General features: G+C 71.0%; 47 protein-coding genes and 2 pseudogenes (2 of these 49 cut by a window edge). 32 read left to right on the top strand and 17 right to left on the bottom strand.

Features of this window, described 5'->3' with window-relative positions:
* Positions 1-802 carry the 5' portion of a xylose isomerase gene (gene xylA / locus ACIPUC_RS13285; protein WP_446589283.1) on the bottom strand. Its footprint begins 371 nt before the window's first position, so 802 of the gene's 1,173 nt are visible here — the first part of the coding sequence; the start codon lies at positions 800-802; its stop codon lies beyond the left edge, outside the window.
* Positions 803-895: 93 nt separating this feature from the next.
* On the opposite strand from xylA, the gene xylB reads away from it, so the two are divergent.
* The 3 genes and pseudogenes from xylB to ACIPUC_RS13300 all read left to right on the top strand — a co-directional run.
* Positions 896-2,326 (top strand): xylulokinase, encoded by a 1,431-nt coding sequence (gene xylB / locus ACIPUC_RS13290; RefSeq protein ID WP_446589285.1) that lies wholly within the window; start codon positions 896-898, stop codon positions 2,324-2,326.
* Between the two features lie 13 nt (positions 2,327-2,339).
* Positions 2,340-3,551: an ROK family protein gene (locus tag ACIPUC_RS13295; RefSeq protein WP_446589287.1), complete on the top strand. Its 1,212-nt coding sequence runs from the start codon at positions 2,340-2,342 to the stop codon at positions 3,549-3,551.
* Positions 3,552-3,620: 69 nt separating this feature from the next.
* Positions 3,621-4,340 (top strand): annotated as a pseudogene (locus tag ACIPUC_RS13300) (beta-galactosidase small subunit); the annotation flags it as partial.
* Here ACIPUC_RS13300 and ACIPUC_RS13305 read toward each other — a convergent pair.
* Both ACIPUC_RS13305 and ACIPUC_RS13310 read right to left on the bottom strand, forming a co-directional pair.
* Complete coding sequence (locus ACIPUC_RS13305; RefSeq protein WP_446589288.1) at positions 4,291-4,986, bottom strand: 2-phosphosulfolactate phosphatase; 696 nt, start codon at positions 4,984-4,986, stop codon at positions 4,291-4,293. The pseudogene ACIPUC_RS13300 and the gene ACIPUC_RS13305 overlap by 50 nt on opposite strands.
* 80 nt (positions 4,987-5,066) lie before the next feature.
* Complete coding sequence (locus tag ACIPUC_RS13310; RefSeq protein ID WP_446589289.1) at positions 5,067-5,570, bottom strand: GNAT family N-acetyltransferase; 504 nt, start codon at positions 5,568-5,570, stop codon at positions 5,067-5,069.
* A gap of 471 nt (positions 5,571-6,041) precedes the next feature.
* On the opposite strand from ACIPUC_RS13310, the gene ACIPUC_RS13315 reads away from it, so the two are divergent.
* The 5 genes from ACIPUC_RS13315 to ACIPUC_RS13335 are packed head-to-tail and all read left to right on the top strand — an operon-like array spanning position 6,042 to position 10,092.
* Positions 6,042-6,971 (top strand): LLM class flavin-dependent oxidoreductase, encoded by a 930-nt coding sequence (locus tag ACIPUC_RS13315; protein ID WP_446589290.1) that lies wholly within the window; start codon positions 6,042-6,044, stop codon positions 6,969-6,971.
* Complete coding sequence (locus ACIPUC_RS13320; RefSeq protein WP_446589291.1) at positions 6,968-7,672, top strand: hypothetical protein; 705 nt, start codon at positions 6,968-6,970, stop codon at positions 7,670-7,672. The genes ACIPUC_RS13315 and ACIPUC_RS13320 overlap by 4 nt, the downstream gene beginning before the upstream one ends.
* Positions 7,659-8,510, top strand: coding sequence for a hypothetical protein (locus ACIPUC_RS13325; protein ID WP_446589292.1), 852 nt, complete (start codon positions 7,659-7,661; stop codon positions 8,508-8,510). Before ACIPUC_RS13320 ends, ACIPUC_RS13325 begins: the two co-directional genes overlap by 14 nt.
* Positions 8,507-9,385: an ATP-grasp domain-containing protein gene (locus ACIPUC_RS13330; RefSeq protein WP_446589294.1), complete on the top strand. Its 879-nt coding sequence runs from the start codon at positions 8,507-8,509 to the stop codon at positions 9,383-9,385. The genes ACIPUC_RS13325 and ACIPUC_RS13330 overlap by 4 nt, the downstream gene beginning before the upstream one ends.
* Positions 9,382-10,092, top strand: a complete 711-nt coding sequence (locus ACIPUC_RS13335; protein WP_446589296.1) for a hypothetical protein — start codon at positions 9,382-9,384, stop codon at positions 10,090-10,092. The genes ACIPUC_RS13330 and ACIPUC_RS13335 overlap by 4 nt, the downstream gene beginning before the upstream one ends.
* Positions 10,093-10,193: 101 nt before the next feature.
* Here the strand turns inward: ACIPUC_RS13335 and ACIPUC_RS13340 are convergent, their stop codons facing one another.
* A complete protein-coding gene (locus tag ACIPUC_RS13340; RefSeq protein WP_446589297.1) occupies positions 10,194-10,595 on the bottom strand; it encodes a cupredoxin domain-containing protein in 402 nt (133 codons plus the stop codon).
* Between the two features lie 594 nt (positions 10,596-11,189).
* Between ACIPUC_RS13340 and ACIPUC_RS13345 the strand changes: the two genes are divergently transcribed.
* The 5 genes from ACIPUC_RS13345 to ACIPUC_RS13365 all read left to right on the top strand — a co-directional run bounded on the left by ACIPUC_RS13345 (position 11,190) and on the right by ACIPUC_RS13365 (position 18,046).
* On the top strand, positions 11,190-12,602 hold the full coding sequence (locus ACIPUC_RS13345) for a family 2B encapsulin nanocompartment shell protein (RefSeq protein WP_446589299.1): 1,413 nt from the start codon (positions 11,190-11,192) through the stop codon (positions 12,600-12,602).
* Between the two features lie 114 nt (positions 12,603-12,716).
* Entirely contained in the window at positions 12,717-14,093 is a 1,377-nt protein-coding gene (locus ACIPUC_RS13350; protein ID WP_446589300.1) for a family 2 encapsulin nanocompartment cargo protein terpene cyclase, read from the top strand.
* Positions 14,094-14,107: 14 nt separating this feature from the next.
* On the top strand, positions 14,108-15,004 hold the full coding sequence (locus tag ACIPUC_RS13355) for a geranyl diphosphate 2-C-methyltransferase (RefSeq protein ID WP_446589302.1): 897 nt from the start codon (positions 14,108-14,110) through the stop codon (positions 15,002-15,004).
* A gap of 343 nt (positions 15,005-15,347) precedes the next feature.
* Positions 15,348-17,471: a PIG-L family deacetylase gene (locus tag ACIPUC_RS13360; protein ID WP_446589303.1), complete on the top strand. Its 2,124-nt coding sequence runs from the start codon at positions 15,348-15,350 to the stop codon at positions 17,469-17,471.
* 86 nt (positions 17,472-17,557) lie between these two features.
* The gene (locus ACIPUC_RS13365; RefSeq protein ID WP_446589304.1) at positions 17,558-18,046 is read left to right on the top strand and encodes a hypothetical protein; all 489 of its coding nucleotides are present in this window, start codon (positions 17,558-17,560) and stop codon (positions 18,044-18,046) included.
* Positions 18,047-18,080: 34 nt separating this feature from the next.
* Here ACIPUC_RS13365 and ACIPUC_RS13370 read toward each other — a convergent pair whose 3' ends face one another.
* Complete coding sequence (locus ACIPUC_RS13370; protein WP_446589306.1) at positions 18,081-19,568, bottom strand: hypothetical protein; 1,488 nt, start codon at positions 19,566-19,568, stop codon at positions 18,081-18,083.
* Positions 19,569-19,837: 269 nt separating this feature from the next.
* Between ACIPUC_RS13370 and ACIPUC_RS13375 the strand changes: the two genes are divergently transcribed.
* From ACIPUC_RS13375 to ACIPUC_RS13385, 3 genes and pseudogenes are all read left to right on the top strand, one after another.
* The gene (locus ACIPUC_RS13375) at positions 19,838-21,376 is read left to right on the top strand and encodes a hypothetical protein (RefSeq protein ID WP_446589307.1); all 1,539 of its coding nucleotides are present in this window, start codon (positions 19,838-19,840) and stop codon (positions 21,374-21,376) included.
* Positions 21,377-21,393: 17 nt separating this feature from the next.
* Positions 21,394-21,549: pseudogene (locus tag ACIPUC_RS13380) on the top strand (class I SAM-dependent methyltransferase); the annotation flags it as partial.
* Positions 21,550-22,244: 695 nt separating this feature from the next.
* On the top strand, positions 22,245-22,751 hold the full coding sequence (locus ACIPUC_RS13385) for a C40 family peptidase (protein ID WP_446589308.1): 507 nt from the start codon (positions 22,245-22,247) through the stop codon (positions 22,749-22,751).
* A gap of 117 nt (positions 22,752-22,868) precedes the next feature.
* Here ACIPUC_RS13385 and ACIPUC_RS13390 read toward each other — a convergent pair whose 3' ends face one another.
* The 4 genes from ACIPUC_RS13390 to ACIPUC_RS13405 all read right to left on the bottom strand — a co-directional run bounded on the left by ACIPUC_RS13390 (position 22,869) and on the right by ACIPUC_RS13405 (position 28,119).
* Entirely contained in the window at positions 22,869-24,995 is a 2,127-nt protein-coding gene (locus tag ACIPUC_RS13390) for a SpoIIE family protein phosphatase (protein ID WP_446589309.1), read from the bottom strand.
* 226 nt (positions 24,996-25,221) lie between these two features.
* The gene (locus tag ACIPUC_RS13395) at positions 25,222-25,704 is read right to left on the bottom strand and encodes a hypothetical protein (protein WP_446589311.1); all 483 of its coding nucleotides are present in this window, start codon (positions 25,702-25,704) and stop codon (positions 25,222-25,224) included.
* The gene (locus ACIPUC_RS13400) at positions 25,701-27,542 is read right to left on the bottom strand and encodes a glycoside hydrolase family 15 protein (protein ID WP_446589312.1); all 1,842 of its coding nucleotides are present in this window, start codon (positions 27,540-27,542) and stop codon (positions 25,701-25,703) included. Before ACIPUC_RS13400 ends, ACIPUC_RS13395 begins: the two co-directional genes overlap by 4 nt.
* 142 nt (positions 27,543-27,684) lie before the next feature.
* Entirely contained in the window at positions 27,685-28,119 is a 435-nt protein-coding gene (locus ACIPUC_RS13405; RefSeq protein WP_446589313.1) for a hypothetical protein, read from the bottom strand.
* A gap of 62 nt (positions 28,120-28,181) precedes the next feature.
* Between ACIPUC_RS13405 and ACIPUC_RS13410 the strand changes: the two genes are divergently transcribed.
* Positions 28,182-28,880 (top strand): helix-turn-helix transcriptional regulator, encoded by a 699-nt coding sequence (locus ACIPUC_RS13410; RefSeq protein ID WP_446589314.1) that lies wholly within the window; start codon positions 28,182-28,184, stop codon positions 28,878-28,880.
* 81 nt (positions 28,881-28,961) lie between these two features.
* Here ACIPUC_RS13410 and ACIPUC_RS13415 read toward each other — a convergent pair whose 3' ends face one another.
* Together ACIPUC_RS13415 and ACIPUC_RS13420 are read right to left on the bottom strand one after the other, a co-directional pair.
* Positions 28,962-30,017 (bottom strand): hypothetical protein, encoded by a 1,056-nt coding sequence (locus ACIPUC_RS13415; protein ID WP_446589316.1) that lies wholly within the window; start codon positions 30,015-30,017, stop codon positions 28,962-28,964.
* Positions 30,018-30,183: 166 nt separating this feature from the next.
* On the bottom strand, positions 30,184-30,867 hold the full coding sequence (locus ACIPUC_RS13420) for a response regulator (RefSeq protein ID WP_446589318.1): 684 nt from the start codon (positions 30,865-30,867) through the stop codon (positions 30,184-30,186).
* Positions 30,868-31,121: 254 nt separating this feature from the next.
* Between ACIPUC_RS13420 and ACIPUC_RS13425 the strand changes: the two genes are divergently transcribed.
* From ACIPUC_RS13425 to ACIPUC_RS13435, 3 genes are all read left to right on the top strand, one after another.
* Positions 31,122-32,105 carry an ABC transporter ATP-binding protein gene (locus ACIPUC_RS13425; RefSeq protein WP_446589320.1) on the top strand — a complete coding sequence of 328 codons (984 nt, stop codon included), beginning with the start codon at positions 31,122-31,124 and terminating at the stop codon, positions 32,103-32,105.
* Entirely contained in the window at positions 32,102-32,920 is an 819-nt protein-coding gene (locus ACIPUC_RS13430; protein ID WP_446589322.1) for an ABC transporter permease, read from the top strand. The genes ACIPUC_RS13425 and ACIPUC_RS13430 overlap by 4 nt, the downstream gene beginning before the upstream one ends.
* 122 nt (positions 32,921-33,042) lie before the next feature.
* A complete protein-coding gene (locus ACIPUC_RS13435) occupies positions 33,043-34,740 on the top strand; it encodes a sensor histidine kinase (protein WP_446589323.1) in 1,698 nt (565 codons plus the stop codon).
* 59 nt (positions 34,741-34,799) lie between these two features.
* On the opposite strand, the gene sbnA is transcribed toward ACIPUC_RS13435, so the two are convergent.
* Positions 34,800-35,777, bottom strand: a complete 978-nt coding sequence (sbnA, locus tag ACIPUC_RS13440) for a 2,3-diaminopropionate biosynthesis protein SbnA (RefSeq protein WP_446589716.1) — start codon at positions 35,775-35,777, stop codon at positions 34,800-34,802.
* Positions 35,778-36,499: 722 nt separating this feature from the next.
* Between sbnA and ACIPUC_RS13445 the strand changes: the two genes are divergently transcribed.
* From ACIPUC_RS13445 to ACIPUC_RS13470, 6 genes are all read left to right on the top strand, one after another.
* Positions 36,500-39,214: a Pls/PosA family non-ribosomal peptide synthetase gene (locus ACIPUC_RS13445; protein ID WP_446589325.1), complete on the top strand. Its 2,715-nt coding sequence runs from the start codon at positions 36,500-36,502 to the stop codon at positions 39,212-39,214.
* A 41-nt stretch (positions 39,215-39,255) separates the two neighbouring features.
* On the top strand, positions 39,256-41,805 hold the full coding sequence (locus ACIPUC_RS13450) for a non-ribosomal peptide synthetase (RefSeq protein WP_446589326.1): 2,550 nt from the start codon (positions 39,256-39,258) through the stop codon (positions 41,803-41,805).
* A 42-nt stretch (positions 41,806-41,847) separates the two neighbouring features.
* Positions 41,848-42,903, top strand: a complete 1,056-nt coding sequence (locus tag ACIPUC_RS13455) for a TauD/TfdA family dioxygenase (RefSeq protein WP_446589327.1) — start codon at positions 41,848-41,850, stop codon at positions 42,901-42,903.
* A 32-nt stretch (positions 42,904-42,935) separates the two neighbouring features.
* A complete protein-coding gene (gene sbnB / locus ACIPUC_RS13460) occupies positions 42,936-43,991 on the top strand; it encodes a 2,3-diaminopropionate biosynthesis protein SbnB (protein WP_446589717.1) in 1,056 nt (351 codons plus the stop codon).
* Between the two features lie 77 nt (positions 43,992-44,068).
* Entirely contained in the window at positions 44,069-44,593 is a 525-nt protein-coding gene (locus ACIPUC_RS13465; RefSeq protein WP_446589329.1) for a MepB family protein, read from the top strand.
* Positions 44,594-44,659: 66 nt separating this feature from the next.
* Entirely contained in the window at positions 44,660-45,253 is a 594-nt protein-coding gene (locus tag ACIPUC_RS13470) for a DinB family protein (RefSeq protein ID WP_446589330.1), read from the top strand.
* 131 nt (positions 45,254-45,384) lie between these two features.
* On the opposite strand, the gene ACIPUC_RS13475 is transcribed toward ACIPUC_RS13470, so the two are convergent.
* From ACIPUC_RS13475 to ACIPUC_RS13485, 3 genes are all read right to left on the bottom strand, one after another.
* Positions 45,385-45,660 carry a hypothetical protein gene (locus tag ACIPUC_RS13475; RefSeq protein ID WP_446589331.1) on the bottom strand — a complete coding sequence of 92 codons (276 nt, stop codon included), beginning with the start codon at positions 45,658-45,660 and terminating at the stop codon, positions 45,385-45,387.
* A gap of 140 nt (positions 45,661-45,800) precedes the next feature.
* Positions 45,801-46,178, bottom strand: coding sequence for a hypothetical protein (locus ACIPUC_RS13480; RefSeq protein WP_446589333.1), 378 nt, complete (start codon positions 46,176-46,178; stop codon positions 45,801-45,803).
* Positions 46,175-46,414: a hypothetical protein gene (locus ACIPUC_RS13485; RefSeq protein ID WP_446589334.1), complete on the bottom strand. Its 240-nt coding sequence runs from the start codon at positions 46,412-46,414 to the stop codon at positions 46,175-46,177. Before ACIPUC_RS13485 ends, ACIPUC_RS13480 begins: the two co-directional genes overlap by 4 nt.
* Before the next feature lie 290 nt (positions 46,415-46,704).
* On the opposite strand from ACIPUC_RS13485, the gene ACIPUC_RS13490 reads away from it, so the two are divergent.
* The 6 genes from ACIPUC_RS13490 to ACIPUC_RS13515 all read left to right on the top strand — a co-directional run bounded on the left by ACIPUC_RS13490 (position 46,705) and on the right by ACIPUC_RS13515 (position 55,527).
* Positions 46,705-47,811, top strand: a complete 1,107-nt coding sequence (locus ACIPUC_RS13490) for a M1 family aminopeptidase (protein ID WP_446589335.1) — start codon at positions 46,705-46,707, stop codon at positions 47,809-47,811.
* A 175-nt stretch (positions 47,812-47,986) separates the two neighbouring features.
* A complete protein-coding gene (locus tag ACIPUC_RS13495) occupies positions 47,987-49,270 on the top strand; it encodes a phenylacetate--CoA ligase family protein (protein WP_446589336.1) in 1,284 nt (427 codons plus the stop codon).
* Positions 49,267-50,607 (top strand): MFS transporter, encoded by a 1,341-nt coding sequence (locus tag ACIPUC_RS13500; protein ID WP_446589338.1) that lies wholly within the window; start codon positions 49,267-49,269, stop codon positions 50,605-50,607. Before ACIPUC_RS13495 ends, ACIPUC_RS13500 begins: the two co-directional genes overlap by 4 nt.
* Complete coding sequence (locus ACIPUC_RS13505; protein WP_446589340.1) at positions 50,604-51,749, top strand: GNAT family N-acetyltransferase; 1,146 nt, start codon at positions 50,604-50,606, stop codon at positions 51,747-51,749. Before ACIPUC_RS13500 ends, ACIPUC_RS13505 begins: the two co-directional genes overlap by 4 nt.
* On the top strand, positions 51,746-52,894 hold the full coding sequence (locus tag ACIPUC_RS13510) for a LuxE/PaaK family acyltransferase (RefSeq protein ID WP_446589342.1): 1,149 nt from the start codon (positions 51,746-51,748) through the stop codon (positions 52,892-52,894). Before ACIPUC_RS13505 ends, ACIPUC_RS13510 begins: the two co-directional genes overlap by 4 nt.
* Complete coding sequence (locus ACIPUC_RS13515; protein WP_446589344.1) at positions 52,891-55,527, top strand: acyl-CoA reductase; 2,637 nt, start codon at positions 52,891-52,893, stop codon at positions 55,525-55,527. The genes ACIPUC_RS13510 and ACIPUC_RS13515 overlap by 4 nt, the downstream gene beginning before the upstream one ends.
* A 143-nt stretch (positions 55,528-55,670) precedes the next feature.
* Here ACIPUC_RS13515 and ACIPUC_RS13520 read toward each other — a convergent pair whose 3' ends face one another.
* On the bottom strand, positions 55,671-56,660 hold the full coding sequence (locus ACIPUC_RS13520) for a LysR family transcriptional regulator (RefSeq protein WP_446589346.1): 990 nt from the start codon (positions 56,658-56,660) through the stop codon (positions 55,671-55,673).
* A gap of 196 nt (positions 56,661-56,856) precedes the next feature.
* Positions 56,857-57,671 carry the 3' end of an ABC transporter substrate-binding protein gene (locus tag ACIPUC_RS13525; RefSeq protein ID WP_446589348.1) on the bottom strand. Its footprint extends 940 nt past the window's final position, so only the last 815 of its 1,755 coding nucleotides appear in the window; the start codon falls outside the window, past its right edge — the gene reads right to left on this strand; the stop codon is at positions 56,857-56,859.

Consider the following 57,671-nt stretch of genomic DNA (forward strand, 5'->3'; position numbering starts at 1 on the left):
GGTCGCCCGCGCCGAAGCGCAGGTCCTGGTCGTACTTGATGCCGGACTGGCCGTTGAGGTCGATGTGGAACAGCTTGCCGTGCCACAGGGCCTGGGCGATGCCGTGCGGGAAGTTCAGCCCGGCCATCTGCTCGTGGCCGACCTCCGGGTTGAGGCCGACCCGCTCGGGCCGGTCCAACTCGTTGATGAACGCCAGGGCGTGGCCGATGGTGGGCAGCAGGATGTCGCCGCGCGGCTCGTTGGGCTTGGGTTCGATCGCGAAGCGCAGGTCGTAGCCCTGGTTCTCGACGTACTCGCCCAGCAGGTCGAAGGCCTCCTTCAGCCGGTCGAGGGCGGTGCGCACGTCCTTGGCCGCGCCCGACTCCGCGCCCTCTCGGCCGCCCCAGGCGACGTAGACAGAGGCGCCGAGTTCCACGGCCAGGTCGATGTTGCGGATCGTCTTGCGCAGCGCGTACCGGCGTACGTCCCGGTCGTTGGCGGTGAAGGCGCCGTCCTTGAACACCGGGTGCGTGAAGAGGTTGGTGGTGGCCATCGGCACCTTCAGCCCGGCCGTGTCGAGTGCGGTGCGGAAGCGCTTGACGGCCTGCTCGCGTGCGGTCTCCCCGGCGGCGAAGGGGATCAGGTCGTCGTCGTGGAAGGTGACGCCGTAGGCGCCGAGTTCGGCCAGCCGCTGCACGGTCTCGACCGGGTCGAGGGCGGGTCGGGTGGCGTCGCCGAAGGGGTCCCGGCCCTGCCAGCCGACGGTCCACAGGCCGAAGGTGAACCTGTGCGCGGGAGTGGGGACGAGCGGGTCGCTGGTCATGAGGCGCTCCGGATCAGGGCCGAGGGCTATTTGTAATGACGAAAAACAAATTAGTATGCCGAGACGCCAGACGGAACCCCACCGGAGGAACGCATGTCTGCACAGCGTGTCGTGATCGGTGTCGACAGCTCGACCCAGTCCACCAAGGCCCTCGCCGTCGACCTGGAAACCGGCGCCGTCCTGGGCGAGGGCCGCGCCGCGCACGCCGTCAGCGCGGGCGCCGGACGCGAGAGCGACCCCGAACAGTGGTGGCGGGCGCTCGGCGAGGCCACGGCCCGCACCGGCTGGGCCGATCGCGCAGCCGCCTGCTCGATCGCCGGCCAGCAGCACGGCCTGGTCACCCTCGACACGGCCGGCAGGCCGGTGCGCCCGGCGCTGCTGTGGAACGACGTCCGCTCCGCCCCGCAGGCCGCCGAACTCGCAGCCGCGTTCGGCAGGGCAGAGCTCGCCCGCCGCACCGGAAGCGTCCCGACGGCCGCCTTCACGGCCGCCAAGTGGGCCTGGCTGCACGCGAACGAGCGTGCAGCCGCCGACCGCGTCGCGGCCGTCCGGCTTCCCCACGACTTTCTGACGGAGCGGCTGACCGGCGAGGCGGTGACGGACCGCGGTGACGCGTCGGGAACCGGCTGGTGGGGTCCGGACGGCTACGACAAGGACGTCCTCGGCCGGATCGGCCTCGACCCCGGGCTGCTGCCACAGGTCCTGCCGCCCGGCGCCCGGGCGGGCGCGGTCCGAGCCGGGATGCCACTGCGCGAGGGCGCGCTGGTGGCCACCGGGACCGGTGACAACATGGCCGCCGCCCTCGGGCTGGGCCTCGCCCCCGGACGCCCGGTGCTGAGCCTCGGTACCTCCGGCACCGTCTACGCCGTCGGACGGACCCGGCCCGCCGACCCGAGCGGAACCGTCGCCGGCTTCGCCGATGCCCTCGGCGGCTGGCTGCCGCTCGCCTGCACGCTCAACTGCACCCTCGCCGTCGACCGCTTCGCCGCCCTCGTCGGCCGCGACCGCGAGGACGTCGAGGGAGGCGGCACGGTGGTGGTCCTTCCCCATCTGGACGGCGAGCGCACTCCGGACCTCCCGGATGCCTCCGGCCTGGTCCACGGCCTGCGCCACGACACCACGCCGGGACAGCTGCTCCAGGCCGCCTACGACGGCGCCGTCCAGGCCCTGCTCGCGGCCCTGGACGACGTGCTGCGCGCCGGAGGCGAGAACCCCGGCCCCGACGAACCACTGCTGCTGATCGGCGGCGGAGCCCGCGGCAGCGCCTGGCAGCGGACCGTCCTGCGGCTGTCCGGCCGAGCGGTTCAGGTGCCCGCGGCCCGAGAACTGGTCGCACTCGGAGCCGCCGCCCAGGCCGCCGCACTGCTCACCGGCGAGCCCGCCGACGCTGTCGCCCGGCGCTGGCGGACCGCCGAGGGCCAGGTGCTGGAACCCGTGACCCGTGACGACGACACGCTCGAACGGATCAGCAGTACGCTGCGGCGGGCGCGGGCGTTGCAGGAGGTCCCGCCGGGAGAGCGATAGGAGAGTCGGCCCAATGACCGGGATAGGCCGGGCGAGCGGGGGAGTGGAGGCCGCTCCCGCCTCGCAGCAGGGCATGCGTCGGCAGAACCTCGCGGTGGTGATCGGCGCGGTCGCCGCGCACGGCCCGCTCTCCCGGGCGGACGTCGCCGGGCACACGGGCCTGACCAGGCCGGCCGTCTCCTCCATGGTCGACGAGCTCATCGGTCGCGGAGCGCTGACCGAGACGGAGACCGCGCCCAGCGGACGGGTCGGCCGCCCGGGACGGGCCCTGGCCCTGAACGATCGGGGTCCCGCGGGCCTCGGCCTGGAGATCGGCGTCACCCATCTCGCCGCGTGCGTCGTGGACCTGCGCGGTGAACCCCGGGTGTGGCGTCGGGTGGAGCGGGCCAACGCGGGCCGGCCGGCCGGGCAGGTGCTGGCGGAGGCCGCCGCGCTGGGCGCCGAGGCGGAGGCGGAGGCCGCCGCCCTCGGCCTGCGCGTCGAGGGCCGCGTCCTGGCCGTGCCGGGAGTGGTGCCGAACGAGCCGCGCGGGCTCGTCGCCAACGCGCCCAACCTCGGCTGGCAGGCAGTGCGCCCCGCCGACCACTGGCCCGACCCCGACACCGTGCCCGAGCCGGAGAACGAGGCCAACCTCGGGGCGCTGGCCGAGCAGTGGCACCAGGGCCACCCCGCCGAGACCTTCGTACACGTCTCCGCCGAGGCCGGAATCGGTGCCGCACTGGTCATCGGCGGGCAGCTGTTCCGGGGCGCCCGCGGCTTCGCGGGCGAACTCGGCCACCTGCCCGTCCACCCGGAGGGCGCCCGCTGCGCCTGCGGGGCGCGCGGCTGCCTGGAGCAGTACGCGGGCGAGGCGGCCGTGCTGCGCGAGGCCGGGCTGGGATGCGTCGGCGACCCGGTGGCCCTGCTGGCCGAGCGCGCGGGCGCCGGGGACGCGTCGACCCTGCGCGCCCTGGACCGCGCAGGACGCGCCCTGGGCCTCGCCCTCGCCTCGGCGGTGAACCTGATCGACCCGGACGGCCTCGTTCTGGGCGGCGCCTACGCCGAACTCGCCGACTGGCTCCTCCCGCCGCTACGCGCCGAACTGGCCGCCCGGGTCACCGTCCGGCCCTGGACCCCGGAGGCGGTACGACCCTCCGCCCTGGGGCGGCGCGGACCGGTGCTGGGCGCAGCATGGTCGACCGTCCGGCAGATCATCGCCGATCCCACCCGGCTGCCCGCCCGCTAGTGCAGATCGTGCCGGTACCGCACCGTCTCCGTCACCCCTGACGCACAGGGCAGGGCCGTCGTCGTCCGCAGCGCCGCCGCCGCGGGCAGCTCCGGCTACCTCACCACGTACCGCTGGGACAGCGACGGTGACAGCCTGCGCCTGCGGGTGCATGCCGACCCCGTCGGCCACTGGCCGGCGCGAGGCGACGACTTCCACGACACCATGGTGGACCCTGCACTCCCGCCGGAGGAATACCAGGAGCTGGTCCGCCGGGACAGGTCCTGGTCACTGGCCCGCATCGGACTCGACTGGGAGATTTCCGCCGACTGGACCCAGGCGGAGTGGTTCGGCACGGGCGAGGCCTACCCCGACTCGCGTCGGGCAGTTCGCGTCGGACGTTTCCGCGCGACCGTGGACGAGCTGCAGACGCCCTACGTGCGCCCCCAGGAGAACGGCAACCGTGCGGACACCCGCTGGGCCACCTTCACCGACGGAGCCGGGAACGGACTGCGCGTCGTGGGCGAAGAGCCGTTCCATTTCGCCGCGCGCCGATGGACCGACCGACAGCTCGACGCCGCACGGCACCACAGCGATCTCGTCCCGGGCCCGGTGATCCACCTCCACACCGACCATGCCGTCCAGGGCCTCGGCAGCGCCGCTGTGGGACCCGGTGTCCTGCCTCAGTACCGGCTCGAACTCGCCCCGGCGGACGTCACGTTCATCCTGACTCCCCTCCAGCGGACTGAGACCGCCTCACCTACCCCTGACCAGCCGGCGAAGGCATCATGCGTGGACGCAGGACCATGAGCGAGTCCTCCAGGGTCGCCGCCATGGCAAAGGGGAACCGGTCGAGCTCAAGACAGAGTGCAACGTCATCAGCATGGACTCCTTGGCGTACCCCGTTCGCCAGTTCGGCGGCGGCGCGCGACTCGGCAGCGCGGCGAAGGAACCCAGCAGCATCCGTTGCCGCCTCGGTGGCCCTCCGGGCAATGTATTGGGCACACGCCAGATCTTCATCGGCCCGACCCTCTTCGCCGGTGACCACGAACGTGACACTGTCGCTCCCGCGCGTCCGCAAGAGCCGAGCCGTTGCCTCCGCCACCACGAAGCCGGCGCACAGCACCAGCGACGCCTCCTTGACCGCAAGGGCGCCGACCGTCCCCGCCGTGGTCTTCTGCACAACCGTCCGTCCGCCAAGGGCGACAGACCGCAGCAGGCCCGGCGAGTTGACCAAGTCGAAGCCGGGGGCGGGCGGCCCGTCCTTGAGCGCCACCCAATCCGGGTGGCGGGCCTTGAGCGTCAGAGCGTCGTCCAGCGACTCGGCAAGAACGATCTTTTCCGCCCCCTGGGCAAAGGCCCAGGCGGCCACGGTGAAAGCACGCATGACGTCGACCACGACCGCCACGGACGGCGCCTCGACCAGCTCGGCGATGCCAACGAAACGAGTGTCCATGCCGGTCATCATTGCGCAGTCCCGAACCCGAGGCACCGAGATAGGGGGTCACCGGGCCAGTTGGGCGCGCGCCCCCCGTGTCACGGCAACGAGCGTGTGAGCCATACCACTTCACCGTTCTCGTTCGTGGAAACGTGATCCCGCTCGAACCCGAGCTTCTCAAGGACACGCAACGACGGTGTGTTCCACGCGCCGACGGTCGACCAGAGCCGTTTCCGCCCGGTCGCCATCGCGGCATCGAGCACCGCGCGAGCCGCCTCGGTGGCGTAGCCGCGCCCGTGCGCGCGCTGGAACAACTCATACGCGATCTCGGGCTCCTCTAGGGTGGAGCGGCCGATGATCAACCCGCAATAGCCGATGAAGTCGCCTTCCTCGCGGCGCTGGATCGGCAGCAGGGCGATCCCCGTTGTCGCCGTTGTGGTGAGCAGCTTCGCGATCTCCGCCCGTATGTGTTCAACCGTGGGCGTTCCCTTGCCGCGTTCGGCGAGGAGGGCGCTGAACTCAACGGCGTCCGATTCGGCCCACGGCCGAAGTATCAGCCGCTCGGTCTCCAGGTGGAACGACATCGTCTCGTAGGTAGACATGCCCCTACTCTGCCTCACGGACCACGAACTACAGCCCGAGCACCAGGCGCTGGGCGGATTGGCAGCCGGACGGGCGGGGGGAGAAGGCGGGACCGGGACCCGGCCAGCTCCTGGTGAGCTGGGGCTGCAACGGCGCGCGGAGCCAGAGCTGGGACCTCTGAACGCCGGCCCGGCCCGGCACCTCGGGTGCCGGAGGGATCCGCGCAGCCCCGGGAACTGCCGTCCCCGTTCCGATCGGACCGGCCTGGACAGGGTCGCCGCCCGCATCTGCGACAGCGCGCACCCCCGGATCACGAGAGCCCAGTGGGCGCAGTACTTCACGGCGGTCGACTTCAACCCACCGTGCCGTGCCACATGACTCCCTCGCCACCTCGCAATATCGCTCAACGGAGTTGCTGTCAACGGATTGTGACGAATCCTCACTCGGTGTACTTTCGGTGGAGTCGCGGACACGAGCAGTCCGGGGGAACGATGAAGATCGGCCTTGTTCTGCCACTCTCCGAATACCCGTCCGGCCAGCCCTCGTACGCGCAGATCAGATCGCTGGCCCTCCAGGCAGAGGACTCGGGCTTCGACTCGCTGTGGGTCTTCGACCATCTGCTGTTCCGCGGCGACGACGGGACGAGCGAAGGCATCTGGGAGTCCTGGACCGTACTGGCGGCGCTCGCCGAGGCGACCGAGCGGGTCGAACTCGGCTCGCTCGTGACGTGCACGGCGTTCCGCAACCCGGCCGTACTGGCCAAGATGGCCGTGACCCTCGACGAGGTCAGCCGGGGCCGTCTCATCCTCGGCCTGGGCAGCGGCTGGCATGTGCCGGAGTTCGAAGCCTTCGGCGTCCCCTTCGACCACCGTGTGGACCGGTTCGAGGAGGCGCTGCAGATCATCGTTCCACTCCTGCGGACCGGTCGCGCGGATTTCACCGGCCGTCACCACTGGGTGCGCAGCGGCGAGTTGCGCCCCAGGGGTCCTCGGCCCGGCGGTCCGCCCGTCCTGGTGGCCGCGCACCGGCCCCGGATGATGGCGCTGGCGGCACGGTACGCGGACCTGTGGAACTCCTGCTGGTTCGGCTCTCCGTCGGGCGCCGTGGAGGTCCTCTCCAGGGTGAGGGAGAGCTGCCTGAGGGAAGGGCGCGATCCGGCGACGCTGGGCGTCACGCTCGGCGTCAACGTGAGCGTCGAGGGGGAGGACGGCCGCGGCGGGGAAGCCCCTCCGGGCGCCGACGTCCTGACCGGATCACCGCGAGAGGTGGCCCGGGGTCTGCGCCGGTACGAGGCACTGGGCGTCTCCCACCTCGTCCTCAACCTCAACCCGCATCACGGGGAAGCCCAAAGCCGCCTCCGCGCCGCGCTGCGGCGGTACCGAGCCGGGGCCCGGCCGACCACAGAAAAGGTGAACCAATGACGTGGACCGTCGACGAATCACGGGTGCGGCCCTTCCTGTCGGCCGCCGAACGGCGCGATGTCACCGGGATGCTCACGGGAGTCCCGCAGCGGGGCCGGACCTTCTCCGAGCCCGAGGAGGCGGAGGCGGAGGCGGCTGTCGTCGTGGCTTCGCACGAGGCGCGCAAGAGGTGGAAGGACGGCAAGGACCACAAGGACCTCAAGGACGGCAAGGACACCAAGGAGACCAAGGACTACAAGGATTCCAAGGACGGCAAGGACGGCAAGGACACCAAGGACTACAAGGACACCAAAGACACCAAGGACAGCAAGGACGGAAAGGACGGAAAGGAGGCCAAGGACTACAAGGACTACAAGGACTCGAAGGACACCAAGGACACCAAAGACGGAAAGGACGGGAAGGAAACCAAGGACTTCAAGGACGGCAAGGACAGCAAGGACGGAAAGGACGGCTTCGACGGGGCCATGGCCCCACCCGGGCCGACCGCCTTCGTACGGCGGCCGCCCGAGCCCCCCGGCTCGGACCATGGCTCCGACCGTGCCTCGCCCGGGCCCGCATCGGACAACGGCCCCGGCGCCTCCGGCATGTCCCACGCGGTCGAGGCCCTGGCGGAACACCTGACAGAAGAGCAGGAGACCGCAGCGGAGCTGCGGTCCTCGCGGATCAACCGACTGCTGAGGAGGCGCGGTGTCGTCATCTGATGTGCCCCACGCCGGCTTCTCCGGGTTGGTCGTCGTCGCCGACCCCGAAGACCCCGTGGCGACCGAGGTACGCGATTTCGTGGTGGAGAGCGGACACGAGGCCGCGGTCCTCGACGTGTTCGACGCCGCGCAGATGTTCACCGTCACCGTCGACGACGGCGCCGCGCCCGTCGTCGAGCCCGTGCTGCCGATGATGCTACGGCTGCCCGCCCCGCCCCTGCTCAGGATCAGTTTCGACGCCGAGTTCCAGCTGAACGAGTGCCTGGCGCAGCTGTGGGCCGCCGCCGCCCTGACCGCGGCACCCGTGATCAACCGTCCGGCGCCGGGCGGCCTCGGCACCGGTGTCTCCGCGTCCGGAGTCCTCACCGAGCTGCGGGCCGGGCTGCCCGTAGGCTCGGTGGAGGTGTTCTCCTCCCGGCCCCCCGAGCCAGAGGGACCGGCGGAGGCGGCGGGGGAGGCCGGGGCGGGGGAGGGCACCCAGTGGTGGGTGCAGGACCTGGCCTCGTGGACGACACGGCCGTGGCCGGAGCGGCCGGCCGGATCCGGCCCCTACCGCGCGAGGTGGTCGGACCCCGATCCCCTCTTCGAGAACGTGGTGGTCCTCGGCGACCACGCATGGCCCTGCAGCGCCGTCGAACTCGACGGGCTCCGCCTCGAGGAGCGCAGCACCGGGATCGTCGCGCGGCTCGGCCTCGAACTGGCCTCCGTGGTCTGGCGGATATCCCCGGACCTCCACTGCGCGAAGCCGGTCGTGGTCGAGCCGTTCCCCGACGTCGAGCAGCTGCGCATGGTCTGGCTCGGGCTCGGCCCGCAACTCCTGAAGGTGCTCTTCCCGTGATCTACACCATTGGACTCGCCTCCGAGAGCACCATCGCGCACTTCACCGCCGCCGCCGCGGCCCGCGATGTCCACGTCGAGGCCGTCGACCTCCGGGAGGTGGCGCGCCAGGACGACTGGCGGCTGGCCATCGGCGGGGACCGCCCGGCGCGGCTCGGCGACCACACCCTCGACCCCGAGGGGTCGTACTACTGCCGGATCAACGACCTGTCGGCCCTGCAGGAGGACCGGGAACAGGCGCTGCGCTGGCGCTGGCTCACCACGGCCCTCACGGCCTGGCTGGACCACATCCCGGGCCTGGTCGTCAACCGCCCCTCGATCCGCTCCGACAACGGGTCCAAGCCGCTCCACGAATGGTCGCTGACCCGTGCCGGATTCAAGGTGCCCCCCAGCATCACGAGCTCCTCGCCGCAGCGGCTGCGGGCCTTCGCCGGGGCCGGGCCGACCCTCGTCAAGGCGGTGTCGGGGGTACGGGCCACCAGCCGGCTCCTCCTCCCGGGCGAACTGGCCGACTTCGACCCCTGGCAGGGACCGGTGCACCTGCAACGCTACGTCGAAGGCCGGGACGTTCGAGCCCATGTCGTCCACGACCGGGTGCACGCCGAGGAGATCGTCTCCGGCGCGGTGGACTACCGGACCGACCCCGACGCGGTGTTCACCCCGTGTGAGCTGCCCGGACCGATCGCCGCGCAGGTGGTCCGCCACACCGCCTTCCTGGGCATGGCCTTCGCGGGCTGGGACTTCAAGGTCGCCGACGACGGCACGCACTGGTGCCTGGAGGTCAATCCGATGCCGGCGTACGACTGGTACGACCGGCGGCTCGGCGGTGACATCACCGCATCGCTTCTCGCCCTGCTGCAGGGGAGGCACTCGTGATCGACCGGCTGACCGTGCTCACCGAGGCCGACAGCGCCGCGCTCCGCGACGCCGTGCACGGCCTGCGCGAGCACTGGATCCCGCGCGGCCCGGAACCCGCCGCCTTCTTCACCCTGGGCACGCCCAGCTACCTCGACCTCGCCGAGAACCCGGAGGCCGGCGAGTACCAGAAGCGGGCCGATGCCTCGAGGCCGCTCCTGTGGGAGTCCTTCGGCCGGCTGTACACGCGGCTCGCGGACGTCCTGGCACGTCACCTCGGCGCACCGGTCCACTATCCCGAGCACCTCGCCATGCCGGGCTTTCACGTATGGCTGGCCGCCGCCGTGTTCACCAAGCCCAAGGCGCCCGTGCACTTCGACATGCAGTACCGGTCCTTCACCTGGCCCCCCGGGACCGACCTGACCCGTCTGCTGTCCTTCACCCTGCCCCTCAGGCTGCCCGCGGCCGGCGGCGGCCTGAACATCTGGGACGCGAGCTACGAGGAGTTCCGCCGGGCCTCGGAGAAGGGCTGGATCGAGGGTGCCTCCGACCTCAAACGCTTCCACACCAAGCAGTACGTCCCCTACACACCCGGCCAGATGGTGATCCACTCCGGCCACACCCTGCACCAGGTCGCGCCCAGCACCCGCGTCGAACCCGACGACGAGCGGCTCACCCTCCAGGGACACGGGGTGTGGTGCGAGGGACGCTGGCTGCTGTACTGGTGACCGGCACCCCGGCTCAAATCCCGTCGGCTACCGGCCTTCACCGTGACGGGCCCGGCATGCCAATCGGCGTGCCGGGCCGGGCTCGGTGACGACGTGGCGCGTCAGCTGACGATGAGTGTCCCCTTCATCTGTGGGTGGAGGGAGCAGAGGAACGGGTAACTGCCCGGCTTGGACGGTGCGGTGAAGGTGCCGGACTCGCCGCCTTCGATCGTGCCGGTGTCGAAGGCATCCCCCTCGGTGGCGGTCAGGGTGTGCGGAGCCGAGTCATCGTTCACCACGGTGACGGTGGCGCCGGCGCGTACCTTGACCTCCGCAGGGACGAAGTTGAAGCCTCGGATGTGAACCTCTGTGCCTTCGACCGTGATGGCAGACGCGCTGGCAGGTGGGGACAGGGGCGCGGCGCTGGTGCTGGTGACGCCGACGATGGTGAGCAAGGCGCAGGCGGCGCCGACCGCTGCTCCCCGAGTACGGTGACGAATGCGGCGGGAACGGGTGAGCGACATGGCCACCCCTCTCACGGATATGTGCTGGTTTTGGCCGGCCCTGACGGTCTCGCCTTCATGACCTGTGCCCGGCCGGTTCACGTCCGCCTGCCGTGGGCGAGGCGGCTCATGCGCCGCTGGTAGTCGGCCGTATCGATCCTGCTGTGGACCAGCAGGCCGACGCACCACAGCCGCGCGATGCCTTACAGCCTGGTGTCGAGAATCAGTGCAGTGCGCCCATGCGTGCTGCCGTTCGGATCTGAGTCTCTTCCCCCAGTGTCCCAGGCCGCCGCCGCCGGGGCACTTCGTGGCGAGGTACCAGGAGCGGCGGCTCCGGTCCCCGCATGCCCGATGAGGGAAGGGAGCGGGCGGCCAGCCGCACACCGGGCGTGCTCTCGACCAGGTCCGAAGCCCGTCGGCCGCCCAAGGTCAACCCGTCTTGGGCAAGATCGCTGCATCGAGGTAATGCGGCGGCTCATCAGGGGTGTCCGGACCCGTCCGCCGATACTGTTTCACCTGATCTAGACGGGTTCCCGGATATTCACCCTCTCTATTCCTCTTTTCCGGTGATGTGTATAAACGCCGATCACCGCCCTTACGAAGGAGAGCTCCCCGATGACCATCGACACCAGCCCGGAAGCGCAGCTGGAGCCGCCCCAGCAGTCCAGCCTGAGCACCGCAGCCGCCCGCAACCTTGCCAGCACGACCAAGTCCGCCCCGCAGATGCAGGAGATCACCTCCCGGTGGCTGCTGCGGATGCTCCCCTGGGTGGAGACGAAGGGCGGCACCTACCGGGTGAACCGCCGGCTCAGCTACACCGTCGGCGACGGACGCATCGAGTTCATCCAGGACGGCGGCGACGTCCGGGTGATCCCGCGCGAGCTCAGCGAACTGGCCATGCTGCGTGGCTTCGAGGACGAGGAAGTACTGACCGCGATCGCCGACCGGTGCGTCCAGCGTGATTTCCGGGCCGGCGAGGTACTGGTCGAGCGCGGCAACCCCGCCGAGCAGATCCACCTCATCGCCCACGGCCGGATCAGCCAGACCTCCGTCGGCAAGTACGGCGACGCGGTCGCCGTCGCCGTACTCGCCGACGGCGACCGGTTCGGCGAGAACGCCCTGCTGGACGCCGACGCCAGCTGGGACTACACCGCCACCGCCGATACCCCCGGCACCCTGCTCACCCTGTCCCGGGCGGACTTCGCCGCCGTGCTGTCCGCGGCCCCAGGCCTCCAGGCCCACATCCGCGAGTTCAGCTCGCTTCCCCACCAGCGGCAGAACAAGCACGGCGAAGCCGAGATCGCGATGTCGGCCGGCCACACCGGCGAGGCCGAACTCCCCGGCGCCTTCGTCGACTACGAGCTCAAGCCCCGCGAGTACGAGCTCTCCATCGCGCAGACGGTGCTGCGGATCCACACGAGGGTCGCCGACCTCTACAACGGGCCGCACAACCAGACCGAGGAGCAGCTCAGGCTCACCATCGAGGCGCTCCGCGAGCGCCAGGAGCACGAGCTGGTCAACAACCGGGAGTTCGGTCTGCTCCACAACGCCGATTTCAAGCAGCGGATCCAGACCCACTCCGGCCCGCCCACCCCGGACGACCTCGACGAGCTGCTCTGCCGCCGCCGTGGCACCAAGTTCTTCTTCGCCAACCCCCGGACGATCGCGGCGATCGGGCGGGAGTTCAACGCCCGCGGGCTCTACCCGGACCACGTCGACGTCGGCGGGCAGCAGGTCCCGGCCTGGCGCGGCGTCCCGATCCTGCCCTGCAACAAGATCCCCATCAGCAAAGAGAACACCAGCTCGATCCTCGCCATGCGAACCGGCGAGGACAACCAGGGCGTCATCGGCCTGCACCAGACGGGTCTGCCGGAGGAGTACGAGCCCGGCCTGTCGGTGCGTTTCATGGGCATCGACGAACGGTCGATCATCTCCTACCTCGTCTCCACCTACTATTCCGCCGCCATCCTGGTGCCCGACGCGCTCGGCGTGCTGGAGAACGTGCAGATCGCGCGCAGGCGCGACTAGCGGCCCGCCCGAGCCGCGACAGCCAAGACAGCCACGACAGCCCGGACCTTCCCGGGCCGGACGAGCACGCCCGGGATCCGGGACAGTCCACCCCACCTCACCAAGGAGCCACGGATGCCCGATCCTGGGCTTTCCCCTCTGCAGTCGAGCCTGCCCGCCGCCGCGGCCCGCTTCGGGGCCCCCGTCCTCGCCAACGCCCAGGCCTCCGGCCTCGAAGCCGCAGTCGGAGCCCGGCCTGTCCTGCCTGCCGGCCGCGCCCTGCCGTCCGGCCCCGCCCTGCCCTTCGTTCCCGTCCCAGCCGCGGGGGCCGTGCCCGTAGACGTGCCGGTACCCGGCGTCGGTCCGGGTGGCGACCTGGTGGCCCAGCACGTACGGGAGGGGGCTGCAGTGGTGAAGCGACAGAGCCCTGTGCTGGAACGGATCCTGCGCGGCCCCAGTGGTCTGGGCACGGCGAGCCTGCACCCGGCCCGGCGCGAGGAACCTCCGGCACCCGTGGAGCCCGAGGCTCCGGCGGGCACTCCGATCCCGGGTCTCTACTACCACCCGGTGCCGGAGCCCGACCCGGCGCGGGTGGAGGAGGTCAGCCGCAGGATCAAGGCCTGGGCGCTGGACGAGGTCGAGTTGTACCCGGAGGACTGGGAGGACGAGTTCGACGGCTTCTTGGTGGGGCGCTACATGGTCGCCTGCCATCCGGACGCTCCCACCATCGAGCACCTGATGCTCGCCACCCGCCTGATGGTCGCCGAGAACGCGGTCGACGACTGCTACTGCGAGGACCACGGCGGCTCACCGATTGGCCTCGGCGGACGCCTGCTGCTCGCACACACCGCCCTCGACCCCCTCCACACGACGAACGAGTACCAGCCGGAGTGGGCGCAGTCGCTCCACTCGGACGCGCCCCGGCGTGCCTACCGGTCCGCCATGGAGTACTTCCTCCAGGAGGCCGGCCCCTCCCAGGCCGACCGGTTCCGGCACGACATGGCCCGTCTGCACATGGGGTACCTCGCCGAGGCGGCCTGGGCCCAGACGGAGTACGTGCCCGAGGTGTGGGAGTACCTGGCGATGCGGCAGTTCAACAACTTCCGTCCCTGCCCCACCATCACCGACACCGTCGGCGGATACGAACTGCCGGCGGACCTGCACGCCCAGCCCGCCATGCAGCGGGTCATCGCGCTCGCCGGCAACGCCACCACCATCGTCAACGACCTCTACTCGTATACCAAGGAACTCGCCAGCCCCGGCCGACACCTGAACCTGCCCGTAGTGCTCGCCGAACGCGAGGGCCTCTCCGACCGCGAGGCCTACCTGAAGGCGGTCGAGGTCCACAACGACCTCATGCACGAATTCGAAGCCGCAGCCGCCGCCCTGGCCGCCGCCTGCCCCGTCCCGAGCGTGCTGCGCTTCCTGCGGGGAGTGGCCGTATGGGTCGACGGAAACCACTACTGGCACCAGACCAACACCTATCGCTACAGCCTGCCCAACTTCTGGTAAGGATGGATTTATCCGTGACTGGCACCGAACTCACCACCACCAACGGCACCTCTGCCGACACCTCCCTGTTCATCCCCACCCCGGCAACGCCCTACCAGGGGGACATCGCCCGCTACTGGAACAACGAGGCCAGGCCCGTCAACCTGCGTCTCGGCGACATCGACGGCCTTTACCACCACCACTACGGCATCGGCGACGTCGACCACGCCGCGCTCGGCGACACCGAGGACAGCGCATACGAGAAGAAGCTGATCGCCGAGCTCCACCGCCTGGAGTCAGCGCAGGCCGAACTCCTCCTGGACCACCTCGGCCCCATCGATCGCGACGACACGCTCGTGGACGCCGGCTGTGGCCGCGGCGGCTCGATGGTCATGGCCCACCAGCGCTTCGGATGCAAGGTCGAAGGCGTCACCCTGTCGGCCAAGCAGGCCGACTTCGCCAACCAGCGGGCCCGCGAACTGGGCATCGAGGACCACGTCCACGCCCGCGTCTGCAACATGCTCAGCACGCCCTTCGAGACCGGGCAGGCCGCGGCCTCGTGGAACAACGAGTCGAGCATGTACGTCGACCTGCACGACCTCTTCGCCGAGCACTCCCGCATCCTCGCGGTCGGCGGCCGCTACCTGACCATCACCGGCTGCTGGAACCCGCGTTACGGCCAGCCCTCGAAGTGGGTCTCCCAGATCAACGCGCACTTCGAGTGCAACATCCACTCCCGCCGGGAGTACATGCGCGCGATGGCCGACAACCGTCTCGTCCCGCAGGCCGTCATCGACCTGACTCCCGCGACCCTGCCCTACTGGGAGCTGCGGGCCACGTCCCGCCTGGTCACCGGCATCGAAGAGGCGTTCATCAACTCGTACAAGGACGGCTCCTTCCAGTACCTCCTGATTGCGGCCGACCGCATCTGACCGACCGCCCACCGCAAGGGCCGGAGGCGTCACCAGACGAACCCGGCCCACTCGGCTTCCGGCTTGATCGGCTCGGCGCCCGCGGCGGCGTGAAGTGGGTCACAGCCTCGGGGTGGTGTGCGAGTCATCACTCAAGCGATAGCAAATAGGACAAGCAACCCAAGTTACCTATATCGCGCATTCAATTTTATTTGCCGTCATATACCTCTTGATGCTGTGTCAGTCGCAAACGTGCGGGGCATAATCGGCCGCGGTCGTCTCCCGGAAGCGGTGGAGCCATCGGGGCACCGACTCACCCCCCTCGGCGGAATTCCGCACCGGACCGATCCTCAAGGCGTTGTAGATGTCCCTGGCCAGCCGCACCCGCCTCGCGACCCTGCTCGTCTCGCTCACCGTCGGCGTCGCCGGCGTGACGACCTGGGCCTACGGATACGGCGGCGCGCAGGAGCCGAAGGCCCTCGAGGCGGCCCCGCGCCCGAGTGTGACCGAAGGCACGGTCCTCCAGGTCGTCGCGCATCCCGACGACGACCTCTTCTTCATGAACCCCGACCTGAGCCGCTCCATATCGGCGGGCGTCAAGGTCGCCACCGTCTACCTGACCTCCGGCGAGTCCGACGGCAGGAACGAGGCCCACAGCCCCCACCTGGAGGATCCCGCGGGCCCCGCCGACCGCGCCGCCTACGCGGAGGCCCGGCAGAACGGCATACGGGCCGCCTACGCGCAGATGGCCACCGGCGAGCGCACCAGCGCCTGGCAGCGCACCTCCATACCCACGGCCGGCGGGGGGAGCGCCGAGGTCGACGTCCTCGTCGCCAGGCCCGAGGTGAACCTCGTGTGGATGCAGCTGCGCGAGGCCCGCAGCATCTCCGACGACAACCCGGACAGCCTCCGCGGCCTGTGGGACGGCAGGGTTCCCGCCCTCGGCGCCCAGCTGACCTCCGGGACCCCCGTCAAGACCTCGTTCTCGTACACCAAGGAACAGGCCGTGGAGGCCATCGCGGACATCTTCGCGATGTACCGGCCGACCACGATACGGACGCAGGACCCGACGCCCGGCCGCTCGCACGGCGGCGCCTTCCTCGACCACCAGGACCACGTGTACGGCGCCCGCTTCGTGCAGGCCGCGGCCGATCGCTACGCGCAGTCCACGGACCGGCCGCACTTCGCGATCCAGAACTACGTGAGCTACCCCAACAGCTCCCTGCCCCCGACGCTCGACCCGCAGACGGCCGAGGAGAAGCTCGGCTACCTCAAGACCTACGCCTGGACGGACCACCAGGACTGGTGCGGCAGCCCCGCCGGCTGCGGCGACCGCAAGACCGCGACCCGGCCCACCGGTGCCGGATGGAACCAGACCATCCGCTACAGCCGGGGCGAGGGCACCTCCTGGATGGCCGAGGGCGCCTCCGGCCGGCTGTGGGCCTTCGCCGTTCTGGACGGCCGTATGGCGCACTGGTCGCGCAGCGGCCCCAAGGCCCCCTGGCAGGGACCTCGGTTCCTCCCCGGTGACGGCTTCGACTCGGGCGCGGCGGCGGCCCGGCTCCCCGACGGCAGGATCGCGGTCTTCGGCACCCGCACCCGGCTCGGCCCCACACCCCAGGAGTACGGCCGTGACCTCGTGTACGCGGTCCAGGCCGCGCCCGACGGCGCGTTCGGCCCGTGGAAGTCGCTGGGCACTCCGGACATAGACGACATACCCGGCACCTCGGCGATCAGTGCACCGTCCGTCGCCGTGGACGGTACGGGCCGGATGACCGTGTACGTACGCGATTCCCGGCGCACCCTGCGGGCCCGCCCACAGGCCACCGCGGACGGCGCGTTCGGCGCGTGGCAGGCCCTGGGCGGAACCGGTCTGCAGGGCGACCCGGTCACCGCGACCGACGGGGCGGGGCGGCGCCACGTGTACGCGGCCACGGCCCAGACCGTGCTGGCCTGGGTTCAGCCGACCCCGGACGACCCGTTCGGCGGCCCCTTCGCGACCGGGCTGCCGGCAACCACCGGTCCGCTCTCGGCGAGCCCGCAGGGCGACGGCGTCCGCCTGTACTTCCGGCGCCCCGGCACGGGCACCGTCGGGACGACCCTGGTCGGCGCGGGAGGGCCCGCGCCGACCTTCTCCCCGGTCACCGAGGCGGGCGGCGAGGGCGGCTACGGCGCCGTCGGCGTCGCGGGCCACCTGCTCGCGGGCCGCGCGGGCGCGGGCACGATCGGTGTGTCGGGCCCGGACGGCGCGCCGTCCTGGTACGAGTCGCAGGTGCTCTACACGGGCGCGCCGGCGGCCGTGGCCGAGCCGGACGGCTCGGCCGTCGCCGCAGCCCTCGGCCTGGACGCCGGTCTGCACGTCACGACGGCTCCCTCGGCCGGATTCGAGCCGTTCGGCAGCGGCCCGCCCTCCTCCCCGTGGCACCGGGCGGTCCAGCCCGCGACGATCGCGCAGGCCGGGCGGGTGGGCTCCGGGTGGCAGCGCTGACCGGCCCGGGCGACGATGGCGGCCGGACCACGTGGGGTGGCCGGGGCCGGCTCCTGTCCATCCGACCACCGGCGATCGGAGCTGCCATGACCTCTTGCTCCACCGTGCGCGGGCGCACGGGACGGGGGGCGGTCCGCGCGGTGGCCTGTGTCGCCGCGCTGGTGGCCCTCGCCGCCGGATGCAGGAACGATTCTGCGCCGGCCTGGGGGTACCCGGAGCTCGGGGCGACCGTGGGATCGCTGTCCCGGGCCCTGGAAGAAGGCTGCGCCGGAAGGGCCCCCGAGCGCTGTGCCGAAGACCTCGACCAGCTCGACGCTCTGGCGGAGCGCGCCTTCGCAGAGGTCCTCGAGCACCGGCTCCTCGACGACGGGTACGTCGCGGCCAGGAACCAGGTGGACCGGGCCAGGGAGATACGCCTGGCCGCCGCCGAAGAGGCCCGCTCCCGCCGTGATCCGTACTACCTCCCGCTCGGGCGGGCGGTGGCGGCCGAACAGCTCGCCTACCGACACCTCCTGGCCGCGCTGGAGAAGGTCCGCACCGCGCCGCCCCCGGGTGACGGGGCGCAGCCCGTCTGACACCCGTACTCCTGCCCGGTTCCGCGGCGCCCGGTTACGGCCGCAGGGGCGGGGTGGGGAGCGCCGTGCCGTCGAGCGCCACGAGGGCCAGGACGGCGATCGAGCCCGTCCACCCGAGGGGGGCGACCGAGGCGGGCCTGCCTTCCTTGTCCGTCTTCTCCGGCAGCTCGCCGAGCGGGTTCCGCTTGGAGAAGACCCAGTCCAGGACCGGTCCGGCCTTCTCCGGCCTCCCCATGGCGGCCCATGCGAGCGCGAAGAACGCCGTACTCGGAGTCCAGGCGTATCCGCCCCAGGGCGCTGCGGGGTCGTTTCCGGGGGTCAGCCCCCCGTTGGGCAGCAGCAGCGCCCCGTACGTCGAGTCCAGCGCGCCGGACAGGTCGGCGGGGGCCGCGTTGAAGGGGGGCGCCATGAACGCCACCGCGCTGTCGCGCCCGTGCCGTCCGTCGACGGTGCGCTGGTACGCCAGGGGAAAGAACTTCGCGGAGATCCCGGAGGAGAGCCGCTGTGCGGCCCGGGCCCAGCGCGCCGCGTCGTCCGGCCGGTTCGCCTCCCGCGCGAGGTCCGCGGAGGCGTTGAGCCCGGCGAGCAGGGGCGCGGCGGTACCGATGTTCGTGGTGTTCGTCATCAGCTCCCAGTAGTCGGGGGAGGCAGGTGGCAGTCCGTCCTTCCGCAGGGAGGCCGCCGCGTGGTCGGCCGCCTTGCGGATCATCGGGTAGAGGGTCAGCAGCCGGGCGTGGCGGGTGGCCGGAGGGGCCGTCCGGTACCACTGCCAGGTGGCCCAGGGGACCCATCCGTTGGCGTCGAGCTGCCACCGCCTGCCGTCGGGCGGGCCGGATCCGTCGAGCTTCGTCCGAGCCTCCCAGGTGCCGTCCTTGCGCTGGGTCGCGGCGCTGTAGCGCAGGATCCGGTAGGCCTCGGCGTCATGGCCGGTGTGTGCGAACGCGGCGGAGACGAAGCTGGAGTCGCGCGGCCAGGAGTACTGCCAGCCGGGACTCCATCCCGCCGCCACGGCGCCGTTCGGCCGGAGCAGGGCGCGCAGGGACAGCAGGGCCCGCTCGGCCGCCGCGCGGTGCTCGGGCGACCGGCCCGGGACCCGGCCGGAGGCCAGCCAGGCGCGGCTCTGTGCGATCTGCTGCCGTGCCGGCGGATGGCCGGGCGGGACCACGGCCGGCGCCGTCCGGGCGGCGGGGAGGTACATCCACCGGCCGGACGCCAGCCGCAGGACGTTGCTCCCCTCGACGTACCGTGCGCCTCGGGCGACGGACCCCGGAACGCCGTGGACGGCGGTCGTGTTGGACAGGAGGCCGACGGTGGGGGCGATGACGGTGCGTGCGACGACGGTGCGTGCGACGGCGGGCGCGAGGGCGGGCGCTACGGCAGCGGGCGCGACGAACACCGCCGGAGGCACGTACCGGCGCTCGGCCTGGCCACGGCCCGGCTGGCCCGTGGCGCACACGGGAACGACGACGCTCGCCAAGGCCGCCGAGACCACCGCCCAACGGCTGAGCAGGACACGCGGCATCGCCACTCCCTCCACCGGTCCCGCCTACGCCCGGACCCGTCTGGATACCCATCCTGGAAGAGCCGTGCGGAGGCTGCCAGGGAACACCCGCCGGCCGGGTGAGCGCGGGTCCCGAGCGGGCTCGCGCCCGCGTAACCGTCCTGGCGCACCCGGGATGCCGGTGGCGGCGAGCCGTGCACATCATGGGTGTTCGCGGGCCGTGCGGTCACCGCAGCCGGCGGGACGCATCGGCCGCCCCTCCGGCCGGGCCCGCTGCGAAGGGGTGGTGAATGAGCACGGCTGCGATCGAGGGCGAGGACGTCGGGACCCCTGCCGCCGAAGTGGGCCGGGGAACCGGCCGCCACCCCTTCCTGCGCAGGCTCCTCCCGACGGCGGCGGCGACGCTCGTCGCGGCGGCCGGAGCCCTCATCGCCGTCGGATGCTTCCTCGGTCTTTACGTACGGCCCACGTCCGACGACTGGTGTGCCGCGTGGAAAGCCCGTGACCTGGGCGTCCTCGGCATCACGTCCGACTTCTACATGACCCAGAACGGCAGGATCGCCAACGCCTTCCTGAGCGGTGTCGTCTACGGCGACGGACTGGCCGGGACCAAGATCCTGCCGATGGCCATCGCCGTCTCCTTCACCGCGGGACTGGTCCTGCTGGGACGTGACTTCATACGGTTGCTCGGCGGCCGGCCCCGTGTGCTGGTCCTGACCGCCTGCGCCCTGGTCGTCCAGGCGCCGATCTACTTCGCGGGCACCCGCAGCTATCAGGTCCTGCTGTGGGCTCCTGCCACGATCTCCCACACGGTGCCGAGCGTCATCGGCCTGTGGGCACTCCTGCTGGCCATCCGGACCGCGCGCCATCCCCGTCCCGCCGCACGCCGGGCCGGCTTCGCCTCGGCATTCCTCACCGCTGTCGCGCTGGGCACCCTGAGCGAGCCGTTCGCGCTGGTCAGCGGGCTGCTCGCCGTCGGGGTCGGGCTGCTCTGCCTGCCCCGGCTCGGCCTCGCGCGCAACTGGTATCCCTCCACCTGGTGCCTGCTCTGGTGTTCCGGCCTGCTCTGCGGCCTCGTCGTGCTCTACACCTCCCCGGGTGCCCGATGGCGCCGGGCGCAGCAGTCGGACGAGGAGTCGCCGCTCTCCGCGGGCGAACTCGGGGGCACCTTCGCGGACTGGCTGCACGTGTGGGACTCCGTGACCGGCCAGTGGGCCTACCTCGGAGCCGCCGCCGTCGGCATCCTCCTGGGCCTGGCGTGCGGGCTCCGCGCGCCAGCACCCGGGAAGCGGGAGCCGCGGCGGACCGTCCCGCGCCCGGTGCTGACCGCCGTGCTGCTGCTTCCGGTGCCCGTGGTGCTGGTGGGGTCGTTCGCCGTCGTGGTGGGCCTGCGCAGTGGCTACGGCCCGGACGGGTGGACGTACGCCCGCACCTGGACGAGCTTTCTCGTACCGATGGAGCTGGCGCTCTGCGGGTACGGCGCACTGCTGGGAGTGTGGGGCGGCCGCCGGCTCGCGCGCCGCCGTACCGCCGACGCGGTCCTGGTGGCCGGCGCCGCGGTGGCGTGGTGCCTGGCGCTGGCCTCGGTGGCCGCGCTCGTCCCCAACGTCCAGCAGCTCACGACGACCACGGTCGCCCGTTCCGTGGCCTGGGACGCCCAGAACTCCCGCATCCGGACCGAGACCGCGCGGGGCGCCACGGACGTGGGCTACCGGCCCCTGTACATCGGCGCTCTCGCCGAGCCCTTCTTCACAGGGACCTACGAGCGGGACTGGGTCGCCGCGTGCGTGTCGAAGTGGTACGGCGTCAGCCGGATCCACCGCCGCTGACCGTCCGGGCAAACTGAATTGCCTGCGGCACCGGCTTCTACAGCCGCGAGCTCAAGCGCCGCGCTGCGTCCCGCATTTTCGGGTTGGACATCTCCAGCGTGGTGATCGAAGCGGCCAACGCCCGTGAGAAGGCCGAGCCCCTGGGCTTTGCATACGAAGTCGCGGCCACGGCCACCCTGCGGACCTTCGATCAGCCCCTGCGACGTCGCCGTGGCCGTGCAGGCGTTCAACTACGCGACCGACGTCGCGGAGATCGAGCAGATGATGCACAACATCCGGAACAGCCGCGTTGCCGACGGTGAGTTCTTCCTGTTCGTGTAGAACCGGGGCTTTGACTTCGGCGGACCATCGTTGGCCAACGAGATCGGCCGGGGGACGTCTCGGATGCCGGCGTGGAGGAATTCGGCGAGGAGTACTGGTCGGACTACGCCGCGAACCGGCCGCTGATCATGATCTGCTGCACCGCCTGCTGGCGTGCGCCGGTACCGGTACCCGTCAGCCCTGCCTGCTTCAGGCGGGTTGCAGGGGCGTGCATCGAGAGCCATATGCACCAGCTGGGCGGATGAGGTCTGTTGGCACCCCAGGGGGCGCCCTTTCCTCTGGCGAGAAGGCCATCGATGCGGCAAATAGGCGAACTATCCACCGGGCACGCCGAGTCGGATTCTCCTTCCCGGAAATGATTTCCATAACTTTGCGGATCTTTTGCAGAACCGAGACACCCGAGCCCGTGTCCGAACGTGAATTGTGCGCGGTACCGGTGAAAACTTGTCGGCCGTCGCATCTCACGAACTACTGCAATGAGGGGAGGACTTAGTCAATTATCCGACCGACCGGTCACTCGCTGCATCCGAACGCGGAGGTATTTTCGATGTCTGTTTCAAGGACCGGCTCCAGTAAGGCTCGACAGGCTCAACGCCCTATTCGCCGCGCCGCTAGATTCCGCCTCCCGCGCGTCTTCCTGCTCCTCTTCCTCCTGACGCTGGGCGCGTTGGCCGGCCCGGTGCCGTCCGCCGAGGCGGCCGCACCGTACGGCATCCGGGCGCTGGCCGTGGCCGCGTCCAAGGAGGGCGCCCCCTATGCCCGCGGTGCTACAGGACCCAAGCGGTTCGACTGTTCCGGCCTGACGCTCTACTCCTTCCGGAAAGCCGGCAGACGGCTGCCCCGTACGGCCGAGCAGCAGTACGAGCACACCTCACGCATTTCCCGGCGACATCGCACGCCCGGCGATCTGGTGTTCTTTCCCAAAGGTTCGACCATGGGACACGTAGGCATCTACGCAGGCAATGACAAGATCTGGCACGCCCCCCGCCCCGGCGCCCACGTGCGGCTGGAACGGATCTGGAGCGGGAGCGTCCGCTATGGGCGTGCCTCGTGACCTCGTGACCTCGTGACCTCGTGACCTCGTGACCTCGTGACCTCGTGACCTCGTGACCTCGTGGGCGACGCGGCGGCGTTCCCGCGCCGGCTGTCGTCGAGGAGGGGGTGGAGGGCCTCACTGTTCGGCGGCGTGTGCCTTGATGAGGAGGAGGGCGATGTCGTCGTGGCGGGGTGCGGATGCTCTGGCGTATGCGACGAGGGCGTCAGCGACGTCGTCCATCGTGGGGCCTTCCAACTGTGCGAGCCGGCGGGCCAGGGCGGCTGTGGTGTCGTCGATGTCGGTGCCGGGTGTTTCGACGAGGCCGTCGGTGTACAGGGCCAGGATGCTGCCGGGGGGCAGGGCGATCTCGGTGGTCGGATAGCTGGCGCCGGGGTCGATTCCGAGCAGCAGGCCAGGAGTCACATGAAGGACTTCGGTTCGTCCGTCGGGATGGCGGAGGATCGGCGGGGGGTGTCCGGCGGTGGCGAGACGCGCGCGGTGCTGTGCGAGGTCTATGTGGGCGATCAGGCAGCTGGTGAAAAGACCCGGATCGAGGTCGACCAGAAGGCCGTTGGTACGGGCGAGCACCTCGCCGGGTGGCGTGCCGATCGTGGCGTGGGCGTGGACGGCGGTGCGGACCTGCCCCATGAGGGCGGCCGCGGTGATGCTGTGGCCCTGGACGTCGCCGATCGCGACGGTGACCGTGGTGTCGTCGCGGCGGATGAGGTCGTAGAAGTCTCCGCCGATGTCCATGCCGCGGCCCGCGGGCAGGTAGCGGGCGGCCACGTCGAGGCCCTCGACGCGGGGGAGGGAGTGCGGTAGCAGGACCGATTGCAGGGTGTGGGCGAGCTCGTGCTTGGTGTCGTAGAGGCGGGCGCGGTCCAGTGCCTGGGCGACAAGGCCCGCCAGTGAGGTCAGTACGGCGCGTTCGGCCGGGGCGAAGGAGTGCGGCTGGCCGTAGGCGAGGACGAGGGAGCCGACGACACGGTCGGAAGCGATCAGAGGCAGAAAGGCCCAGGAGGCCATGTCGTCCAGATGGACGGCTGCGGGGTACTCGCGCTTCAGCTCGGCGAAGGTGGCGAAGAAGCTGGGCACACCGGTGCTCAGGACCCGTGCCGTCGGCGTGTGGGCGGTCAGCGGCTCGGCATCGAAGCGGTCCATCAGCTCGGCGGTGTATCCGCGGTAGCCGATGATGCGGAGCCTGCCGTCTTCCGCTGTCAGCAGGACCATGGCTTGGGGACCGAAGGCGGGCACGATCTGGTCCGCGACGAGATCGACGACCTCCCGTACCCCGACGGCTTCGGTCAGGGCGGCGGCCAAGTGCATCAGATGGTAGAGGGACGTCACGCTGGCCAGCTCCGCTGAGGGCAGCGGGTGCCGTCGTACGTCTGGCCCCCCGGGGGGTGAGGCGGGGGTGATGTGGACGCTGATACCAGAAGCGTCGGGGTAGAGCTGGAACGACAGCCACGTGTCCGGTGGACGCAGGGCGGTGAAGGACGTGGGCTGGCGGCTGACCACCGCCGCACGGTAATGATCTTCGAATACGGGCTCGCGCATCCACAGCAGCACCTCCCAGGGCCGGGCACCCCGAAGGACCGCGGCACCGGCGCCGACGAGGTCGCTGCCGGCGGAGTTGATGAACGTGATGCGACCGTCGAGGTCCATGGCACAGCAGCCCACCGGCAGGCGCTCGGCGAAGCTGACCACGGCCAGTGCCTCGTCCCGTTCGGGGACACGGGACGTGGGCGGGGGCAGCACACGCGGCGTGTCCACCGGCAGCGAGAGACGCCCGCTGCCTGCAGCCTGCTGCAGCACCACCCAGGCCGTACTGCAGAAGGCGTCAATCGCCGCGCGTTCGGCCGGGCTCGGTTCCGGCGGGCGAAAGACGGGCCAGAGCAGTACGAGGCCGCCCCATGCGGTGGTGCCGTGCTTGATCGGGGCGGCGGCGAGCATGAAGTCATAGGGCAGGACGAGCCCGAGCCGGGGGTAGCGCCGCGCGACCTCCTCCCGACCGCCCAACCACACCAGGCGCTCGTCGCGTATGGCGTCCGCAACCGGGATCGGTGCGCCGAGGTCGATCCGCGCCCACGGAGCAGTGATGTGTCCTGGAACTCCTGAGACCACGGCCAGGTGCAGAACGCGCTCACCTGCAGGAAGCAGATAGACCAGAGCCACGGAAGCCCCTGTGGCCTGGACCAATTCGGCTACGGCGCCGTCGAGCTGCTCCAGGCCCGGTTCTGCGGCGGAGGCTGCCGGCTGCATGCCCTCAGAGCCCGTCGGCCGTGCTGGGCGCGGACCGTGCGCGCCCGAGGCGGCTGCGGGCCGCCCCGGCGCCCATGCCAGGGCAGGAACGGAGCCCCCGGCCCCGGCGATACCGGTGGCCGGCCGCCCCCGAACGCTCCGGCATCCGGGCGCCGCCCCAGTCACACCGGCCGTCACCCATATGGCGACCATATGCCCGCTCTACGGTGACGGCACCCCGGACCTGTCAGCCTCCGAGCTCGGTGAAGCCGCCGACGATCGCTCCGTAGCCGATGTGGGCGAGGACGGTGACGACAGGAGTGCTCGGGCCGTAGTTGAGCATCAGGAAGCCGGGCGGTTCCAGAAGGGCCACTTCGGGGGCGCTGGTGAGCGGGCTGCCCATCCGGGGGTGGACGAGCGGCAGGAGGACGCCGACCAGCGCGGTGCCGGCGAACAGGCCGTGCAGGAGGCCGAAGAGTGCGCCCAGCCACCAGCCGGCCATGCCGATCGCGAGGAAGACGGCGTAGTACGCGAACGCGAAGATCTCGCCGTTGAGGAAGTGCATCAGGTAGCCGACGGCCTTGGCGCGCGTGCGGTTGACGGTCACCGCCGTGCCGAGCAGGAAGGGCAGGTCCATGCGCGTCAGGCGCATCTCTCCGGCGGCGCGCAATGCGGTGGTCAGTACCAGTGTGCCGACGAACGCCCCGGCGGCCGTTCCCCAGGCGCTCACCCGCCGGCCTCCCTGCCGGCCGCGTTGATGGCGCAGGCGGCGCTGATGAGCGCCAGGTGGCTCAGCCCCTGGGGCAGGTTTCCCAGGAAGTCACCGGTGGCCGGGTCGATCTCCTCGCTGTAGAGGCCGACGTCGTTGGCCAGGCCGACCAGCTCGTCCATCAATGCGGTGGCCTGGGCGAGCTGTCCGGTGCGGGCCAGGGACTCGGCAAGCCAGAAGGAGCAGGCGAGGAAGGCCCCCTCGGGTCCGCTCAGGCCGTCTTCGCCGGAGTAGCGGTCGACGAATGGCCCGTGCCGCAGTTCCAGCCCCACCGACGTGATCGTCGCGCGCATGCGCGGGACGTCGCCGACGTAGCCGTAGAGGTGGCCGAGGAGGACGGCGGCGTCCAGCTCCTCGCTGCCGGCGGAGCGCACGTAGCAGTTGCGGCGTGGCGAGACGCACCGGGTCTCGATGAACGTGGCGATCTCTTCGCGGGCGGCCTGCCAGCGGGCCAGGTGCCGCACTGGGATCAAGCGGTGCTCGGCGAGATGTGCGGCGCGGTCGAGCGCCACCCAGCACATCATCTTCGACTGGGTGAAGTGGCGGGGAGCGCTGCGGACCTCCCAGATGCCGGAGTCGGGATCCTGCCACGTGGCGCAAACCAAGTCGGCGAGCTCGGCCAGGCGCCGGGCGACGTCCGCGTCCAGCCGTCCGGCGGCCTGTGCGTACAGCCAGGCGGTCTGCATCAGCTCGCCGTAGGTGTCGAGCTGGACCTGACCGGCGGCCGCGTTACCGGTGCGGACCGGTGACGAGCCGCGGTAGCCCTCCCACGGGAGGGCCTTCTCCGTGGTGTGGGCGCCGCCGTCCAGCCGGTAGAGCACCTGCAGGCGCGGGTGGGTGAGCTGGGAGGCGTGCATCAGCCACCAGAAGTAGGCACGCGCTTCCGCGGGGCAGCCGAGCTGGAGGAACGCGGCCAGGGTGAAGGCGGAGTCGCGGAGCCACGAGAAGCGGTAGTCCCAATTGCGCTCCCCGCCGACGTGTTCCGGCAGCGAGGTCGTCACCGCGGCCGCTACCGCGCCCGACGGGGCGAACACCAGCAGTTTCAAGGTCAGCAGGCTGCGCAGCACCGCTGCCTGCCACCCGCCTGTGTAGATCCGGTCGTCCGCCCAGCGGCGCCAGGCCGCGCACGTACGCTCCAGGCGTGCGTCGCATTCGGCGCGGGCCGGCAGGACCAGCGGCTCCTGGTGAGCGAACGGCATGGCGATCAGGGCGCTCCCGCCCGGTGCCGTGAGGAAGCTGCCGTTGATCGAATCCTCCTCGCACCGGGGCTCGCCGGCCTCCCAGGCGCAGATGGCGAGCGCGTCTGCGCCGGCCGTCGCCACTGGCACTCCGGCACGCAGGACCACCCGCGTGGTGCGGGTGCCGTAGCCGAATCGGGGCCGCACGCTCCACTGCATCGGGACGGCCCCGGACACACCGTCGATGCGCCGTTGCAGCTCGCGCATCGGGGCGAGGGCGACCTCGTCGTGCAGGGTCAGCGCGTCGGTCACGCGCGCAGTGCCCTGCGCGGTGACGAAGGTGGTCTCCAGGACGTTCGTGCCGGGCAGGTAGCGGCGTTCACTGCGGTAGGGCACCGCCGGTTGGAGGAGGAACCGGCCGCCGCGGTCGGCGTCGAGCACGGCACCGAAGACGGCGGGCGAGTCCAGATCCGGCAGTCCGAGCCAGTCCACCGAACCGTCGCGGGCGACGAGTGCCGCGGCCCGGCCGTCGCCGATCACCGCGTAGTCGCGCAGCGGTACGTAGCCACCGGTCCGTGCCGTCACCAGGCGACGGCGGTCGGTTCTGGGAGAAGTCCCCATGGCTTCACCCTCTCATCGACCCTCCTCCGCCGCCCTGCATGCGGCGGATCCCGGTTCCAGGCGATGTACACGACGGACGGCACGGGCGGGTGGTGCCGTGAGGCTCCACCCGCCGGAGGGGTTCAGTGCGCTCGGCGGCCGTTCACCGCTGCGGCTCGGCGTGGTACCGCTGGGCGAGCCGTGCGAGCGCGACGGCGCCGAGGAGCAGTCCGAAGTCGCGCAGGGCGACATCGTAGTGGCCGGGGATGGTCAGCAGGTTGACGATGATGCCGGCCAGCCATCCCGCGACCAGCCAGCCCCCGAAGCGCGGAGCCAGCGCCACGGCAAGGCCGGCGACGATTTCGATCGCACCCACCGCGTACATGGCCGCCTGGGCGCTGCCGGGAACGATGTTGTCGATCCACGGCGCGAGGTAGGTGGGCCAGTCCACGAGCAGGTTGGCGAACTTGTCCAGCCCGAACAGGATCGGCGCCACCGTGAAGCCGGTACGCAGGATCACGAACGCCTGGTAGCCGGGGTCGGTGAACACCGCCCGCCGCGAGGCGGCGGAGGTGGTGTTTGTGGTTACGGAGGACATGACCCGCTCCTTCTAACGACAACGTTCATTAACAATAGAACCCCCGCTCCGCTCTTTAGTCAATGGCCGTGGGTTTTACACTGGTGTGCGTGGACACCCCGAAGGAAGTACGCGACGCCGACGTCTCCGCCATCGCCGCTCTCGACGAGCCGACCCGCAGGAGGCTGTACGACCACGTGGTGCGCCAGCCGAACCCGGTCAGCCGGGACGAGGCGGCCGCCGCCCTGGGGCTCGCCCGTCAGACCGCCGCGTTCCACCTGGACCGGCTCGCCGGCGAATCCCTGCTCGACGTCGTCTACGAGCGCCGCAGCGGACGCTCCGGACCGGGCGCGGGAAGGCCGGCCAAGCTCTACCGCCGCTCGGCGAAGCAGGTCGCCGTCACCCTGCCGGACCGCCGCTACGAGCTGGCCGGACGGCTGCTCGCCCAAGCCGTGGAGGAATCCGACGCGACCGGCGAGCCAGTGCGCGAGGTGCTGCACCGCAAGGCCGAAGAACTCGGCACGCAGCTGGGCGAGCAGAACGAGTCGAACGTCTTCGAGCTGCTGGAGCGGTACGGCTTCGAGCCGCGCCACGAGGACGACGCGATCGTTCTGGCGAACTGCCCCTTCCACGCCCTGGCCCGTGAGCACACCCAGACGGTGTGCGGCATGAACCTCCACCTGCTGCGCGGTGTCCTCAGCGGCATGGACACCGCAGGGCTCGAGGCATGCCTGGCGCCGATCCCCGGCCAATGCTGCGTCCGACTGCAGCCGGCCTCCTGAGCAGACCGGATCCGCGGTGGCCAAGTCGTCGTACACGCGCAGGGCCACGCGCGGGCCCGTCGGCCGCGCCGGGGGAAACGGTCAGCCCGTCTGCAAGCCCAGTCCGTAGTAGGTGACGTAGTAACCGTCCACGTACTCGGCCTCGCCGCCGACGATCAGGTCGGTCGGCTTGCTCACCCCCACCGCCTTGGCCGTAGCCACGAGCAGCTCCGCGAGGGCACGGCCGTCCGGTTCGCCGGGGCCGCCCCCGTCCACCCGCCACACAGGATCGTCGTCGCCGAAGACCGATGCAGTGCCCGGGTGCTCGGCGACCGAGCCCCAGCCGAGTGCGGCCGGATCGACGCCGTCCGGGGCGAAGCAGCCGATCGACAGCCGATCGCCGCACGTCATGTCGAACAGGATGGGTGCGCCGCGGTCTGTGCGCCCGTAGAACGGCATCCCGATCCGGATGCCCAGCGCGGTGGTCTCGGCGGGCAGCCCTCCCAGAAAGTCGCCCAGCGACCGGGTGACGGTCTCCCAGCTGCGGGCAGTCCAGCCGCCGGGGAAGCCGAGGCCCCCGTTGGCCCGGTCGCGATTGCTGCCGAAGAAGCCGCTGATCGAGTGCTCCTCGCCGACCCCCTGACGCCAGAACCAGTTCTCCGCCGGGTCGGTGGGCTGCAGAACCAGCTCCGGCCCCGTCTTCCCCGCACGCAGTTCCAGCGTGTCCGGCCTGCCCCGCCAGCGCATGAAGGGCGCGCCCCAGATCGGCCCGCTGTCGTAGAAGGGCCCCATGTCGCCGTGCGAACCCATGACGGACGGTTTGCCCAGCGCCGCGGTCACTTCCTGCTGGGCGGCGCGGAAGGCGGTGGCCTGCGCCGCGGCATCCGGCGGGGCGGCCGCCAGGGGGACCGCGAGCTCCACATACGACTCGCCGTCGACGTACCGCTCTTCGAACTCGCCGACCGGACGCAGGCGGGCGTCACCCGAGGGGCGACCCGTCAGGACGGGACCGTGCGCCGTCCCGTTCCAGGCCCATCCGAGCTCGGCCACCAGCTCCCTCACCCCGTCCGGCGTCCAGCCGCCGGTGTCCGCCGCGACCATGCGCCGGGCGAGATCAGCGATGGATTCCTCTTCGGTGCTTCCCCGTTGTTCGTTCATGCGGTCATCGTTCCGCATCGCAGGCGGGAGTGTTCCGACGGGGTGCACGACCCCGATGTGCAGCCTGCTCGTGGCCATCGACAACGTAGCCGTGTGCCGGTCCCGGGCTCAGGCCCTGCGGCCGGGCCGCGTCCCCGTCGACTTCGGGCACCGGACAGCCCTGACCTCAGCCACGGCGTGGCAGGACCAGGCCGGCTTCGTACGCGGCGATGGCCGCCTCCACCCGGTTGCGCACGCCCAGCTTCGCGAGCACCGCGCTGACGTGCGCCTTCACCGTGCCCTCGACCAGGTGCAGCCGGCTCGCGATCTCCGCGTTGGACAGCCCCGTCCCGACTCCGGCCAGCACCTCGCGCTCGCGTTCCGTGAGCCGGTCCAGCGAGCGGTGGGGATGTGCCGCCCGATGGGCGCGCAGTCCGGCGATGACCCGGCCGGCGACCCGCGGGGACAGGTAGGCCCCGCCGGCTCCCACCGCCCGTACCCCGTTGAGCAGTTCCCTCGGGTCGTCCGCTTTCAGCAGGAACCCGTCGGCGCCCTCCTCCAGGGCGCGGGTGACGTACTCGTCCTGGCCGAAGGTCGTCAGCATGATCACACCGACCGGCGCCGGCTCCCGGTGGAGCCGCGCCGCTGTCGTCAGCCCGTCCAGGCCGGGCATCTGGATGTCCAACAGGACCACGTCCGGCCGGTGTTGGCGGATGAGCGCGATCGCCTCGTGCCCGTCGCCGGCCTCGGCGACCACCTCGACCTGCGGGTCCCTGGCGAGGATGGCCCGCACGCCCGCCCGGACCATCGCCTCGTCGTCGGCCACCAGGACCCGGACCGGTCGGCTGCTCGGTTTCGTCGTCTCTGCCACGCGGCGAGCCTACGGCCGAGGCACCGCCGTGCGAACGGCGAGCCCCGCAGATCAACCCGGGGGCGGGGGCACACCCCTGACGAAGGGCAGGACGCTGCTTCCGTTCGACCCATGGGCGCCCGCGCCGCGGACTCCTAGCGTCGCTTCCGTACGGGAAACGCGGTGGCCGCCCCCGCCACGCGTCGGCCGGTGTGCGCCACCTCCGAGTTCCCCGCGCCGTATGCCGCAGTCCGCGACCGACACGAAGGAACACCGTGATAACCCTCCAAGGACTCACCAAACGCTACGGCGACACCGTCGCCGTGGACGCGCTGACATTCGACGTCCAGGCCGGCCGTGTGACGGGCTTCCTCGGACCCAACGGGGCAGGGAAGTCCACCACGATGCGCATGATCCTGGGCCTGGACCATCCCACCCGCGGGCGGGCCCTGATCGCCGGCCGGCCCTACGCGGACCTGCGACGGCCGCTGTGCGCGGTGGGGGCGATGCTGGACGCCCGGGCCGTCCACCCCGCCCGTTCCGGCCGAACCCACCTCCTCGCCCAGGCCCGGGCCAACGGCATCCCGGCACGCCGCGTGGACGAGGTGCTGGAGACGGTGGGCCTGACCAAGGCGGCCCGCCGGCCGGCGGGGACGTACTCGCTCGGCATGAGCGGGCGACTCGGGGTGGCGGGAGCCCTGCTCGGCGATCCGCCCGTGCTCGTCCTGGACGAGCCGGTCAACGGCCTCGACCCGGACGGTGTGCGATGGATCCGCCGGCTCGTGCGTGAACGGGCGGCGGAAGGACGCACCGTGTTCCTCTCCAGCCACCTGATGAGCGAGATGCAGCTGACGGCCGACCACCTCGTCGTCATCGGACGGGGCCGGCTGCTGAGCGACACCACCATGACGGAGTTCCTCGCCGCCGCCTCTCCCGCGTCGGCGCGCGCCCTGGTGCCCGACCCCGAGGAACGGGCGACCCTGGTCCGTCGCCTGATGACGGCCGACGGGGTGAGCGTCGAGACGTCCGCGTCCGGCGAAGTCACCGTCGAGGGCCTCACAGCCGCCGAGATCGGCGACCTGGCCCACCACTGCCGGGTCCGGCTGCACCAACTGAGCGACGTCCGGGTCTCGCTGGAACAGGCGTACATGGAGCTGACCGCACGCAGCGTCGAGTACGCGACGGGCGGCAGCCGCGCTGACACGGCCGACTGCGTGGCCGACGTGGTCGCGGCACAGAACGAAGGGGGACGACAGTGAGCACGACGACGACACCCGGCAGGCCGACGGTCCCGCCCCGCGCCGAGCCCGACACCCCCGGCCGGGGCTCACCCGGTGGAGTCGCCGGGGCGATCGCCTCCGAATGGACCAAACTCTGGTCCGTCCGAGCCCCCTATCTCTGCCTTCTGGCGGGCCTGGCGATCACCGGCGTCTTCACCTACTACTACGCCTCGATCGCCCGCATCAACGACGCTCCGGTCCAGCCCGTCGGGAACGCGGCGGCCTCCTCCGCCGTCCTCGTACAGTTCTCCGTCGTCGTCCTCGCCACGGTCGCGGTCACCTCCGAGTACTCGACGGGGAGCGTGCGTGCCTCTCTGCTGTGGGTGCCCCGGCGCTACCGGGTCCAGGCGGCGAAGGCACTGGTGGCAGCCGTCGTCGCGTTCGTCGCCGGCACCGCGTTCGCCGTCCTGGGCACGGTGGTGGCCTGGGTGGCGTTCGACGGACGGGCCTCTTTCGAGGCCGGCCAGAGCCTCCGGCAGGTCCTCGCGATCGGTCTCTACCAGGCGTTGGTCGCCGTGCTGACCGTCGGGGTGGCGTTCGCCACGCGCCATCCGGCCGGAGCGCTCTCGATCCTCATCACACTCCTGTGGGCACTGCCGAGCGTCCTCCTGGGGCTCGGGGGCCCGACGCTCGCCGACGTCAACGACCACCTGCCGCACGGAGCCGGAGACCACTTCATGCGCATCGCCGCCGAGGCCCCGTTCACACAGGCCACGGCGTTCCTGATCGTGGCGGCGTGGGCCGCGGCCGCGCACCTGACCGGCCTGTACGTGCTGCGCCGCCGGGACGCCTGACCCCGCGTCGGAACCGCCCGGACACCCCCACCGCGGCCACCCCCTCGTCAGGTCTCCGGGCCCGTCCCACAGAATCGATCCGGGCAGGTGAGGACATCCATCGGAAGGACGGTCGACGCGCCATGCTGCACACCCGCATATCCCAGGCCAGGTCCGTGTGCGGCGACGTGGCCCTGTGGGGCGTGCTCGCCGCCGCCACCGGCTACGGATTCCGGGACGCGAGCGCGGCCTCGCCGGCCCTGGACCTGCTCCTCCCGTTGGCAGTCCTGGCGGTGGCCGTGCCGCTGTCCCGCTGCCGGCCGGGAGCCGCGGTCGTCCTCGTCAACGGGCTCTGCGCGCTGGGCATGGCCGACTCCGCGACCCCCGCCAACGCCCACGTCCTGTCGCTGGCCGCCCTGAGTTGTCTGCTGGGCATCCGGGTCGCCGCGGCAGGGCGCCCGCTCCTGGTGCTCGCCGGGTGCCTCGCGGTCGATCTCGCGACGTGCGCGGTGCTGCGGACACCGGCCGTGTGGTGGTTCTACGCGCTGACCGTGCTGCCCGCCGCCCTTCTCCTGCCCTGGCTGGCCGGACGGCACTGGCGTGGCCGACGCGAACTCGTACGGGAGGGCTGGCGGCTGGCCAGGAGCCTGGAGGAGCGGCAACACCTGGTCGCGGAGCGGGCGCGGCTGACCGAACGCGCGGACATCGCGGCCGACATGCACGACTCCCTCGGCCATGCCCTGAGCCTGGTCGCCCTGCGCGCCGGGGCCCTGGAACTCTCTCCCGACCTCACCGAGCGCGACCGCACCGACCTCGCCGAGCTGCGCGGGACGATCGCGGACGCCGTGGAGCAACTGCGGGAGACCGTCGCGGTCCTGCACGACCCGCCCGGCACGGAGACGGATGCGGGCCCGCCCGTCAACGACACCGTCGAGGACCTCCTCGGACGGGCGGTCGCCTCCGGGGTGCCGGTGCGCTGGGAGCGGAGCGGGTCGGTGCCCACGCTGTCTCCCCTTGCCGAACGGGGGATGTACCGGGTGGTGCAGGAGGCCGTCACCAACGCCGTGAAGCACGCGCCGGGCGGTGCGATCCGGGTGCGGATCACACACGGGGCCGACCGTACCCGCGTGAGCGTCGTGAACGCCGCTCCACCGGCTGACGGGTCGGCGCACGCGGCCGAAGGCCCGACAACCGGCGTCGGCCGCCGGGGCCTGACGGGGCTTCGGGAGCGGGTGACGGTCCTCGGAGGATCCTTGCGGACCGGCCCGTACCGGGGCGGGTTCCGCGTCACCGCCGTCCTCCCGCACCAGGCCACGGCCCGCCCGAGATCACCGGCGCCGGGACCCGGGACGGCGCCCGGAACACGAGCCGGGACCCGCGGGCGGCACACCGAGTCCGCGTTGCCGTCCAGGACCGCTCTCCCCGGAGCCTCGGACACGCACGCCGCCGCCACTCCCGAGAGCGCCAAGCGGCTCGCCTTCGTACGGAGCGCCGCTCGCCGCCGCTCCGTCGCCGCCTTCGCGGCGCCGGTCGTCGCAGCCGCCTTCTTCGTGCCGGCCGCCGTCTACCTGGCCTGGCAACTGACGGCGAGCGTGCTGCCGCCCTCCCGGTTCGAGGAGCTGGCCACAGGCCGGCCGCGCACCGAACTCGCCCCCCTGCTGCCCGCCCGCACCTACCCCCACCCGCCCGACCACGCCCGTTTCGCACCCCGGCCGCCCGGCACCACCTGCGAGTTCTACCGCTCGGGCCGCAACCTCTTGGACGAGGTCGACCTCTACCGGCTCTGCTGGTCCGGCAACAGGCTGGTGGCGAAGGACACCGTGCCCGCAAGCCGGCCCTGACCCGCGCGCACTGTTGCGCAGTGTGCGGGTGCCCGGGGCCGGGCGGCGCACTCGGCGGGTCAGGCCGCGGCGGCGGTGGCGGTCTGGGGCCGGAGTACGTCCCCGCCGTAGAAGTCTTGCACCCAGCCGGTCTGGTAGACGGTTTCGAGGTAGCGCTCGCCGAGGTCCGGGGCGATGGCGACCGCGGTCACCTCCTGGTCCTGCCGGGCCAGCCATTGGGAGGCGCCGCTGACGACGGTGCCGGTGGAGCCGCCGAAGACGAAGCCGTGGCGGGCCAGCCGGTGGCACGTGCGAATCGTCTCGGCCTCGCTGACGTGTACCACGTCGTCGACGTAGGAGGTGTCGAGGAGCGGGGGGCGGATGCTGGTGCCGAGGCCGGGGATCATGCGGCGACTGGGCGTGTGTCCGAAGGTCGCGGAGCCTTCCGAATCGATCGCGACGATGCGTACCGGGCGCTGCCGAGTGCGGAAGTAGCGAGCGCACCCCATGAGGGTCCCGGTGGTGCCGGCCCCGATGAAGAGGACATCAAGGTCGGGGAAGGCACGGGCGATGGCCGGTGCGGTGGTGCGGTAGTGAGCCGTGTGGTTGTTGGGGTTGGTGTACTGGTTGAGCCATACGTGGCGGTCGTCGGAGGCGCACAGGGCGCGCACGTGGTCGATCCGGGCGCCGAGCAGGCCGCCGGTGGGGGAGGGCTCGGTGATGACGTGGATCTGGCTGCCGAGGGCTTCCAGGAGCAGCCGGGTCGCCGCGTTGCAGCGGGAGTCGGTCACGCACACGAACCGGTAGCCCTTGCTGGCTGCGATCATGCTCAGCGCCACGCCGAGGTTGCCGGAGGAGGACTCGACGAGGATGGAGTCAGGCTTGAGCAGGCCGTCGCGTTCGGCGGCCTCGACCATTGCGGTTGCGGCTTTGAGTTTGATGGACCCCGCGAAGTTGAATCCTTCACATTTGAGGAACAGGCGGTGCTCGGTGATCGCCTCTAGGTCGACGTAGAGGTCGTCTTGGTTGAATTCCTGGGGGGTGGATATGACCGGCACGGTCGCCTCCTTGTATGCGCTCACGGCGGAGTCTGGTGCCACGTCTTCGGGACTCCTCCAGTACGCGGGCTGACCGCTGCTCTGTCATGTCACCGGATGTCGGGGCTTGACGCCGGCCACGATCACGGATAGACGCCGGGCGGTCGTGGTGGTCCGAGGCGGGGACGGGTGCCTCGCGGGGCGGCTCGCCCGCGGGCTTCCGGTGTCCTGCCGTGTCGGTGCGTCCCGGCCTGTCCGGCAGCTTGAATGCGCCCGGCATGCACGAGAGCCAAGACGCGAGTACCGGCACCAGAGGTCGCTTACCGCTGCGGATGCGTGGCGTCAAGTCACGACATTCAGCGTCATGACGGGGATGTCCCGACCGGGCCTACTGGAGGGGCGGCATCACGCATCCGCCCTTGAAGGCTCGAGGCCTTTCGCGGACGGATGACGACGCCCTCACCAGCACCCCGCAGCGGGAGCGGCGGTGAGAACCGCGGCGACGCGACGTCCCCCGACCCGTTGCTGCGCACCACACACACGATCGATGCCGAAAGGCATCCTCCGACAGCGAAATGCACAGATTTGGGTGGATTACACATGTCTTTCTTGCTTGGTGACCAGATGAGAGCTGACGGCCTCGCGGCCGGGGGAGCGCCTGCTCCCGCCACAGGCCCAGTACGTGGCCGGCGGCTGCCGACCGCTGCGGTCCGCGGCGCCCAGAACGTCGTCGAGGAGCGGACATGCTAGAGAAATCCATCGATGCCTGGACGGCCGGCCCGCCCGGCACCTCAACACTTTCCGGCAGCGGGCCCGAAGGCAGGCCGGACGGCACGTCCGGCGGCCCGGCGGCCGAGACCGCGCGACTCCTTGCAGAGGTGCTGGCCGATGTCGTGGGCGTGGAGCAGGTGCCCGGCGACAGCAACTTCTTTGATGACCTGGGCGCTGATTCGATGGTGATGGCGGGGTTCTGCGCCCGGGTCAGGAAGCGGGCAGACCTGCCGCCCGTCTCGATGAAGGACGTCTACCGGCATCCCACGGTCAACAGCCTGGCCGCCGCGCTCACCCCCGCCGCGCCCGCGGCCTCGGCGCCCCTGTCAGCTGAGCCCGTATCCGCCGGGCCCGCAGCCGCGGGAGGACCGGCAGCGGCTGCGCCCGTGCCTGTCCAGTCATCTGCCCGTCCGGCCCTCCAGGCATCAACGCCGACGTCCGGTACGGAGCGCATACCGGCGGTGCGGGCTGGCACAGCCCAGTACCTGCTGTGCGGAACGCTGCAGTTCCTGGCGTTCCTCGGCTACTGCTACGTCGCTGCCCTGGCCACGGTCCGAGGCTTCGAGTGGGTCGGCGCCGGCACCGGCGTACTCGATGTCTACCTGCGATCCGTACTGGTGGGCAGCGCGGGCTTCGCCGGCCTGTGCATGGTGCCGATCGTGGCGAAGTGGACCCTCATCGGTCGCTTCACGCCCCGCGAGTTCCCGGTCTGGAGCCTCACCTACATGCGCTTGTGGCTGGTCAAATCGCTGCTCCGGACAAGTCCCGTCCGCCTGTTCATCGGCTCGCCGCTGTACGTGGCGTACCTCAGGGCGCTGGGCGCGAAGATCGGGCGCAATGTTGCGATCTTCTCCACGCACATCCCTGTCTGCACCGATCTGCTCACGATCGGTGACGGAACGGTGATCCGCAAGGACGTGCTCTTCTCCTGCTACCGGGCACACGCCGGTCTCATCCAGACCGGCCCCGTCACCCTCGGCAGCGACGTCCTCGTCAGCGAACAGACCGTCCTCGACATCAACACCTCCATGGGCGGCCAAGCCCAGCTCGGGCACGCCTCCAGCCTGCACGCCGGTCAGACTGTCCCCGCCGGCGAGCGCTGGCACGGGTCACCGGCCGAGCCCACCGGAACGAACTTCCGCACGGTCGGTGCCGTCGACTGCTCCACCGCCAGGAAAGTCCGCTACACCGCCGGGCAGCTGCTCGCCCTGCTGCTGGTGTACCTGCCCCTGGCCTCCGGCGGCGTCACCGCACTGCTGGCCCCGCTGTCGCAGCTGACCACGCCGCCTCAGGCCGGAACCTCGTCGTTCACCAGCGGGACGTTCTATCTGGGTGCGCTGGCCGCATCCTTCGTACTCTTCTTCGGCGCCGCTCTCGCCGGGCTGGTCATCCAGGGCGTGGTGCCGCGCCTGCTCAACCTGGCCCTCGAGCCCGACACCGTCTATCCGCTCTACGGCCTCCACTACGGGCTGCAGCGGGCCATCACGCTGCTGACCAACAGGAAGTTCTTCACGGCGCTGTTCGGGGACAGCTCCGCGATCGTCCACTACCTGCGCTATCTCGGCTACGACCTGTCCCGCGTCACACAGACCGGCTCGAACTTCGGGACCGAAGTGAAGCACGACAGCCCGTTCTTGAGCTCGGTGGGCAGCAAGACGATGGTCGCCGACGGCCTGTCGGTCATCAATGCCGAGTTCTCCCACACGTCGTTCAGACTGTCCCGGGTCTCGATCGGAGCCCACAGCTTCCTCGGCAACCGCATCGCCTATCCCTCGCAGGCCAAGACCGGTGACAACTGTCTGCTGGCGACGAAGGTGATGGTCCCGGTCGACGGAGAGGTACGGGAGAACGTGGGCCTGCTGGGCTCGCCGCCCTTCGCCATTCCCCGCACGGTGATGCGGGACACCCGGTTCCAGGAGCTGGAGAGCGGCAGCGAGCTGCGCCGGCGCCTGGCCGCCAAGAACCGGCACAATGCCGTCACGGCGGGGCTGTACCTGATGGCCCGGTGGATCCACGTCTTCGCCATGACGCTGGTCGCCGTGGGCGCCACCACCCTCTACCCCTCGCTCGGTGCGTCGGCGTTCGCGCTGGCCAGTGTCCTCACGCTGCTGTTCACCGTCGTCTACTTCGCGCTGATCGAACGGGCCGCCACCGGATTCAAGGCCCAGGAACCGCTGTACTGCTCGATCTACGAGCCGTCCTTCTGGCGGCATGAGCGCTTCTGGAAGATGGCGTCGGTCGATTACGCGCAGGTCTTCGACGGAACCCCGTTCAAGAACGTCGTCTGGCGGTTGCTGGGCGCGCGGATCGGCAAGCGCGTCTTCGACGACGGCTGCTTCTTCCCGGAGCGGACCCTCGTCACCATCGGGGACGACTGCACGCTGAACGCGGGCACCGTGGTCCAGTGCCACTCGCAGGAGGACGGCGCCTTCAAGTCCGACCGCACCGCGATCGGTGACGACTGCACCCTCGGTGTCGGCGCGTTCGTCCACTACGGCGTGACGCTGGCAGACCGCGTCCAGCTCGCCTGCGACTCCTTCCTCATGAAAGGCGAGCAGGTCCCGCAACGGGCCCGGTGGGCAGGAAACCCGGCCCGGCAGCTGCCCGACACCCCGCCACCCGCAACGCCGCCGGCACATCTGTCCGGCGCCGCGCCCGTCCACCCCGGCCCGCTCGACGGCATCTGACACCCGACCACATCGCTACCAGCACAGGAGAGAAACCCCTCATGGCACACAACGCATCCACCAGTAGAGAGTTCTGGCATGGCATCCTGGCCGCCGGCAGCGGCTTCACGCCCCTTCCCCGCTGGACCCGGGAGCCGGTTGCGGGCGTGGCCGCGTACGAAACTCCGGTCCCAGCCGGCCAAGCGACGCAATTGCGCCGGCTGGCAGACGACCTGGCGCTGCCGCTGAACTGTGTGCTGCTGACCGCCCACGCGAAGGTGCTGGCTGCGCTGAGCGGCGAACAGGAGGTCACCACCGGTTACGTCGCCGCCGTCGGCGACCGGCCGCTGCCGTGCAGGCTGACGACCGGCCCCGGATCATGGCGGACCCTGCTGCAGCACACCCACCACGGCATCGCGCAGCTGCTGGCCCACCAGGACTTCCCCGTCGATGACCTCAGGCGCGAACTCGGCCTCGCCGAACGATCCTTCGAGACCGTGCTCGACCTCACCGGCATCAGCGGCGACCTCTCCGACGCCGACGGTGAGCCGGCTCGGGACAGCAGCACCCCGTCCGCAGACACGGCGCTGTGGGTGGGCATCGCCCACCACGACGGACGGCTGACGCTGCGGCTGCGCTACCGCACCGACGTCCTCGACGCGGACTGCGCTGCCCGGATCGCCGGATATCACCTGACCGCGCTCGCCCTGATCGCCGCTGACCCGGATGCCGATCACACGGGCCAGGGCCTCGTGTCGGCCGAAGAGCTCCGTTTCCAGGTCCATGGCCTCGCCGGGCCGCGCCGAGACCTGCCCGAGCACCGCATGCACGAGCTTTTCGAGCAGCGCGTACGGCAGCACCCGAACGCCGTCGCCGCCCAGCACGGCAACCGGAAGTGGACCTACCAGGAGCTCAACGCCCGCGCCAACCGGCTGGCCCGCGCCCTGCGGGCCCGAGGACTACACCGTGAAGGGGTGGTCGCGGTGGCAACGGAGAGGAACCTGGACTGGCTGGCCGCCGTACTGGCCGTCTTCAAAGCCGGCGGCGCGTACCTGCCCATCGAGCCGCACCTGCCGGCTGAGCGCATCAAAGCGATGCTGGAGCGTGCCGGATGCCGGCTGGTGATGACACAACCGGCCGCCACCACCACCCTCCAGCCGGCCCTCGCGTCCCAGCCCGCAGTCCAGACGCTGTTCATCGACACCGCCTACGGCCAGGAGCATTCCGAGGCTGATCTCGGTATCGACGTCGCACCCGACCAGCTGGCCTACATCTACTTCACCTCCGGCTCGACGGGTGAGCCCAAGGGCGCGATGTGCGAACACGAGGGCATGCTCAACCACCTCTACGCCAAGATCGACGACCTCGAGATCGGCGAAGGGCAGGTGGTCGCCCAGACCGCGCCCCAGTGCTTCGACATCTCGCTGTGGCAACTGCTCGCCCCGCTGCTGGTCGGCGGGCGGACCCTGCTGATCGAGCAGGAAGCGATCCTCGACGCCTCACGGTTCGTCGACACCGTTGCCCGCGGCCAGGTCACCGTGCTGCAGGTCGTCCCCTCCTACCTCGACGTCGTCCTGTCCCATCTCGAGCAGCACCCCCGGCCCCTGCCGGACCTGCGGTACGTCTCGGTCACGGGTGAGGCGCTGAAGAAGGAACTCGCCCAGCGCTGGTTCACCGCCCAGCCCCACATCAAACTCGTCAACGCCTACGGGCTGACCGAGACCAGCGACGACACCAACCACGAGGTCATGGACCGCGTACCGGACACCGACCGGGTCCCGCTGGGCCGGCCCGTCAACAACGTGCACCTCTACGTCGTCGACGAGCACCTCAACCCGGTGCCGCTCGGTGCGCCCGGCGTGATCGCCTTCTCCGGGATCTGCGTCGGCCGCGGCTACGTCAACGACCCCGAGCGCACCCGGCCGACCTACCTTGCCGATCCACACCGGGAGGGCAGGCGCCTGTACCGCAGCGGCGACGTCGGCCGCTGGCGGCTCGACGGCAAACTGGAATTCCTCGGCCGCCGCGACAACCAGGTCAAGATCCGCGGTTTCCGTATCGAGACCGGCGAGATCGAGAACACCCTGCTACGAGCACCCGGGGTCCGCGACAGCGCCGTGGTGGTCACCGAACGGCCCGACCACAGCACCCACCTGGTGGCGTTCTACACCGCCCCCCACCCGCTCGAAACCAGCGTCCTGCTGGACCGGCTGGGCACGTCACTGCCCGCGTACATGGTCCCCTCGGCCATCCACTGGCAGGAGAGCCTCCCCCTGACCGCCAACAGCAAAATCGACCGGAAGGCCTTGACGGCCCTGGCCGCGCGACTCCACGCCGCCGAGGACGACGTCCAGGCGCCGCACACGCCCGCCGAACAGCGGCTGGCGGCGGCGTGGGCGAGCGTGCTCGGCATTCCGCAAGGCCGGATCGACCGGCGCGACAACTTCTTCGACCGAGGCGGTACCTCCCTGTCGGCCGTAAGACTCGCCGTCACCCTGGACCGCGCCGTGTCCCTGGCAGACGTCGCACGCCACCCCGTCCTCACCGATCTGGCCCGGTTCCTGGACACCGCATCCCACCGGCGCCCCGCCGCACAGCCGGCTTCCCCCTGATCGCCGGCCCTCCTCCGCAACGCCACCGAAAGGACGAAGACCATGTCATTCACCAGCCCCGCCCCGATCAGCCTCGGCCCTGCGCCCACTTCCGCGTCCGTGCTCCGGGTAGACCTGCACCCCGGCAAACCTCCGATACTGAACGTCCCGAGCCCGGCCCCGGCTGATCTGCCGGCCTGGGCAGCCGAACACCGCCACACCCTGCACGGCCTCGTCACCGAACACGGCGCCCTGCTCGTCCGCGGGCTCGGCCTGTGCGACACCGGGCAGGTGGGCGCCGTCTTCGGCCGATTGACCCCCGCCCTGATGACCGACACCGAAGCCTTCGCCCCCCGCCAGACCCACGCTCCCGGCGTGTACTCCTCCACGGCCTGGCCGGCCAACCAGCCCATGTGCATGCACCACGAGGTCAGCTACACCCACAGCCCTCCCGGTCTGCTGCTGCTGGCCTGCCTGACGGCACCCGCCACGGGCGGAGCCACCGCCCTCGCGGATTCCGCCGCCGTCCTGGACGCACTGCCGCCGGAACTCGTCCAGCGGTTCGAAAAGGAGGGCTGGCTGCTCACCCGCACCTACAACGACGACATCGGCGCCTCCTGGGCCGAGGCATTCGGCACCGACGACCGGGCAGCCGTCGAGAACTACTGCCGCGCCAACGCCATCGAGTTCGCCTGGCAAAGCGACGGAGGCCTGCGCACCCGCCAGCGGCGCCCGGCCGTGGTGCGCCATCCGGCCACCGGCAGGCGCTGCTGGTTCAACCAGATCGCGTTCCTCAACGAGTGGACGCTGGCGCCCGAGGTACGGGAGTACCTCGTCGACGTCTACGGCCCCGAAGCCCTCCCGTTCAACACCCGCTTCGGCGAGGGCGACCCGATCGGCGAGGACATGGTCGAGCTGATCAACACGGTCTACGCCGAGCACACCATCCGCGAGCCGTGGCAGTCCGGCGACCTGATGCTCATCGACAACATCCGCACCGCCCACAGCAGGGAACCGTTCGAGCCGCCGCGCCAGATCCTCGTCGCCATGGCCGCACCACAGCCCCCGACCTCCTTCCCGCCCACCCCGACCGCGGCCCCCGAAGGGAGCACCCGATGACCACGTCCCGTCCCACTCCTGCACAGTCCCCGATGTCCGACCCGAGCGCAGCGCCACTGCCGTTCACCGTGCCCCCGTTCGCCGTGATCCCCGGTGCCCAGGTCCAGCACACCCTCCAGGGCCAGGAACAACAGATCATGGAGCTGGTCGAGAGCACCTACCACCTCCACGCCGTCGGGGAGTCGGTGAACCCGCCGTCGTACTTCCTGCGCTTCCCCGACCGCCCGACGGACCGCATCATCGCGTTGCCCGCGTCGATCGGCGGACAGTCGCGGGTGGACGGCCTCAAGTGGATCTCCAGCTTCCCCGGCAATGTGCAGGCCGGCATCCCCAGGGCCTCGGCGGTGCTGATCCTCAACGACCACGACACCGGTTATCCGTTCGCCTGCCTGGAAAGCTCCATCATCAGCGCCACCCGAACGGCCGCGATGGCCGCATCAGCGGCCCACAGGCTCAGCCAAGGCCGCCGGACACGCCCGGCCCGCGTCGGGTTCTTCGGAACAGGCCTGATCGCCCGCTACATCCACACCTTCCTGACCGCAACCGGCTGGTCCTTCGACGAAATCGGCGTGCACGACACCTCCGCTGACAGCGCAGCCGGCTTCCACAGCTACCTGCAGGCCAGCCATGCGAACACCCGGATCACCGTGCACGACAGCCCCGAGGAGCTGATCCGCTCCCACGACCTGCTCGTCTTCGCCACCGTCGCCGACCGGCCACACATCACCGACCCGGCATGGTTCGACCACAACCCCCTGGTCCTGCACGTGTCACTGCGCGACCTCGCCCCCGAAATCCTGCTCGCCTCGACCAACATCGTCGACGACATCGAGCACTGCCTCAAAGCCGACACCTCGCCCCACCTGGCCGAACAGCTCACCGGGAACCGCGACTTCCTCACCGGCACGCTGCACGACGTCACGACCGGCCGCGCGCCAGTACCGCCGGACCGGCCGGTGGTGTTCTCACCCTTCGGCTTGGGCGTGCTCGATCTCGCCGTCGGCAAACACGTCTACGACGAGGCCGTCCGCACCGGGCAACTGCACGTCATCGACGGCTTCTTCCACGAAGTGCGCCGCTACGGATGAGCGGCCCGCCGGATGGGGTGCGGATGCCGGCCTCCCCTGTCCGTAGCGTGGACGGGGCGTGGGGCAGGATGAACGGCATGGTGACGAATCAGCCGTGGGCGGGGCTCCACGGCGACCTGCTGGCAGCCAAGGCGTTGGTGTATGACCCGAGCGGTTTTGCCTGCTCGCTGCCGGTGCCCGAACCGGAAGGCGCCGAGTACGCGGCTCACGCGTTCACGCTCGATGACCTGTCGGTCCGGTTCCGCGTGGCCAAGACCACCCCGGCGAAGGCCGGTCACTTCGTCACCGTGTGGCAGCGGTCGGAGGAGGGGCCGATCCGGCCCTTCGACACCGATGACGGGGTTGACGTGTTCGTCATCAGCAGCCGTGACGACGGCGGCTTCGGGCAGTTCGTGTTCCCGCGCGAGGTGCTGAGCGAGCGCGACATCGTCTCCCGCAACGGCTCCGGTGGAAAGCGGGGCTTCCGCGTCTATGCGCCATGGGTGGCCACGACCAGCCGTCAGGCTCGCAGCACGCAAGCATGGCAGGTGAACTACTTCCTCCACCTCGGCCATGACGGGCTTGCCGACCTGGCCCGCGCCCACACCCTCTACCACCCGTAGGATTCGTTCCGGCCAGCCGGCAAACCCATGCGACCGGCGTCGGCAGGTGATGCGAGACTCGGCCCCATGAAGCCCAATGATCCCAAAGGCGACTTGCACCGCTACCTCAAAGCGGCCCGCGAAGCCATCGTCTGGAAGCTGGACGGATTGTCCGAGTACGACATCCGCCGCCCCCTGACGCCGACCGGAACCAATCTCCTTGGCCTGGTCAAGCACCTCGCCAGCGTCGAGCTCGGGTACTTCGGCCCGACCTTCGGCCGCCCGCACAGCGAACCCCTCCCCTGGCACGAGGAGGGGGCCGAGCCCAATTCGGACATGTGGGCACGCGCCGACGAGTCGCGCGAGGACATCCTCGGCCTCTACCGCCGGGCCTGGGCGCATGCGGACGCGACGATCGAGGAGCTGCCGCTCGACGCAATGGGCAACGTCGCGTGGTGGGGCGACAACGGAGACGCGACGCTTCAGCGGATCATGCTGCACATGACGGCCGAGACGAACCGTCACGCCGGCCACGCCGACATCGTCCGCGAGCTGATCGACGGCAAGGTCGGCATGCGGGAGACCAACAGCAACATGGACGGCGGCGACGAGGCCTGGTACCAGGATCACTGGAAGCGACTGGAGGCGTCCGCCAAAGAGGCTCAGGCCCAGCACAGTTGAGGTCGTTCGGTGGACGTGCGCGCGTTGGGCAGCTTGCCCGCCTGCCTACCCGGCCCGGACCGCCTGTTCCGTCACGTCTACGGACGCTCAGACGGAGTAGTGCCGGCCACCTGGAGGGGCAAAAGGCAAGCTCAGCCGATGTCCACGTTCACCGCTTCGTAGATCTTCGGCTCGACCTTCGGCGTGCCGCCTTCCTCGAAGATCGCCGCAGCCTTCTCCATGAACGCTGCGAGAGCCTCTTTCGACTCCCAGAGGTCCACCACGAGCCAGCCGCCGTCCGCCGGTGCCCCGGCGTGGGAGATGAAGCCCGCAGCCGGCCACCACGGGGCCGCGTGGATTTTCGCGTGGTTGGCCTGGTACTGCTCCTTGGTGACGCCCGGCAACTCGAGGATGGCGATGATGGCCACGGTACAGCTCCCGTGAGCTCGGAGAGTGGGGGAACTCCTCCAGTCGAGCAGTCCGCAGAACCCGCCGCACGGCGACGGCAGCCGACCGGGTTACGAGCCTGATCCGAGGAAATCGGCGTTGCTGTCACAAGCAGGGGCAGCTACTGACTGGGCGGTGACGGCTGCGGTGGCGCGAGGAGGTGCTCGATCAGTCGTTTCGCGGTGACGATGCCGACGCCTGTGGCCTTGCGCAGGATGCGTAGGGCGTCCAGGCGTTCTCCAGAGCGAAGCTTGGTGATCAGGGCCTCGTGGAGTGCAGGTGCCCTGCCCGAGAGGATCCGACCTGCCTCCTCGACAGTCTTGGGCAGAGCTCCGGCCAGGAGCAGCTCCAGGGCAGCCGGAGCGTACGCCAGTGGCAGGTCCGAGTCTTTGCGGAGGGCTTTGAGGGCTTTCGTCTTCTCGCCGACGGTGTAGAGGTAAAGTGCCTCGTCCTGCTCGGCGGCAGGTACGGGAGTAAGCGCTGCCGCGGTGATGCTCATGCGCACTTGTTCTGGATGGTGGTGACGCCGAGGATCTCGCCGGCCGGCGAGCCAAGGACGCCGCCGAGCTCAGAGCGCTTCTCTTCACCCTTCGAGACACGGATGAGGTAGGCGGCCTCCTTCACGCACCCGACCTTGTCGATGAAGGCCTTCAGCTTGAGGATCTTCGAGGCCGGGATCGCCGCAGACGCCACGGCCAGGGTGATGGCGGCGACATGCACATGGTTGATTGGCACGGAATCCTCCGTCTCTGCTGTCCTGATTGCTGCCCGAATGCGGGCTAACGGGACCATCGCACAGGCTCTATGGCTACGTGAGATATTTCAGCCTGCCTGCCTCGAAAAGTGGGCATCACGTCCCGAAAAAGACCGTACCGCTCGCCGAAGTCGGCGAAGCGCCCGCCCTGTTGGAGTCGCGCGGGACTATGGGCAACGTCGTGCCGGTCCCGTAGCGTCGGCGGCGCGAATGCCCGTCACCACGACTGCGGGGGCAGACCATGAGGCGGACCAGGCACAGAATCGCGGCCATGGCGCTCGCGGCGCTCCTGGGGGTGGCCGGGCTCGGCGCCCCGGCCTCCGCCGACGCCGGGAGCAGCACCGAGGGTGCCGCCCCCTCCCGGCCCGCGTACCGCGTCACCCTGCGCACGGACGCCACCGGCACCCGCTGGACCGGCCGCGAGACGGTGACGTTCGCCACCGGTCGGCCGAGCCGCTGCGCGAGGTCTGCGTCCGCCTGTGGGGCGACGGCACCGATGGCTGCGGCACGCCGCAGGCGCCCTCCCCGGTCCAGATCAGCCACCGGCCGCGCTGAAGGTCCCGGCGACCGGCACCACCGCCGCCCGGCCGGGCCCGGCCGTACCATCACCACGAGCGTCGCCCGCCAGGTGTGGCACTTCGCATGGGCGGCGGGTCCGTTCCGCACTGGTGTGGCGACTTCGCCGGGCGGCGTCAAGGTCCGTTCCCACTGGACGGCCGGCACCCCGGACGCCTGGGTGACGGCCGCCCGGGCCGAGGCGGTCCGCGCCATCGACGACCTCCGGAAGCGGTTCGGCCGGTACCCGTACGGCGAGGTCGACGCGGTCATCAGCGACCGGCTCGCGCCCATCGGCAGCATGGAGTTCCCCTGCCTGGTCCTGGTAGCAGCGGACGAGACCGGCAGCGGCATGCTCCACGAGCTGGCCCACCAGTGGTGGTACGGGATCGTCGGCAACGACGAGTACGCGTCGCCGTGGCTGGACGAGTCGTTCGCGACCTACTCCCATGACCTGCTCATCGGAGACCACGGCGAATCGTGTGCGGAGAACGTCGGCTGGCAGGACGACACCCAGGCCGTCACCAACTCGATGGGCTACTGGGCCGCCTACGGTCCCGGCTGGAGCCGCTTCGTCTACTTCAACGGCGCGTGCGTGCTGCACGACCTGGAGAAGGTGCTGGGCGGCCCCGCGATGGCCGCCATCTGGCGTGAGCACCGCATTCGAACAGGAAAAGCCTCGTCATCGCGGACCAACGCGAAAGCGCTCCCGACCCTGCCCCCGTCCGCGCGGGACCGGAACCGCTCCCTCGCCGTGCTGCACAACCCACAAACACCGCCGAATACGGCCGCGCTGGCCGGAAATATTTGCCCAATTTGGTGACAAGCATGCTGATGTTTCATCATTGTGACTGCACGTCAGCTCTTGGCGTGTGTCGAGGAGGCGGGGGCGCCGGGGGGTCCCCCGTTCACACCGGCCGAGCCCGCAGGCGAGTTCTCGCATTCGCCGCGCCGCGCCGTGTGGCTCCCGTCCCGTTCCCGTCACTAGGCAAAGGCCCATGTCCGCCCAGCAACTCTCGGACCTCATACGTTTCGCCCGTCACAACTCGACCTTCTACCGCGACCTTTACGCGTCCCTGCCGCCGCACGCCGACCGCCTCACCGACCTGCCCGTGGTCGACCAGCAGGAGTTCTGGGCGGCCAACACCCTTCACGACAGCCGCGTGCTGACCGGCCCGCTCAGCGAGGCCACCGTCTACAAGACCGGCGGCACCACCGGGTCCCCCAAGTTCTCCGTCTATACACGCGACGAGTGGCGCACGTTCGTCACCGCCTTCGGCCAGGGGCTCGTCGACACGGGTCTGCGCCCCGGACACCGCGTCGCCGATCTCTTCTACGCTGGGGAGCTGTACGCCAGCTTCCTCTTCGTCCTCGACTCACTCGCCCACGCGCCCGTGGACAACGTCCGCCTGCCCATCGGAGGCGGCGCGCCACTGGAGTCGACGATCCCCACGCTGCGCGAACTCGGCGCCCAGGTACTGGCCGGCACCCCCACCACCCTGTGCCGACTCGCCGAGCAAGCCATTTCATCCGGTGTCCGGCTCGACTCGGTGGAGTTGCTCCTCTTCGGCGGCGAGGCTCTCTTCGACGACCAGCGGCGCCTGCTGGCCGCCGCGTTCCCCGGCGCCGAGGCCCGGTCCGTCGGATACGCCAGCGTCGACGCCGGCCTGCTGGGCCGGCCCGTACCCGGCTCCGACGCCCGGGTGCACCGGGCCTTCACCCCGTACGCCGTCGTCGAGATCCTGGACGACGCCACCGATGAGCCCATCACCGAACCGGAGCGGCCCGGCCGGGTCGTCGTCACCAGTCTCTTCCGCCGTCTCATGCCGATCATCCGCTACCCCGCCGGGGACCGGGCCGAGTGGACCGGCACCGGGCCCGGGCACTTCAGGATCCTCGGCCGCGCCGAAGAGGGCGTACGAGTGGGTCCCGTCTCCCTCTACACCCAGGACGCCCAGGACGCCGTGGCCGCGGCGGACACCACGGGGCGCGTGGTCGGTGTGCAACTCGTCGTCCGCCGCTGGGACGGCCGCGACGGGCTCGTCCTGCGGCTGGCCACGGCCCCCGCGGACGACGCCTGCGGCGACGTCGCACGTGGCCGGGAGGCGCTGGCCAAGGCCGTCGTCACAGAGCTGGAGACCGTCCGGCCGCTCTATCCGGACAGCGTGCGCGCCGGGTTCGTGCACCCGCTGTCCGTGGAGTGGGCGCGCCACCGCGACCTCGCCGTCAACCCGCGCTCGGGCAAGCTCGTCCGGGTCCTCGACGAGAGGCCGACGGCATGACCGTCTCACCCGTGGCCGTAAGCGAGACCGACGTCGAAACCGGGGCCGGCGGCCGGCGGGGTCCGCTGGTCCTGCGCAACCGCGCCTTCGGCGCCGTGTGGCTCGGCCAGGTCCTCACTCAGGCCGCCGTACGCATGTTCCAGGTCGGTGTGTCCTGGTGGATCGTCGCCTACGCCGTGCGCGACGCCCGGGGTCTGGCCTCCGGGCTGTTCATGGCGGCCTGCACGCTGCCCGCCGTGGCGCTGGCGCCCGTCGTGGCCGGGGCCGTTGCCCGGTTCGCGCACCGTTCGGTGCTGCGGACCGCCGCCGCTCTGGCCGGAGCCGCCTCGGCTTCCCTCGCGTTGTGGGCGTACGGCAGCGGCCTCCCGCTCGCCGCCCTGTACGCCGCCGGCCTCGCCCTGGCTACCTGCCAGGCGTTCTTCGACCCCTGCCTGACCACCTCGGTGCCCGAACTCGTCGACGACGCCGACATCGAGACCGCCACCGGCTTCGAGCTGTCCACCCAGTCCCTGGCCGGCCTCGGTGGAGCGCTGCTCGGCGCCCTGACCGTCGACCGGGTCGGGGTGGCCGGGCTGGCAGCCGGCTGCGCAGCCGCCTACCTCGGCGCCGCCCTCCTCGTCGCGAGCGCCCGTTTCCGCACCGTCGCGACCGACCCGGCCGCGACGGACCCGGCCGCAGCCGCGCCCCAGCGACGCACGCTCCGCCGCATCCTCGGTGAACAGCCCTACGTACGGCGGATCCTGCTCTGCTTCACCGCGGCGAACCTCTTCACCGCCGCGGTGTTCGTCGTCATCCCCCTCTACACCCGCTCGGTCCTGCTGGGCGGAGGCGGCACCGTGGCACTGCTGGAGGCCTCCCTGGGCGCCGGCGCGCTCATCGGAGCTTTCACGGGCGCCCGCGTGCCGGGGCGGCCCACGGTCGCGGGTGCCTACTGCCTGGGCCTGATGGCCTTCGCCTTGGTGCTGCCCGGGCTGGTGGCGCAGCGTCTGGTCGTCGCGGGCTGCCTGGCCGTGGCCGGCTGGTGTGCCGGGGCCGTCAGTGTCCGCTTCGTGGCGCTCTTCCAGCGGCTGGTGCCGGTGGGGGACAAGCCCGGCTTCTTCGCCGTCATGCAGGCCGTACTGGGCGCCTCCTTGCCGGTGGCATCCCTGGCGTTCGGCTTCGCCGGCGACTTCTTCTCGCCCCAGACGCTGTGCCTGGTGCAGGGCATCGGCCTGGTCCCCGCCGCGTGCGCGCTGGCCCTGCTCGGGTCCGGTCCACCCGTGCCCACAGCTGAGCCGGATACGGATACTGATGGGGACGCGGGCCGAGGCACGGAACCCGTCGGAGGCAAGCGGTGAACCCCGTCATCACTCCGGCCGCCTACACGGACATCGCCGAACTGCGCCAGCTCTACTACGCCGTCTACGGGCCGCACTACCCCGTCCCCCTCGGCACCGACCCTGCCGAGATGGCCCGGCTCATGGAAGACCCGTACTCCCTGTGGCTCGTCGGCCGCTGCGCCGACACCGGGGCCCTGACCGCGTCCGCCGCCATCCACGGTGAGGCGGGCAGCCGCATCGGCCGCCTGGAGGGCATCGCCGTACACCCCGGGCACCGGTCGGCGGGCCTGGCCGCCTCCCTGACCGAGGCGCTGTGTGAGGGGATGCTGGACACGGGGCGGCTGGACTCCGTCTACGCGACCGTGCGCACGGTCAGCGCCGGCCCGCAGCGCGTCGTCGCGCGCAACGGCTTCCGCCCGCTGGGCATCCTGCCCAACGCGGTGGATCTCCGCAGCCGCGAAAGCCTGGCGCTCTACGCGCGTCACTCCGCCGGGGTGCTCGACCGCCGGATCCCCGTCACCGAAGTGCCCGCCCCGCTCCTGCCGTTGCTGCGCACCACCGAGACCGCGCTGGGCATCGGCTACCCCGGCGTACGGGCCGCCGCCGGCCCCCTTCCGGCGCCCGCGCCGCAAGCGGCCGTCGAACGACTGGAGATGATCGAAGCGCCGGCCTTCGTGCGACGCCGCTTCCGCGAGCAGTTCCCCTGCGCCGAGGGCTGGTTCTACCCGCTGCACACACCGAACGTGCTGCTCACCCCCGAGGACGGCCGGTTCGAGGTCTACGCCTACCTCAACCGCGCCGGAGGGTACGGATCCCTGCTGACCGCCCACCCCGACCCGGCCGCCGCGGCCGGGTACCTCGAACCCGTCACCCGGGCCCTGGCCCGCGCGGGCGCCGGCTACGTCGAGGCCCTGGTGCCGCTCGCGCACCTCGAGGCCCTCTCCGCCTTTCTGTCCCAGGGGTTCGTCGCCGGGGCCATCTACCCTGCCATGCGCGCAGACGGCGACGGCTTCCACGACTACGCCGTCCTGTCCCGTTCCAGCGAACGGATCGACTTCCGCGGCGTCGCCGTCGAACCGCCCCTCCAGCCCTATCTGGACTGCTACGTGTCGGCCTGGGCGTCGACGCACCTGCCCACACCATCCGAGGTTGCCCCATGAACCCCCATCTCGCGCCGGTCGCCGTACCCGACCCGGCCCTCCTGCCGCACGTACAACAGCTGTGCGACCTGACCGACCCGTACGCCTACGGGCCCGCGGAGGACGAACTGTTCGCCGCCGCCATGGCGGAGACCAACGCCTGGCACACCGAGCGCTCCCCGTTCTTCCGCTCCCTGTACGAGGCCACCGCGACGGCGGAGCCGTACCGGGCGCCGCTCGTGCACGCGAACTTCTTCAAGCGCCACGAGGTCCTCTCCGTCCCGCGCGAGGAGGTCGAGCTGCACCTGACCTCCTCCGGGACCACCGGTCAGAAGTCGCAGATGTTCTTCGACCACTGGACCATCCGCTCCGCCCAGCGCATGGTCGCCCGGATCTTCGAGCGCAACGGCTGGATCACCCCCGACCAGGAGGTCAACTACCTCCTGTACAGCTACGAGCCGGCCCCCTCCCTGAACCTCGGGACCGCTTTCACCGACAACTACCTGTGCGATTTCGCCCCGGCACGCAGCGTCGAGTACGCGCTGCGCAACACCGGCGGCGACCACGAGTTCGACCCCTTCGGCTGCATCGCCGCGCTGCGCCGCTTCGAGCGGGAGGACGCCCCGGTCCGCGTCCTGGGCTTCCCGGCCTTCCTCTTCTTCACGCTGGAGCGGATGCGGGCCATGGGACTGCCTCCGCTGCGCCTGCCCGAGGGCTCCCTGGTCGTCCTCGGCGGCGGCTGGAAGGGGCACGCCGACCGGCGCATCGGCAAGGAGGAGCTGTACGCCCGCGTCACCGAGCAGCTCGGCATCCCGGGTGAGCGGATCCGGGACACCTTCGGTTCGGTGGAGCACTGCATCCCGTACATCGAGTGCGACCACCACCGGCTGCACGCCCCCGTCTGGTCCCGGGTGACGATCCGCTCCACCCGCACGCTCGAACCCCTGCCGTACGGGGAGCAGGGCTACCTGCACCTCGTGTCGCCGTACATCACCTCGGTACCGGCGCAGAGCGTGCTCATGGGCGACCTCGCCTCCCTCCAGCCGGGCGACGCCTGCGGGTGCGAGCTGGAGACCCCCTGGTTCACCGTTCACGGGCGCGCCGGGGTGAGTCGCAATCGCAGCTGCGCGGTGGCCGCAGCGGAACTGATGAAGGGAATGGCGTGACCAAGAGCGAAAGCGAGAGCGAGACCGAGACCGTGACTCAGACCCAGACCGAGACCCAGACCATGTCCGAAGCGGAGTCCGGGCACCGGACCGGGGCCGCGACCGTATCCGCGTACGACCAGGTCGGCGAGCGCGTCGCGCACCACTACTGGCAGGGCGCCTTCATCGGAGACGAGGAGGCCGGGCGCCGTCTCGCCGGCCTGCCGGCCGCTGTCGAGACCGCTCTGGCCACGGTGCTGGAGACCGAGACCGTCCTGGCCGCCTGCGACGCCCTCGCCACCGCCCTGCGCGACCCGGCCCACCCCGTGCACGCCCGGCTCGCCGCGCATCTGCCCGAAGGCGGGGACCCGGCCCTCCTGGCCGAACTCGGCGGCCTCCTCGGCCGGCGGGAGCTGACCCGCAAGCTGCGCCGGGAACTCGGCAGCGCGACTCCCGGCCGGCTGAACCGGGCCGATCCGCGCGAGACGGTCTACGAGGCCTGGTCGCCCGTCGGCCTCGTTGCCCACATCGCTCCGGGCAACGCAGTGACGGTCGCTCCGCTGAGCATCGTCGAGGGCCTGCTCGCCGGAAACGTCAACATCCTCAAGACGAGCAGCGCCGACACCCTGCTGACCCAGCAGCTGATGGCCGAACTCGCGGCGCTGGACCCCAGCGGTGCGCTGGCCGCTCGGGTGATCGTCCTGCGCTTCCCGTCCTCGCGGCAGGAGTGGCTGCGCCTGATGTGCGCACCTGCGGACGCCGTCGCCGTATGGGGTGGGGAAGGCGCCGTCGAAGGAGTCGCGGCCCATGTGCCGGCCGGCTGCCGGCTGGTGGAGTGGGGGCACCGGATTTCCTTCGCGTACCTCACGAGCGACGCCTGGTCGGACGGCGACACGCTCGACGCCCTCGCGGACGATGTGTGCCTGCACGAGCAGCAGGCGTGCTCCAGCCCCCAGGTGGTCTACCTCGACACCGAGGACGAGGGCGAGGTGTTCGCCTTCGCCGCGCGGTTCGCCGCAGTGCTCGCGACCCGGCTGCCGGCCGTGATCGCACCTTCGGCGGGTGAGCCGGATCCCGCCCAGGAGGCCGAGCTGACCACCACCGAGCTGGTCGCCCGGCTGGAGGAACACCTCGGCCTGACCCGGGTGTTCGCCGCGCCCGACGGCTCGTGGCGGGTCATGGCCGACACCCGCTCCCCGCTCACCGCCTCGCCGCTGCACCGCAGCGTGTGGGTCAAGCCGCTGCCCCGCAAGCGGCTGATCACCACCCTGCGCCCGATGCGCCGCTACCTGCAGACGGCGGGTCTCGCGGGCAGCCGGACCGACATCGCGGAGCTGTCCCGCACCGCCCTGGCGGCCGGCGTCACCCGCGTCACGCCGGTCGGCGCCATGCTCGACAGCTACGCGGGCGAGCCGCACGACGGCGTCTACGCCCTGCAGCGCTACAGCCGCCGCGTTGCGGTCCAGGCCGACCCGGCCCGGTTCGCGACGACCGCCTGCCTGGACGACCTGGCCCGGCCCGTCGTCCTCCCCCGGCCCGTAGGCCCGCTGCTGGGCAAGGAAGACGTGCAGGAGCCGGGACGGCAGGTGGCGCGGGCCGATGCCGAGCTGTACTTCCGCAGCGGCGGCAGCACCGGCACGCCCGCGCTGTCGATCTTCAATTACGACGACTACGACACCCAGATGCACGCCGCCGCCCGTGGCCTGCTCGCCGCCGGTTACGACCCGGTCGGGGACCGCACCGCCAACCTCTTCTACTGCGGCGGCATGTACGGAAGCTTCATCAGCTTCTTCTCCGTGCTGGAACGGCTCGGCGGAGTGCAACTGCCGCTGTCCGCAGGGCCCGACCACCGGGCGACAGTCCAGGCCATCATCGATCACGGGGCCGACACCCTGTTCGGAATGCCCTCCTACCTGTGGCAGTTGCTGCACGCGGAGGCGGACGCGCTGCGCGCCTACGGAGGCCTGCGCAAGGTCTTCTACGGCGGTGAGCACTTCACCGAGGAGCAACAGCGCACCCTGAAGGCCACGTTCGGCATCGAGGTCGTCCGCTCGATCACCTACGGCAGCACCGACCTCGGCCCGCTGGGCTACCAGTGCACCGAGAGCTCCGGCGGCGTCCACCACCTGCACGCCGATCTCCACACGATGGAGATCCTGGACCTGGCCGAGGACCGGCCGGTGGCCCAGGGCGAGACGGGCCGGCTGGTCTTCACCACCCATGCCCGGCGCGGTCAGCACCTGGGCCGGTACGTGATAGGCGACCTCGGACGGGAAATCCCGGGCCGCTGTCCCTGCGGCCGGCACGCGCCCCGCTTCGAGCTGAGGGGGCGAACGGGTGACGTGATGCGGGTGGCGACGTACTTCCTCAATCACCGCCGCTTCCTGGCCCTGGCCGAGGAACGGGGCGGCCACCGCGGCGAGCTGCAGATCCGGCTCGACGGTACGGACGCGCGCGAGCGGCTGACCGTACGGGTGGCGGGGGCGACGGACCCGGAGCGGCTGCGGGACGTCTTCCTTGCCGGCTACCCGGAACTCCGCGCGGCGGTGACGGAGCGGCTGCTGGACCTGGTGGTCGAGGCGGTCGACGGCGCTTCGCTGGACCGCAGCCCGACCAGCGGCAAGCTCCTGGCAGTGGTGGACGCACGCGGCTAGGACATCACCGCGCCTGCCGTCACGGCTGCCCGCCGGCCTCGGTCCGCTGACCAGGGCCGGCGGACTGCAGGTCGCCGCGCTCCACGCACGTGAGGTCCACCTTCCCTGGAAGCAGCGGGTAAGGGGTCGCCGCCTGGCCCGGGCTAAGGATCGGGGCACCGGGATCCGTCATGCGGCAGCTGGGCCGCGCCCGGGTGACGCCGGCGCCAGTCCGCGTAGACCGGGCTGGCGGCACAGATGTCCAAATAGCCTGCCGTCACCGTGCGAAGGATCCCGTTGCCGTGGACGGCGAGCGGGCCGTCACGGTGCCAGGCCAGGACGTGGCGGTACCACAGCGGGTTTCCCGCGAGCGGTCGGACGGCGACGCCGGGGGCTTCCGAGAAGGTGGCCTGGCAGAGGCTGACGGCCAGGCCCGCACGGACCAGCTCGACGAGCTGGCGCCCCTCGGCCTCGTGCGGGGCGGAGGGTCGGCGGCCGGTCAGCGCGCACACGGAGGACCAGTACTCGCGGGTCCGGTCGCCGTCGGGCCGGGGCATCGCCCAGTCGTGATCGGCGAGTTCGGTCAGGGACACGGCATCCTGGCCCGCCAGCGGGTGGGTCGAGGGCAGCAGGGCGAAGACGGGTTCGGTGACCAGCGGGGCGAGGAGCACCGCGTCGCGTGGAGGAAGCACCTGCTCGGGGTGGTCGCCGAGGACCGCCGCCTCCAGGCGCCCGGCCGCGAGGTCGTCCAGGAGTGCGACGGGGGAGTAGTGGCATCGTGACGTCACCTCGGCGTTGGGCAGGAACTTCCGGACGGCCACGATGAGGTGGCCGAGCAGGGGAGCACCGACCGATCCGACGCGGACGCGGTGAGGGGATGCCAGATGGCAGGCCGCGCGGGCGGTGTCGGCAAGCAGCGCGTCGACGCCCGGCAGGACCGCGCGGGCCCGGGCGAGCACCAGCTCACCGAAGGCCGTGGGCGTGGCGCCGGCCCGCCGACGGTCGAAGAGGACACCGCCCAGCATCGACTCGATGCGGCGCAGCTGTGTGCTGAGGCCCGGCTGCGTCATGGACAGCGCGGCGGCGGCCCGGGTGAGGCTGCCGGCCTCGGCGATCGCGCACACCACCCGCAGGTGCCGTACCTCCAGTTCCATGCCGCGCATGTTATGGAGCGATGCGAGCTTCCGGACAGGAGTCGGCTCCCACCAATCCTATGTGAAATGTCACACAGTACTTGCGTCAGGTTTCGCGCGCCGAGGGCGCGGCGGCCCGGGTACGGATCGACGGGCTCGGTGCCGGTGGCTGTGTTCCACGGAGGGGTCCGCGAGGCACCGAAGTCGTGATGTCCCCTCAGCTTGCACTCGCTGCCGGGTCCTTGAGCCCGATCGTGGCGTAGTCGAGCTGGCCGCCGAAGGAAGAGTGGCCGAAGGCTCCGGCAATGTTGGTACCGAGCAGCAGCGGCATGCGCTCGATGACGGCGGGCACCGCCGGCGCCTTGGCGAGGATCTCGGTGTCCAGCTGCTGCCATGCGCTGTTGGCCTGTGCGGCGTCGGTCATGGCGGCGATCTCGTCCATCCGCTTCATCGTCGCCCCGTCACGGAAGAGCGAGTGATTGCCGGAGTTCCCTGTCTCCTTGATGTAGCGGCCGTCGAAGACGAAGGGCAGGAAGGTGGAGCCGGAGGGGAAGTCGGGGCACCAGCCGGTGTAGACGAGGTCGGTGCGGTTCTTGGTGTCACCGATGGTGTCGTAGAAGGCCGACGGGTCGACGGTGTCGATGGTGACCTTGATCCCGGCCCTGCCCAGGGACTGCTGTATCGCCTCCGCGACTCCCTTGTCGCCGTTGGAGACGGTGATGCGGGTGGTGATTCCGTCCGCCTTGCCGGCCTCCTTCAGGAGCTGTTTCGCCTTCTCCACGTCACCGCTGGCCGGGATCCGCAGCGTGTCGGGCTGCCTGCCGCCGTGGAGTGAGCCGGGCATGAAGGCGGTGGCAGGGTCGTTGAGGGCCGGGCCGCCGGAGGCGGTCAGCACTGCCTCACGGTCCAGGGCGTACTGCACCGCCTGCCGGATCCTGAGGTCGTCGAAGGGGGCGCGGCCGGTGTGCATCTGCACCATCTCCGTGCAGTTGGTGGACTCGGCGAGCAGCCGCTCCTTGACGCCGGCCTTGG

The sequence above is a fragment of the Streptomyces sp. LARHCF249 genome, assembly GCF_052871255.1.

Coding starts and splice junctions, on each gene's coding strand:
- ACIPUC_RS13315 (WP_446589290.1), top strand. CDS start 6,042: ATGAAGATCGGCCTTGTTCTGCCACTCTCCGAATACCCGTCCGGCCAG.
- ACIPUC_RS13410 (WP_446589314.1), top strand. CDS start 28,182: ATGGCCGTGGGTTTTACACTGGTGTGCGTGGACACCCCGAAGGAAGTA.
- ACIPUC_RS13480 (WP_446589333.1), bottom strand. CDS start 46,178: ATGAGCATCACCGCGGCAGCGCTTACTCCCGTACCTGCCGCCGAGCAG.
- ACIPUC_RS13340 (WP_446589297.1), bottom strand. CDS start 10,595: ATGTCGCTCACCCGTTCCCGCCGCATTCGTCACCGTACTCGGGGAGCA.
- ACIPUC_RS13370 (WP_446589306.1), bottom strand. CDS start 19,568: ATGCCGCGTGTCCTGCTCAGCCGTTGGGCGGTGGTCTCGGCGGCCTTG.
- ACIPUC_RS13350 (WP_446589300.1), top strand. CDS start 12,717: ATGCCCGATCCTGGGCTTTCCCCTCTGCAGTCGAGCCTGCCCGCCGCC.
- ACIPUC_RS13470 (WP_446589330.1), top strand. CDS start 44,660: ATGAAGCCCAATGATCCCAAAGGCGACTTGCACCGCTACCTCAAAGCG.
- ACIPUC_RS13385 (WP_446589308.1), top strand. CDS start 22,245: ATGTCTGTTTCAAGGACCGGCTCCAGTAAGGCTCGACAGGCTCAACGC.
- ACIPUC_RS13520 (WP_446589346.1), bottom strand. CDS start 56,660: ATGGAACTGGAGGTACGGCACCTGCGGGTGGTGTGCGCGATCGCCGAG.
- ACIPUC_RS13295 (WP_446589287.1), top strand. CDS start 2,340: ATGACCGGGATAGGCCGGGCGAGCGGGGGAGTGGAGGCCGCTCCCGCC.
- ACIPUC_RS13500 (WP_446589338.1), top strand. CDS start 49,267: ATGACCGTCTCACCCGTGGCCGTAAGCGAGACCGACGTCGAAACCGGG.
- xylB (WP_446589285.1), top strand. CDS start 896: ATGTCTGCACAGCGTGTCGTGATCGGTGTCGACAGCTCGACCCAGTCC.
- ACIPUC_RS13345 (WP_446589299.1), top strand. CDS start 11,190: ATGACCATCGACACCAGCCCGGAAGCGCAGCTGGAGCCGCCCCAGCAG.
- ACIPUC_RS13415 (WP_446589316.1), bottom strand. CDS start 30,017: ATGAACGAACAACGGGGAAGCACCGAAGAGGAATCCATCGCTGATCTC.
- ACIPUC_RS13510 (WP_446589342.1), top strand. CDS start 51,746: ATGAACCCCCATCTCGCGCCGGTCGCCGTACCCGACCCGGCCCTCCTG.
- sbnB (WP_446589717.1), top strand. CDS start 42,936: ATGTCCGACCCGAGCGCAGCGCCACTGCCGTTCACCGTGCCCCCGTTC.
- ACIPUC_RS13465 (WP_446589329.1), top strand. CDS start 44,069: ATGGTGACGAATCAGCCGTGGGCGGGGCTCCACGGCGACCTGCTGGCA.
- ACIPUC_RS13455 (WP_446589327.1), top strand. CDS start 41,848: ATGTCATTCACCAGCCCCGCCCCGATCAGCCTCGGCCCTGCGCCCACT.
- ACIPUC_RS13495 (WP_446589336.1), top strand. CDS start 47,987: ATGTCCGCCCAGCAACTCTCGGACCTCATACGTTTCGCCCGTCACAAC.
- ACIPUC_RS13435 (WP_446589323.1), top strand. CDS start 33,043: ATGCTGCACACCCGCATATCCCAGGCCAGGTCCGTGTGCGGCGACGTG.
- ACIPUC_RS13310 (WP_446589289.1), bottom strand. CDS start 5,570: ATGTCTACCTACGAGACGATGTCGTTCCACCTGGAGACCGAGCGGCTG.
- ACIPUC_RS13365 (WP_446589304.1), top strand. CDS start 17,558: ATGACCTCTTGCTCCACCGTGCGCGGGCGCACGGGACGGGGGGCGGTC.
- ACIPUC_RS13445 (WP_446589325.1), top strand. CDS start 36,500: ATGCTAGAGAAATCCATCGATGCCTGGACGGCCGGCCCGCCCGGCACC.
- ACIPUC_RS13405 (WP_446589313.1), bottom strand. CDS start 28,119: ATGTCCTCCGTAACCACAAACACCACCTCCGCCGCCTCGCGGCGGGCG.
- ACIPUC_RS13375 (WP_446589307.1), top strand. CDS start 19,838: ATGAGCACGGCTGCGATCGAGGGCGAGGACGTCGGGACCCCTGCCGCC.
- ACIPUC_RS13320 (WP_446589291.1), top strand. CDS start 6,968: ATGACGTGGACCGTCGACGAATCACGGGTGCGGCCCTTCCTGTCGGCC.
- ACIPUC_RS13450 (WP_446589326.1), top strand. CDS start 39,256: ATGGCACACAACGCATCCACCAGTAGAGAGTTCTGGCATGGCATCCTG.
- ACIPUC_RS13360 (WP_446589303.1), top strand. CDS start 15,348: ATGTCCCTGGCCAGCCGCACCCGCCTCGCGACCCTGCTCGTCTCGCTC.
- ACIPUC_RS13390 (WP_446589309.1), bottom strand. CDS start 24,995: ATGCAGCCGGCAGCCTCCGCCGCAGAACCGGGCCTGGAGCAGCTCGAC.
- ACIPUC_RS13490 (WP_446589335.1), top strand. CDS start 46,705: ATGGCGCTCGCGGCGCTCCTGGGGGTGGCCGGGCTCGGCGCCCCGGCC.
- ACIPUC_RS13400 (WP_446589312.1), bottom strand. CDS start 27,542: ATGGGGACTTCTCCCAGAACCGACCGCCGTCGCCTGGTGACGGCACGG.
- ACIPUC_RS13305 (WP_446589288.1), bottom strand. CDS start 4,986: ATGGACACTCGTTTCGTTGGCATCGCCGAGCTGGTCGAGGCGCCGTCC.